The organism is Corynebacterium pseudodiphtheriticum, assembly GCF_023509295.1.
GTDB lineage: Bacteria > Actinomycetota > Actinomycetes > Mycobacteriales > Mycobacteriaceae > Corynebacterium > Corynebacterium pseudodiphtheriticum.
On record NZ_CP091864.1, the window covers coordinates 2,306,860 to 2,362,766 of the forward strand.

Below are 55,907 nucleotides of genomic sequence, written 5' to 3' on the forward strand. Positions count from 1 at the left end.
GAACGTCTTTCAACAGAGTGAACGCCAAGATTGCACCAACGATGGCCCATGGGACCAGGAAAATCGCTGGGTTGTGCACGAAAATGTTGCCGTCGTCGGTACGCTGCGGTGCGACGAAACCAACACCCAGCAGGGTGAATCCCATCAACCATGGAGCAACCAACTGGATGAACGAAATACCGAAGTTACCGATACCCGCCTGCAGGCCTAGTGCGGTGCCGGACAGACGCTTCGGGAAGAAGTAACCGGTCGAGGGCATGAATCCGGAGAACACGCCGCCGCCGACACCAGACATAAAGGCAAGAACCAGCAGCCACCAGTACGGGGTGGAAGTGTCTTGTACAGCGAAGAACCAGCCGAGCATCGGGATGATGAACAGCAGAGAAGAAACCCAAACTAGCTTGCGGGTACCCATGATGGGAGGCATGAACATAAAGAACAAGCGGAATAAACCGCAGGCCAGGCCTGGAATCGAGGTCAGCCAATAAAGCTGAGCAGTGGTCAGGTCGAATCCGATTGCATTAAGCTGTGGAGCAATTGCGGAGACCAGGTACCAAGTGGCAAAACCAATAACGAGAACGAAGGTGGAAATCCACAGTGTTCGCCAGGCTATTTTGGAGTCCCAGTGATCGGATTTTTCCGGATCCCATCCCTGGATGACTTTGCCTGAGGTATCGAGAGTAGTCATTGTATCCTCATTAGTCGTAGGGCCTATGACCCCCAATCTAGTGGTATATGAATCGATCAAGGAAACCCGAAACGGCTAAATTTTTATTAAATTACGACACACAAATCTTGCGTAATTCGCATAGCGGACAATCTTGCAGGTAGGGCACTTAAGGTAGCCCTAAGCTGGGGAAATAACCCTCTCTTATGACTTTTATCACCACTCATTTTCAAGAAATTGGAGGCGGAATATGGGTACAAAACTAGCTGCCATCATCGTCAGCTCCGACCGAGTTTTACAGAAAGATAAAACCAATAAATCCGGTGAAATTGCACAAGATTTTATTAAAAATTACGGATTGCAATTGCACTTTTCAAAAGTTGTCACAGAAGGTTACACCCCCGTCGATGATGCTATAAAAACGGCTCTCGCGGATGGTTGTGAAATCATCATCGTCATCGGCGGAACCGGCATTGGTGCTACCAACTTCACGCCAGAAGTTACCGAAAACTACCTCAGCGCCCGCCTACACGGCCTAGAAACACAAGTGCTGCTGCGTGGTTTAGAAGCTTCACCCAAGGCAGGTCTGTCCCGCGGGATCATTGGCATGACCGAGCACGGCGGCGGGAGCCTAATCATCAACTGCGCCTCGTCGTCCGGCGCGGTCACCGACACACTGTCCGTAGTGTTTCCACTTTTGCCGGATATTTTTCGGGACTGCACGAACTAAAGCCGACGGTTAGGTTAAGAAACTACGGCCGTAGCATTAGACTTCCTGCAATCCGAGAATCGCGGTCCCGTTCTCTGTCAATTCAAAGGACAATGGTTTCTTAGAAACTTCCCGCACGACGCCCTGAGCGACAAGTTCGCGTGCAACTGGTCGCACAGTATTCCAGTGTTTGCCCATGTATTGCCCAATCTCCTGCAGGGACACCGGCTCATGGGGACCGAACAGAAACGCCTGCCCAAGAATCGACAAAAACGCCTTCTGGTAATCCGAGAATTCGGCTCCCCCGATCCTGCCTTCCAAGTTAAGAAGCTGCACCCGCTTCTCGTCGAGGGATTCTTCTAGTTCTAATTGAGCGTCACCAATGAGGTCGGCGATTGCTTTAACGAAGAAAGTGACTTCCCGACGGTTCAGTGACTGCTCGGCCTGCTGGAAGGCGGAATAGTATTTCGTCCGCTGCACTGAAAACTGGTGCGACAAAGACATTGCGGTCGGCGCCGACAGAACATCCAATAACCGAAACGCCAACAAAAACCGCCCTAACCTCCCGTTGCCGTCATAAAACGGGTGGGTGTATTCGAGCATAAAATGCCCCACTATTGCCTGCACCAAAGAATTCTCGGTGCTAGCTTGGGTGCGCAAAAAAGTACCCATTCTATGCTCGATATCTTCTTCCGCCCCCGGCGCCCGATGAAGCGTTTTCGTTCCATCGAAGATCGTGACTTCCTGCCGACGGAAATGCTTCCCGTCTGGTGCGTCTTCGGCGGCAATTTCGTGCGCAAGTAGCTCATCGTAAAGCTTTCGCAACTGCTGCACGGTTTTCGGGAATTCCATGCGCTCGGAATCTGGCACTAGCAATGATTGGTACAGCCCAGCCATTTCCCGAAATCGTTTGTGGGCGGTAGTAGAGGGCCGTTCCAAAGCAGACGCGATTTCTTTCCTCGTAGAAAAAATCCCTTCAATGGCATTTGTCGCCCGAATTTCAGAGATTAAGATTCCCAGCAAATAGTGCTGTCGTCCAATGCCCGGAAGTGCCGCCCATTTTTCGGAAATTCGCAGTTCAGTGTGCCAGATTCTTTCCAATAGTGCGGCAAGCTCGACGGTCATCATCAGGAATAGCGGATGCCCCGCGACATCGAAATCCCATTATAGAGTCGCTGGTGAATCGAGTCTTTGCGCGTGTTCTTTCTCCAACTCCGAATGACCGTGCCGACTCGCATGAAAGACCGTCTTCAATGGCTTATAACCAGTTGTGCTTGCCATGAGTCGCGCCTTCTTCGGGTCGGTGTTACTGCTTTAGATCAGCGTCATATGTTAAATCAGCGTTGTATTTTCACTGAACGCTGTAAGAATTGAGCGCTGTAAGAATAGAGACAATAATAGCGCGCTATTTTACAAAAATCGCGGTTTTTGTAAAATAGCGCGCCGCAGTGAACTTGCCCCCGAAAGTTGGACTGGTTTAATTCTAGGCGGTTAGAGGCTTTAGGGTCTGGTTCCGGTACTGCATCGGAGTCAGGCCCTTGAGTCGTTTCTGGATGCGTTCATGGTTATACCAACGAATGTATTCATCAAGTGCCTGGTAGAACTCTGCCAGACTGGTGAATGTTTCACCGTGGTACATCTCCGTTTTCAGGTGCCCGAAGAAGTTTTCCATCACTGCATTGTCGTAACAGTTTCCCCTCCTTGACATCGACTGTGTCCCACCAATACCTGTGATGAGTGTGCGCCAACTCGAATGCTGGTACTGGAATCCCTGATCGGTATGCACCACCAACCCTTGATCTGGTGATTCTTGCGCGATGGCATCACGCAAAGACTGCGAGGTAAACACCGTATTCGGTGAGGTTGAAACGCTGTACGACACGATCGAGCGATCACATAAGTCCATAATTGGCGATAGATAGACTTTGGTGCCAGCAACGCGAAACTCCGTGACATCGCTTGCCCACACCGTATTTGGCTGATCAGGGGTGAAACATCGATTCACTACATTGGCTGCGATGTCATTGACTGTGCCTTTGTACGAGTTGTACTTCTTTTTCGCCCTGACTTTGGACTTAAGCCCCAGTTGGTCCATGAGCTTGTAGACCAGCTTATGGTTGACGACCCATCCTTGTCTGCGTAGCTGGGCATGCACTCGCCGGTAACCATAACGACGGTTCATACGCTCAAAGACATCGACGATTGCCTGTTTGAGCTGGGCATGCTTGTTGGCCTTGGTGAGGCGTTGTTGGTGATAGAAAAATGTTGACCGGGCAAGACGTGCCGCCACCAGTAGGTCTTCCAGGCGGTGGGCTGACTTGAGGATGACGATAGCTTCTACTTTCAGCCTTGTCGCTGGTTCCTCAAGTCCTGCAATTTTTTTAAGTACGCATTTTCTGCCTGTAGTTTCTCTACCTCGCGGCGTAGCCGATCTTCCTCGGTGAGCGGTGTCGAGCTGGTGCTGCGTTTGGCTCGTCCCTTCGGTTTCGGCTGCAACGCTTGATCACCACCTGCACGCCAAGCCCTTACCCAATGAGTGACAAGTTGATCCGATGACAAACCAAATTCCCTGGCCAGTTCCATCGTGGACTGGCCGCCTATGAACCGATCGACAACTTCCTTTTTCGTCTCGAAGGAAAACTGCTGCTTAGTTGGTTTCTCCACAAGACATAGTCTGCCATGCAGCTGGAAACGACGTTCAAGCTTTCGTACTGGATTATGAGTAACACCAAGCCGATTTGCTGCCGCCGCATAACCCAACCCCTGTTCAAATAAATCAACGAGCTGCTGGCGTTGAGATTCACTCAAAGAACTGCGTGCTCTCATAAAAAGTACTCCCTACTAGTCAGAAACTGATTTTTCAGTCCAACTAATGGGGAGCACTTCACAGGGTGGGTCTAATTTACACCTCTGGTTTAGATCCCTGATTTAGATCCCTGGTTTAGTCCTCGGGTTTAGACAGGAATCTTTGTGCTCCCACCGGTTACTTCCGGGCCCAGCAAGCTACTCGCCTCCCAACAACTTATTTGTTGCGGGAACGCTGCCACATCACAACATAAATACCGATGCCCAACGCAAAGGCGAATACGCCCAAGCCGAGGATCAAGCCGGAGAAGAAGCTCATCGACGACGAGGTCGGCTTGTAGTTCGCGCTCGTGGCACCACGCTGTGCAGCACCATCAGCACTGGCGAATGCATCACCCTGACCATCGACACCTGATAGGTTTGCGCCTTCAGCACCTTCTACCGGAGCTGCTTCCAGGCCCGGAGCTGCCCCGGAACCACCAGCACTTGGTGCCGGGGCTGGAGCTGGCGCTGGAGCTGGGGCTGGAGCCTTGGCAGGAACTATTGCGGCACTCGAACCACCAGTGTTCGCCCCACCACTACGCGGTGCAGGAGCAGGTGCTGGGGCTGCTCCTCCACCAGCGTTCGGTGCAGCCTGAGCTGGCTTCGGTCCCCCACCGGCTGGGGCCGGTTTAGCGTCCCCGTTAGCACCCGGCTGACCTGGTTTCGCTGGAGCTGGTTTATTACCAGCGTTTGGCGCTCCCGGTGCACCCGGCGCGCCTGGCTTCCCGGAAGCATTCGGCTTCGGCGCTTTCTTGTCGTCTTCCTTGGTGAAAGGCGCAACGAGTTTACGCACCGACTTCTCAATGCCCGAGATCGCCTTTTCCGTCTGGCTGATTTCTTTTTCCATCGCGGTTAAGTGATCGCCAAAGGTCTTAGGTTTCCCGCTGGTACCCTTGCTCTTCGAACCAGAATTAGTGCCGGTGCTCGTTGATCCGCGATCAGCACAGTCGTAGTCACCGACCAGGAACATCACGTCCAAGGTCTTAGTTCCGCCGCGTGGCAACTTGAATTCAAATCCCACCTCATACACACCGGCTTTTTCAAACACGAATCCGGTGTGCACGTGCGTGTTATACGGGATCGGCCAGGCGTCGTCCGCATCGTCGGAATCCAGCACAATTTTGTTGCTGCCGAAACCTTCCGGCAGCCAACCAATCATCCGGCCAGGGCCCTGCTTCAGGTTCAGGTTCATCGACACTGATTCGCCTTCCACCAGGTGGTCGCCCAGATACATCGTGGAAAAACCAAGCCACGGAACGTTGGGTAACTGCGTTTGTGGCAGGTACCAGCCTTCGTCGGGAAGCCCGCTGATGCCCAGAGCATCGAGTTTCACATGCTGGTCATTGGAGACCTCAACTACGCTGCGCCCAGACCCATAGGACAACGACTCGCCGGAGGAATCATCAATCAGTGCAGGTTCTAATCCGTTCTCCGAAAGAACCGTCATGTCCTGGTGGCCATGCGTGATCTTATGATCCGGAGTCCAACCTTCCGAGGCGGTGCAGATTTCGTGGATTTGGGCGCTTGCCGACGGCGCCAACATTCCAGCGCCCAGGCCAGCCGTCGCCAAGCCAATGGTCAAACCCAAGCTCAAGGATGTCTTCGAGAACCGGCGCGGGCTGCGCGGACGGCGAAGGCGGTGCACACTGTTCGTGGATTTCATGGTTCCTCCCAAGGACGTTAGAAATAAAATTTCGTATTTTTCAGTATTGAATTAGTTGACTGGTTTAGCGAGCTGGTTGGCTAGCCGTGTTACCTAGCTGTTTTAGCTGGCTGGCTGTTTGCTCACCCGCGCTGCTCTGCTGGTTTGCAGGGTTCTTATCGACGGCATCAATGCCCAAACCACCAAGAACCAGGCCGAAAGCAGCAGCACGATGCTGGCCCCAGCCGGAAGATCGAATGCCCAGGCAATATAAAGCCCAAAGAAGCTTCCCAACGCGCCGAAGGTCGCCGAAAGCACCATCATCGTCGTCAAGTTTGCGGTGATCAGGCGGGCGGTGGCCGGCGGCGCGATCAGGAGGGCGAGCACCAGGATGTTACCGACGGTACCCACTGAGATCACTACCGCCGCGGTGACAGCCAGGTAGAGCACGATGTCCATCAACAGCACCGGAATGTTCATGGCACGCGCGGTTTCGCGGTCCAGGCAGGTCACGTTCAATTGTGGGCCAATGACGACGATCGTCGCCAAGACCAGTACGGATACCGCCAGGGCTAACCACACATCAGTGCTGGAAACACCAGTGAGCGAGCCGAAGAGGAAGCTGCTCAGCGAGGCGGTATATCCCTCGGTGCGGGAGATGATGACCATGCCCACCGCGAAGGAAGCAGCGAAGAAAATACCAATCACGGAATCCTCGCGGACGTTTTGCCGCTGCGAGAACAACGCAATCAAAATCGCGACCACCGCACCGGCCACTGCACCACCCAGCAGAACGGAAACCTGCAGGGCGAACGCGATGGTCAGGCCCGGAAACACAGCATGGGAAACCGCATCACCGATAAAGGCCATGCCGCGCAACACGACATAACAGCCGACGACGGCGCACGTAATCGCGGCAATCACGGAAATCGCCACCGCACGCGCCAGAAAATCCAGCTGTGGGTTCGCGAGATCCATCAGGAACTCCGGAAAAGAAATCACAGAATTAGGCATTAGCCCCCACCCCAATCGCAGATAGCAGCGGCGAGCTTGGTGCGACGGCGAAGGTCTCGGACCAGATCTGTGGGTTCGCGCGGATCTCGTCGGCAGGCCCATCGGCCATAATCCCCTTGTTAAACAACACCACGCGGTGGCAAGTGTGCACGGCTTCAGCCAGATTGTGGCTGGACATCACGATACTCGTGCCCTGCGAACTCAAGTGCGCAAACAAATCTAATAGCCCCTCCGTATTCGGCGCATCCAGCCCCGTGAATGGTTCATCCAAAAACAACACCTCCGGGCGGGTAGCCAAAGCACGCGCCAACAACACGCGCTGCCGCTGCCCACCGGAAAGCTCCGCAATTGGTCGCTGAGCTAGATCCTGCAAGTTCGTCAGCTCAAGTGCGGCTTCCACTGCATCGTGATCCTCAGCGCCTGGACGACGGAACCAACCAATCAAACCGGTGCGCCCAGAAAGCACAGTTTTGCGAACGTTCCAGGGAAACTCCCAAGCGACGTCGTGCCGCTGCGGCACATAGCCAATCGAAGCATGAACCTGCACATTCCCAGATTTCACCGGGACCAACCCCAAAATGGAGCGCATAAACGTGGTTTTTCCTGCACCATTTGGCCCGAGCAGGCCGATGAATTCACCGGAAGCGATCTCGATTGCGGCATCGCTAATTACCTGGCGCCCGCCCAGGAAAACCTGCAGCTTGTCGACGGAAATAAGCGGGTGCATGTCTATTTCTTCTTTCCGCGACTAATGACACCAACACCAACCAGCACGATGACGAGCACGATTCCGCCGACCAGCAACCAGGAGATCTGGACCCCAGAAGAACCAGTGGAGGCGTTTTCCCAGTCAAAAACAGCATTGTGGGCTTCAGCCGGGTCTGTGCCCTCGCCAACCGCGAAAGTCACCGCCTCTCGTGCCGAGAGTTCCTGGCCGTCGTTGGTGGTGGCAGTAATCTGCAGTCCCACCTGGTGCACGCCGGGGTCGGTAAACGTCCAATTCGCGTGGGTGTGGGTGTGCAGCTCAACAAAGAAGTCATCGTCTTTGCCCTTAGCCGTCGACCACAGCACATCCGGGGCTTCGAAACCGCCATTTTGCAGGAACAATGCGAATTCACCCGGGCCAGAATGCCCCGCAAAATCCATGGTCACACCGTTTTGTACGTTATCTGTCAGAGCTGGGGACTGAGTATTCCAACCCAACCACGGCACATCCACAATTTCAGTTTGTGGCACTACATAAGCTGGTTCATTCGCACCGGCGCCGACGAAAGAGAAATCATCGTTATCCGGCAGAGTCTGCACCGAGTTATCCCGTAGTTGGAACACAATATCGTCTAAGTGTCGCCACACTGGTGGATGGTTCCGATCATCGCGGGCAAAAATTTCTAATTCGCCGTCGATCACCATCGCACCGATATCAACGTGCCCGGATTCGATGACCACTTTTTCGCCTTCCGGAGCGATGGCTTCATCGCCGGTCACCACCTGCGAGAGATCACTTCCCTGCGCTGTTGCTGCTGGTTGGATTGCCGGGAAAAACCCAGTAGCGATACTGGTGGCTGCAGCGAGTGCTACGCCACAAGCACGAGCGCGCAGTGCGGCTTTGTGGGAAGTTTGCACCGAAGTTTTCTGTGACATGAGAGTTCCTTTTCGTTAGTTCGAATCTGTACTGGTGTGAGGGGTTGGTTGGGGCGGGCTGTCGGCCAAACATCGGTTGATTTCATTCGCATTGAAACGCATCAGATCTAAATACGTCGGCACATCCTTGTCCAAGGTGTCGCCGTAGATCGTGCACACCTGTGCCCCGGCCCGGCGCGCGGTTTCTTCCAATGTAGAAGTGGAGGCAGCAGAGTTCGGCTCGACGAATACCGCCGGAATATCCAAGTTGTCCAACGTGCGCTGCAGAGCAATCACATCGCGTGGGGAAGGCTCGATCGAGGCATTCGGGGTAACAAAACCTGCGATATTAATGCCGTAGCCCTGCTCAAGGTAGGTGTAGCCATGGTGCGTAGTGACCAGGTGGCGACGGTGTTCCGGGATGGCGTCGTAGGTCGCGTGCAGTTGCTCGTCGACAAGCTGGACCTGGTGGTTATATTCCTCGGCGCGCTGCTGGTAGCGGTGGCCGTTCGACGGGTCGGCTTGTGCCAGTTTTTCTGCAATAACCTCGACATAAGCTCGAACATTGCGGGTGTTGTGCCAGAGATGGGGGTCAATTTCACCGTGGAGGTGTTTGCCCAGCACTGCTTGCGGCAGCAAGTAGGTTTCTGCGCCTGGCCGGCCCAGGAAGCGATAGGCCGGGTCCGGTGGGATGGCTTGCAGCGTCGACGACGGGATCGCGAGCACGGTGGTTTCCGGGTCAAAGTGGGCATCGTGGTCTTTTAAGCTGATGGTGCCGTTCGCTAGATCTGCGGTGATATCGACGTGACCGGAATCGATAACGTGAGCGCCTTCTTCCGGGTTTACGCCGACGGCAACAGTGATGGTTTGTTCCTGTGTTGCCTCGGTACCCGGCTGCCCTTGGGCCGCGAAAGTAAGCTTGTAGGTACCGGGTTCGCTAAATGCCCAGGACACGTGCGTGTGGGCGTTTGCGGGAAGATCAATGCCGGAATCCGACGGGAAGATCTGTTCCGGGGTGCCGAACGTCGAAACGATATAGGCTGCTACATCGCCTGGGCCCTGGGCATGAGTCATGCGGAATTTCACTGAGTTAGATTGCTCCGCACCTTGGACGCGTAAACCCAACCACACCGCATCCAGGGCCACGTTTTCCACCAACGGGATCAACTCTGCACCATAGGACGGCGAAAGGTCAGCCACCTCGACAACTTCCCCCGAAGTGGATTGCCGTAACGTCTCCGCGAGCGCGGGTGGCTCCAGCAACAGACCATTGGCAAAGGCCAGATCCGCGTAGGCGACCTCGCGTACAGTGCGCAAGGTCGGTTCGAAATCGTGCGGGTCTTTGCCCGCCGGGATCAATGTGGTTACCTGTGCGTCCTCGCCAGCGACGTGCGACACCAGGTCCGCGAGAATAGGCGTGGTGGCCACGACCTGCAGGCGGTGCTGGTGCGGTTCATTCTGCGCTGCGCCCACCGTGCGCGTAGTCTCGTTTGCCCCGCTGAAAGCATAGGCGCCACCTGCAGTCACCGTGATCGCCAAAGCTGCAGCCAAGCCCAAGCCCAGTTTTTTGCTACCAGACCACCGCGCAACGCCAGTGCGCTGCGCGGATATGGAGGTGCGGCGGTCTTTCATACTCAATCTTTCTACAAGCTGGTTTGCGGTACTACACCTGCGGGATCATCGCGGTCTGCGGTGCTTGTGGTGGCTGTGGTGATTGCGGAGGTTGCGGACCATCCGTTCCAGGCCCTCCAGAACCATCGCCGGGGTCGTCAGTGTTTTCTGCGGAGTTTTCTGCAGATTTAGCCTTTTTCACGGCATAATGTGCTGCCGCGATGCCAAGGAACAATAGCCCCAGACCAAGCACGATCGCAGCGATATTAAACAACTTTGAATCCTGTCCGGCGAATCCCGCACCAAAACCACCGGCTGCTAGCGGAGTGCCGTCGGCAGCCAAGCCCTGCGCGGCGAGTTCTTCTTCGCTGAGCCCCTGGCCAGCAGTCGCGTCTCCACCTGCACCACCGGCAGCGCCGGCTGCTCCTCCACCGGCAACTCCACCGCCGGCACATTCGCCACCTTCTGGGTTCACTACCGCACCCAGGTCGAAGTGGCCGTCACTAAAAGCTCCGCCAGGGTTGTTGCCCCCCACGACGAAGTTGATCGTCGCGTTGCCAGAAACTTTTTTGCCGTTGTTCAGTTGCGCGGACTGGGTGATGTTGACCTGGTAATGCCCCGGCGCGCCGAAAACCCAGTTCGGGTGCACGTGCGTGTTGCGCGGGATGGCTTTGCTGCCCTGGTATCCGCCACCAGCCGCGCGGAACCATTCTTCACCCACGATCTGTCCCAGTTGGCCTTGCGAGTACACAGTCATTGGGCCTGGTCCGCTAAACCCGGTGATGTCCCAGCGCACGCTGGATGCCAGGTGCTCGTGCATAGATTCGTGCTGAGTGTTGGCACCCAGCCACGGAACACCGGCAACCTGCGTGGCTCCGATCATCCAAGCTTTACCCTGTGGCACCGTGCCCACGTTGCTGGGTAGGTTTACCTCGGCATTCGACGACAGGTAGAACGTCGCGCCTTGTGCAGGACGCCATTGTGCTGGGCTGGTGGTGTCGTCTTTGATTTGCGGCTGTAGGCCCGGGGTGCATTGTGCGTTTCCGGAACCAGAATTGCTTGCCGACGACGAACCGCCGGATGATCCAGCCGGTGGCGCTGCCTTCGGTGCTGGGCCTGGGCGTGCCCCACCAGCACGTGGGCCTGGGGCAGCTCCTCCGCCACCCTGCGGAGCTGGAGCTACAGGGTGGTTGCCTGCGTGGCCTGCCCCGCCGTTGTGTCCACCACCATGGCCACCTGCTTGTCCTCCGCTGGGTGCAGCAGGTGCTGGTGCATCGCCGGATTCCCCGCCAACCTGCCAGGTGTAGGTCACCGCGTTACTGGATTGTCCATTGGCACTGGCATACACCGTCATCTGGTAGGTACCCGGGTGGGTGAATGCCCAGTTGATGTGCTTGTGCGCTGGGTATGGCTGGTTGATCACAGAGCCGGTACGCAGGTTATATGAACCATCATCGGTGACAGATTTGATGCCACCGAAACCTTCGGTTTCGAAAATATAGACTTCGCCGGGGCCGGAAACCTCTTGGAAGTTGAAATCGATGGATTGGTAGCCGTCGGCTGCAACCGGCTGGGTATCCCAGCCCGGCCAGATCACATCATGGTTTTGTGACTGTGGCAGGAAGTACGTCGCTTGGCCGATGCCATCGACACCTGCGGTAGCTTCCGACCAGGCAGCATCGCTGACGTGCAGGACGACGTCGTCGCCAGGTCGTTGTACTCCGCCACCAGTGATGTCTTCTTTCATCGACAGCGAGAGTTCGCCACCATGTGAGGTGACGTAGAAGACGTCAACGTGCCCACGGTCAAAAGTTTGGGCCATGGCGCGCGGGGCAAACGCGGCTACCCAACACAGCACCAAGGCAGCAAGCAACGCGGAAGCTTTGTGTACCGGCTGCGATGAGACCGGTCGTGCCGACGCTGGTCGAGCCACGTCCTGCCTAGGTGACTGGATTTTCAGTGCGTTCATGAAGGATTACTTTCCGGGAAAATTTGGCATTTTTGAAGTAAAGAAGTTGGCGATTTGCGGTTGCAATTCCGCCAACAGAGCGACCATGCGGGCAATGAACACGATGCCCAGAACTGGTGCTAGCACATGAACCGGATTGAAGTTAGAGAAGAAGCCCTTTGGTGACGAACTGCCCGGGGTGGACTGCTTGTCTGGATCCTTCGGAGCTTCTGGCTTCTTACCGCTTTCCGGGGCACCTGGCTTCTCGGGTTTTTCTGGGGTCTCAGGTTTGCCCGGGGTGCCTGGCTGGCTTGGTGGATTCGGTTTGCTTGGCTGGTTCGGGTTGCTCGGTTGATTCGGTTGATCAGGCTTCGGTGCCGGAGCGGTCTTGCACGTCTCCAATGCCTCTTCCCCAACGGTGACGACGAGCTCGTGGCTATCAGACTTCAGTTCTTTGCCATCTTTCGTCTTGCCGCTGTAGCTGGCCTCGAAGGTGTAGATTCCCGGATGAGAGAAAGCCCAGTGCACATGGGTGTGCGCCGAGTAATGGGATTCAATCGAATAATCCTGTTTGGTGGAGTCGGCAAGAATCTCATGATCGCCTCCGAAAGACCCCTTATCGATGAACACACCCCAGCTGGAGTTTTCCGGTGTTTCACGTGGAACTAGGTTCAGAGATACTGGGCCATCGAATTCGTCCTGTACCGGAATAGCTTCGGTGTTATACCCCGGCCACAAGACGGCTTTGTCCTGAGCCTGCGGCAAATAGTAAAACTCACTGCCTTTCTCGCCAATGAAGTTATACTTTTCGTCGCTCAATTGCTCCGGGCGCTTCCGTTTCGCATTGTCCCGGATAACAAAAGTGACATCCTCCAAGGAACGTTCCACAGATTTATCTGCGGCCAGCCGCGTATCGTCTTTCAACGCAATATCAAGACCATCTTTAGTGCGCTTACCCAGAATGTCGACGTGACCGCGGTTGAGAAGGACCTTGTCCTCACAAACTGGGTGCCCAGCCTGCTCATCACTGCCCTGCTGCTCGTTGTTCTTTGGCGGTTCCTGCTGTTCTGCGCCTGGGTTTTGTGCACCCGAGTTTTCGGTACCGCTATCACCTTGGCCAGTTTGTCCTGGTCTTTGCAGCTCAGGCTCTAGCGAGCCATCGATCTCACCCAAGCGGAAGGTCGCCTCGGCGCTAGTTCCAGCGTTGAATTTGTCTGTGACAATCCCGGATGCAGCCTTTCGGCCAAATCCAGCATGTGGAATGACATCGATTTTTAGGAGCGCATTGTCCGGTAGGTACTCTTCTCCAAACCGGAGGGTTCCTTTGCCGTCCTGAAAGGTGCCCGCCAATTCCCGGTCTGCGGTACCTTTTTCTAACCAAGCTTCATTTTCATAAATTCCACCCGTAATCAGCCCCTGTAGTTTCGGGTCTTTCGCCTCGACGACGATTTCTCCGACCCCATTAGCCCCGGGGACGTATTTCACGGTGACCTCATCATTCGTGACCGCAGTATTTGGTGCCGGGAAGTTGAAGGTCCGCAGGTTTTTGCCCGCGGGCAGTTGCTCCGCATGATTGTCCGAGGTGGTTGTGACCTCAGCCTGGCCTGCGGAATATGCCAACGGTGCGGAAATCCAGTGCGCCGAAGCCTCATCATCCGGGGTGAACACCGCTTGGATATTAGATTCTTGGGCGCTCAACAATTCATCCCAGGAGGCTTTACCGTTTTCAACCTCAAGGTCGGTCAGGAAATAGCCGTCGACGAATAACGTCACGGTACCCGAAAGCTCCGGGTTTCCAGCATCGAACGAGATGGTGGAAAGTTTATCGTCACCGTCGACAGTCGGGTCCGCTTTTTTCGCAACGCTTAAACGATAATTGGCCTCTGCAAGATTTGCTGTGCGCGCCTGATTGTAGCGTTCCTGCAAAGGCTTCGTGGCCTCTGATTTTGGCTGCTGTCCGCCCGCCTGAATCACCATGGTTCGTGGTTCGGAGGCCACATAAGTGCCGTCTTTACGCAGGCCGCTGGTTTGAAACTTCAGCTCATATCGTCCGGGTTTAGTAAATACGGTTCCGATGTGGTTGTGCTCGCCGGGCTCAATCGAAATGGAACGTGGCGACGATGCGCTAGTACCCAAAAGACGCAGGACATCGATCGCTTGCCCGGACCGATACTGCAGTTGCTCTACCTCGCCTGGGCCATCCACCGACAAAAGATCCAGCGATACCCGGCCGTTCAGCATATCGTCGACGTTTAAGTCTTTTTCTGCACCATAACCAAGCCATGCTGGGTCTTGTCGGCCTCCCAATGGCGTTTCTGGCGAATACACGTAGGTATCACCTGGGGTGCCTAAATAGCTCAGGCGCTCATTATCAGCCACGGTGAACTGATACTGCTGCTTCTTATCAGCGCCGTCACTGTTATAGCCTTTTCCAATCCAGATTGCCGACTCTGAGAACTTGTGCGCACCCTCGTTATTATGTGCGTACAGGTCAAACACCCCGGCTTCATCCCGCACGGTATACGGCGCATCAATGTGTTCTCTGGTGAGAATCTTTTTGCCGTCATCTGGGCCAGCGGTTGCTGCTGGCAACCCAGCAAAAGTAGTGCTAAGGGCCGCGGTAACTGCAACCGCTAATCGGATATTGCGACTACGCCGCCCTGTCGCGCGCGAGCGACGAAGCTGTGGGGCCATGATTCATAAGCCTTTCTTTATTAAAAATGAATCCGCTTTTCAGGAGTGGTGTCAAAATACCGTAACTGAAAGCAGTTTGCAACAAGGCTTAAGGTTGCCGGTGTGTCATACAGAAGTTATGAAGAAAGGCCCCAATCGCAACCACAACCACTCAATTCCCGTTACTTTCCCCACTTCGGAAGCCCTGGGATGCCCTGTGCAAAGAAGTTTGCAACCTGCGGCTGCAGCTCCATAAACAGCGCAACCATCCGCGCGATGAACACAATACCCAACACTGGTGCTAGCAGGTGCACTGGGTTGAAATTCGAGAAGAAGTCTTGCGGTGACCAACCGCCTGGCTTGGATTGGTTGCCCGGCTTCTTCGGAGCTTCCGGCTTCTCTGGTTTCTTCGGGGTTTCCGGTTGCTTTGGTGGTTGCGGCTTTTCCGGCTGGCTCGGCTTCGGATCTTTCGGAGCTTCCGGCTCACCGGGCTTTGGCGCCTGCGGCTTTAGCTCACCCTCAGGTTTCCCAGGTGCGGGTTCATCCGAACCGTTTTCTGGCTTGTTTTCCTGCCCTGCCCCTGGCTTTGGTGCGGTGCAGGTCTCCTTTGCATCCTTGCCTACCGTAATGACAAACTCCTGGCTTTCGGACTTCATCTCACGGCCGTCTTTAGCTTTCGCACTGTAATTAGCATCGAAGATATAGACACCCGGCTTGGAAAATCCCCAATGGATGTGAGTGTGTGAAGCGAAGCTCGACTCAATCGAATGATCATTCTTGGTTGAATCAGACAAGACCGTTGGCGCCTCACCCAATCGTCCATCAATAAATGTTCCCCAGGTTGCGCCTTCCGGCACATCACGCGGCTGGAGATTGAGCGAGACGTCCCCATCAATCTTGTTAAAATCAATCGCTTCAGTGTTATAACCTGGCCAAATCACACCAGGACGCTGTGTTTGTGGCAAATGGTAAAAACCGTCATCCTGCTTGCCGAGGAAGTCAAACTCCGCACCCTGGTGGGCTGCCCGTCGAGTCTCCTTAGTGTTATCACCCACCACCAAAGCAACCTCGTTCAGCGCACGCTCCACGCTCTTCTTGTCAATCAGGCGGGTATCATCTTTCAGACTAATATCAAACCCATCGGCGTTGTGCTTCGCCAAGATATCAACATGTCCCCGGTCCAATAATTTCTTGCCGACGCACACCCCACGACCTTGCTGTGAAGGAGTCTGATTTTCTGGCACTCCTGGATTCTCTGGCGCCCCCGGTGCCTCCGGCGTTTCCGGAGACTCAGATGGCTTTTCTGCAGGCGGCTGCTGTCCAGCATCATCGGAAGCGCCTGGAACGCTTTCCGGTACTCCGGGGGATTCACCAAAGTGCACGGTACCTTCGTAAGAGTTGCCGCGGATAAACTTTTCAGTAATTGCCCCGCGAGCATTAGCTAGCCCATAACCAGGGTGTGGAATAACGTTCATGAACAGCACGCCTTCACGTGGTGCATACGTCTTATCGATCGTCACAAAGCCTTTACCATTAACGATAGCGCCTTCTAATGGTAAGTCAGCATAACCACCTTCCGTATCTTTCATCGTGCTATAGACTCCACCAGTAAACGCACCTTGGAAAGTCGGGTCCTTGGCTTCTACGTAATACGTGTCGGTTAGCCCATCACCGGAGACATAACGTACGTCAACATCTTTGCTGGTCAACTGCGTACCCGGTTCTGGAGTTCGCAGATCCCGCTTATTATTACCCTTCGGCAAAGCATCCGCATGCTGTGCACTGGTGGTTTCTTTCGACTCGCCAGCAGAATATGGTAGCGGTGCCGAAATCCACCGCGGAGCAACTGCCCCTGCAACAGCCGCAGCGCCCTCACCAGCGCCCTGAACAGTGGATTCACCAGTGCCCACAGCATCCGGGGTGAAAACAGCCTGAATATTCGACTGCTTCGGGCTCAACAGCTCATCCCAGGTTGCTTTGCCATTTTCCACGGCAAGGTCCGTTAAGAAATATCCGTCGACGAACAAAGTGACGGTACCATTCAGGCCTTCCTTACCCGCATCGAAGGTGATCGTCGAAAGTTTGTCGTCCCCACCCGCCTTCGGCTCGGATTTCGGAGCAATAGTAAGCCGGTAATTTGCTGCCGCAGCATCTCCTTGTGGAGCTTTGTTAAAACGATCTTCCAATGACTCGGTTGGAGTATCCAGGGGCCGCTGTCCACCAACCTGAATTACCTGGGTACGTGGTTCTGAAGTGACGAATTTGCCGTCGTTGGTACGCGAGCTCACACGATAGGTCAACTCATACCGGCCCGGCTTAGTAAACAGTGTGTTTAAGTGCGTGTGCTCCGCAGGTTTAATCGAGATAGAATGCGAAGAGGATTGCGTTGTGCCAACCACGCGTGCAAGATTGAAAACGTCGTTGGGGTTGTAATTGTACTGTTCCATATCCCCAGGACCATCGATGCCGATCAAATCCAGCGCGACCCGACCATTTTGCACGTTGCTGACGTCGAGGCCACTCTCAGCACCAAACCCGTACCAAATCGGTTTGTGGTTGCTGCCGGTCGCACCACTGGGTGCTTGCACGTAGGTCTCGCCAGGTTCGCCAATAAAAGCAAAATCGCCGTTATCGGGCAACGTAATTTGATATTTCGGCTTGGTTTTCGCTCCATCATCCCAACCTTTACCAATCCACAGGGCAGAATCAGCAAAAGCTGCGGTTGTGGCCTCATAGTCACCATCGACAATCTGATTGTATTTAGTACGCGCATCAAACTGCCCATCCTTACTAACCACATAAGGCGAATCAATGTGGCGTTCGGTCAAAATGAGTTTGCCATCATCAGGGCCTGCCGAAGCTGCCGGGAGACCAGCAAACGCGGTGCTCAACGCCGCGGTTACTGCCACCGCTAGACGGATCCGCGAACGACGCGATCCAGGCACCGTAAAACGTCGTCCCTGTGCGCGCACGTAGGCACGCGAGAAATCTGAAGTTTTCACTAATAAAACCTTTCTTATTGAAACCCATTCCCAATGAGTTTAGTTAAAAATAACCTACCTGAAAATAGGTTGCAACAAGGCTGGAAACTACCTGCTTAAAACTACAAAACCCACGGCTCAACTACCACCCATGCACCGCCGTGACGCACACTATGGCAAAACAAAACCGGGCCCATCACCGCCGTGATCAGCCCGGTCACCCGAAAAAATCATGCTGTAGAAAGCTGCTGTGCTGTAGAAAACTGCTATCCCCGCACAGATTTAATAAAAATTCCGCACCTTAGCAAAAACTTCCGGCCACCGCTTTTCCAAACGCTTCGCGGCCGCAGCATGCCCCAGCCAAAGCCCAGCCAGCGCAACAAGCACACTCAGAGCAACGCCAGCCCAGAACAGCGTCGGCAAGCCAGACAGCTGTGTGACACCACCATCACCGAGGTTCATGCCAACAATCATCATGATGATCCCGGGCGCGAGCGGTAACCACACCATCAGCACAGATACCAACATCATGATCAGTGCTCCAACAGAAAACCCCGACTTATCCTTCATCGGGTTGGTGCCCGGCGCGGAAACCTGAAACGGATTCCACACGGCCAACAGCGCCGCCAACCCCGCATTCAGCAACACCGCCGAGCCCGCGATCACCGCGAGCACCACCACAGTGGTCAGCTCGGTACCCAGCATCGCCAAAACCACCAGGTAAATCACCAAGGTCGGCAGAGTAAGCAGCAACACCGCCTGCGTGCGTGCCCACAATAACGTGCGCGGCGCCAACCCAGCGCTCATGTGCACCCAGTTCGACGGCCCGTCATAGCCCAACGCATTCGAGGTCATACTGGCAGCAAACGCCACGAAAAACAGCACCGCCACATAGGCCATACCGGACTGACCATTAATCGCGGACATTGCCAGCACCATCACCAAAAACAAGGGCATGACTATCAGGTTGTAGGTAAAGCGAATATCACGGCGCCAATACCGCAATGTCAGGGAGAACACTGCCCCGCTTGCCGACGCCCGCACCCCCGGCAATAACACGCTTCCCGCTGCAGAACCAGTGGCTGCCGCCCCGGAATCGCCGGTCACGGTCTGCGCATTACGTCGCAGCGCCCAGTGCCATACGCGCCACGCCACTACGACCGTCACCGCCGAAATCACTGTCTGGACCAGCGCGGTTATCCAGTGCGCATGCAGCACTGCGACAGCCGCCCCTGGTGCCGCACCGAACGGCGTCCATGCTACAAGTGCCAGCAAAGTATCCCACGGCAGCGAAAATTCCAAACTGCCGTTGACAACAAAGTTGAAACCGAAGACCACCACGATGAAGCCCAGGGCGCTAGCCATCGCAGCTTTCTCACTGTTCTTGCGGTTTCCTACACTTCCCAGCAACCTCGCCAAGGCTTCCCCACCAGCAACCGTAATCACCAGTGAAACCAGCACAGCCGGTATCCACACCGCAATGCCCCATCCACTGCCGTGCTGCACCAAACCGACGGCACCAAGCACGATCATCACCAATGAGTTAAATATCGCCAGCACGCCCCGCACCGTCAACAGTGAGGTCGCCGCCGCGCCCCGTAACATCACTGCTTCCGTGAGCGGCAGCACCGCCAGACGTGCAGGATCAACTTGGTTCTCTCCGGCCGGCATAAACAACGCTGCCAGCCAGTAGCCCACCGTGCCCGCCGCCAGGCTATAGATCATGGGCATGAAATCACCAACAGAGGCTCCCAGCAGCGTAAGTGCGCCAAGGCCGACCAGCCCCAGGAAAGAATAGAACGCGACTATTATGGCGATGAAAATTTGCGAAGTATTCGTACTGAAATGCCGCTTCCACAACTTCCAGTGCAAGCTAGTAAATACTCGTAGCGACGGTTGCGCTGCTGTCTGCGTCGCTGCGGTGTTGGTCCTTGGTGCTGTGCGGGTCACTGCTGCGCCCCCTTATTGCTATCGGAGGCGTCGTCGGCACTAGAGCTCTTCTGTCCCGCGCCAGCCAGCCACTCCAGTGAACCTTCCGCCAGATGACGCCCGCCGACCAGTTCCACAAAGCGCTCACTCAAGCTAGAACCAGCGCGCACCTCATCCAACGTGCCGTCGGCAAGCACCTGGTTCTTGCCGATCACCGCGACGTGATCACACAACGCTTCCACGGTTTCCATCACGTGCGAAGACATAATCACCGTGCCGGAGCTGGCAACATAGGCTTGCAGGATCTCGCGGATGGTGGTCGCAGAAACCGGATCAACTGCCTCAAAAGGCTCGTCGAGAATCAGAATGTCCGGACGGTGCAGCAACGCCCCGGCCAGCAGGATCTTTTTGGTCATGCCTGCGGAATAATCAACGATCAACTTGCTGGAAGAATCAGCCAGGTCCAACGCATCCAGCAACTCACGGGAGCGCTGCGCCACCGTGGGCTCGTCGATGCCGCACAAAAGGCCCAGGTAATGCAAGTATTCCTGTCCGGATAGGCGATCAAAAACGGGCAAGCCGTCGGCAAGCAGCCCGTAAGCAGCTTTCGCGGCATTGGCCTCCGCCGTACTACCCCACACGTTATGCCCACACACCAACGCGGTGCCGGTATCGGGGCGCAGCAGGCCAGTAGCCATCAGCACGGTGGTAGTTTTACCTGACCCATTCGGGCCGACGAGGCCGTAAAAGCTACCGCGCGGAACCCGAAGGTTAATATCCCGCACGACGACCTTGTCGCCGTAGGACTTACCCAAACCTTGCAGCTGGAGCGCAGCATGTGGGTGTGGCTCAGCTCCAGATCGCAGGTGAGAAGCAGATGATTCAGATTGCACAGAAGAACGCCCACCGGAGGCAGGACCGGCGGACACCGTTGGGTCAACCATGATTAGGCTACGCTTTCTACTTGAGATAATAGCTGCTACCCAAAGCGTAGCAACCCAGCAGAGAAGTTAATAGGGTGCTGTGCGTATTCTCTGTAGTTTATGGCAGACGATTCATTCGCAGATTCGCTCCAGAACATTCTGGACGGCATTGACAAGTTTATTTGGAGCCAGTGGTTCCTCATTCCCCTGCTGTTGTTCACCGGCTTGTGGCTCACGATCCGCCTGCGCGGAGTGCAGTTTCGCAAACTCGGAGTGGCGCTGCGCCACGGCTTCATTGACCGCAATGACGCGGCTGGCGCAGGTGACATCACCCAATACCAAGCGCTGACCACTGCCCTCGCCGCCACCGTCGGTGTGGGCAACATCGTCGGTGTGGCCACAGCGATTTCCATCGGCGGGCCGGGTGCTCTGTTCTGGATGTGGATCACCGGGCTGCTTGGTATGGCCTCGAAATACTCAGAAGCATTCCTGGGGGTGCGTTTTCGCGTAGCCGATGCACACGGCAAAGTCTCGGGCGGGCCCCAGCGTTATCTTTCCCAGGGCATCCCCGGCAGACTGGGTAAATTCCTCGCGTGGTTCTTCACGATTTCCGCAATCATCGCATCATTCGGTATCGGAAACCTCACGCAAGGCAATGCCGTCGCCGCAGGTTTGGAAAGCACCTTTGCTGTGAGTCCAACAGTCACCGGCGTCATCATGTTCGTGCTCATCGGCGCGGTGCTACTCGGCGGAATCGGGTCTATCGGTAAGGTCACCTCGGCTTTTGTTCCACTGATGATCATTATTTACCTCACCGGCGGGATCATTGTGCTGGCCATGCACGCAAGTGAAATTCCTGCAGCTTTCGCCATGATTTTTAACGACGCGTTCACTGGTACCTCTGCCACCGGCGGGTTCCTCGGGGCGGGAATCATCCTGGCAATGCAGATGGGTGTCGCCCGCGGTATCTTCTCGAATGAATCCGGCATGGGTTCGGCCGCGATTGCAGCCGCGGCTGCCAAAACCACCCACCCGGTGCGCCAGGGTTTAGTTTCCATGACGCAAACCTTCATTGACACGATCGTGGTGGTCACCATGACTGGGTTAGTCATCGTGACCACTGGGGTGTGGGAAGCCGGTCAGAATAATGCCGCCAACATGACCGCTGCGGCCTTCAGCGAAGGTATTGGCTCTGATTGGGGCGGCACTATCGTTTCTTTGTCGGTGGTATTTTTCGCGTTCTCAACAATTCTTGGCTGGTCTTATTACGGAGAGCGCAGCGCCGAACGTGCCTTCGGTGCCTGGGCCTCAATTCCCTACCGCATGGTGTTTACCTGCGTTATCTACATTGGCGCAACTACAGAGATCAGCCTGGCCTGGACCTTCGCGGATATCGCCAACGGGTTGATGGCAATACCAAACCTGATTGGCTTACTCATTCTTTCTGGCCTCGTCGCCCGCGAAACGAAGGCTTATCTGGATTTTGACCCGACGCTACGGGCACAACCGCGAGATATCGAAAAATTTCTCATTACCAGCAAGAACCCGTGGCGCAGTAAATTCTAGCGGGTAGTTCACTCACCTACAGTCGCTCACCTACAGCAGCATCGTGGCTGCCCAGCCGAAGGCAATCAGTGGGATGTTGAAGTGCAGGAAGGTCGGGATCACGGAATCGCGGATGTGGTCGTGCTGGCCGTCGACGTTCAGGCCAGAAGTTGGCCCCAGCGTGGAATCCGAAGCCGGGGAGCCCGCATCACCCAGCGCGCCTGCAGTACCCACCAGAGCGACGGTGGCCAGCGGGGAAAAGCCCAGCGAGATACATAGCGGGACGTAGATGGTGGAAATGATCGGAAGCGTCGAAAAGGATGATCCGATACCCATTGTGACGATAAGACCCACCAGCAGCATTGCCAGCGATGCCAGCGCTCGATTACCGTCGAAAGCAGCGGCGGTGGACTCGACGAGAGTTTCCACGTGTCCCGTAGCAGCCATCACTGAAGCAAAGCCTTGCGCGGTGATCATGATGAAACCAATCAACGCCATCATGCGCATGCCTTCGGTGTAGATATCATCGGATTGTTTCCAGTCCACGCCACGGAAGGCCAGCATGATTACCAAGCCAACCAGGGCACCGGCCAGCAAACTATCGGCATCGGAATCTAAGTATTGCAGCACAATTTGCACACCGAAAGTGGCGATTAGTGCGGCGATGGAAATAGCGATGCGGTAGCGCGAAATCTCCACAGCCTTGGCTGCGTCCTTCGAGATTGGGATTTCTTGATAAGTACGTTTTTTGCGGTAGCTGACAAAAATTGCAAACAGAACACCAGCGAGCATGCCGAGGGCAGGGGTCGCCATGGCCTGCATGACGGAAACATTATTAGCTTCGGGCATTCCCGCATCCACGATATTGCTGCGGAGAATGTCATTCATATAAATATTGCCGAAACCGACCGGAATGAAGAAATAGGTGGTAACCAGGCCAAAAGTCAGCACACAGGTGATCAGTCGGCGATCCACCTGCATTTTATTGAGAACGGAAAGCAGCGGAGGCACAATCAACGGGATGAACGCGATGTGCACTGGCACCAGGTTCTGCGACATGACCGCCATGAGCAGCAAACCTGCGACCGTAAGCCACTTGGCGACGGCTACGGCTTTTTCTTTGGTTTGCTCATTATTTTCTGCGTTGTCTGCGTCAATCCGGTTAATGATGGATTCGGCCAGCAAGCGGGGGAGACCCGCATTCGCGACCGCGAGAGCGAAAGCACCCAGCAGGGCATAATTCAGTGCAATGGACGCGCCATTGCCAATACCATCCTGGAAAGCTGCGAAGGAACCGCCGATACCTAAACCGCCAACCAGACCGCCAACAATCGCGCCGATAAGGAGCGCTAAAACCACGTGGACGCGGGCGACGGCCAGGCCCAGCATGACCACCACGGCAATAATCACTGCATTCATGGTGTTATTTTTAACACGTTGGGCCTAGATAGTAATAGCCACCGCTAGCTTTGCGGTTTATTTGCGGGCTGCGCCGTGTTCGGCGACGATGTCGTGAATCATGCGGGCTGCCAGCTTGGCTGTCCGCGCATCTACATCATACTTTGGATTTAACTCAACGATGTCCACAAGACAAAGTTTTCCGGTTTGCGCCAAAGCCAGTGCCATCGCATGAATTTTCAACACTTCCACGCCAAGAGCGGCCGGGGCAGATACGCCCGGTGCCACCGATGCCGGAAGTACATCTAAGTCAATACTAAGATGTATGTTTTTAAAATTTTCAGATTCTTTTATTGCAATATTGGTGGCTTCCTGCACGGTTAGCCGGGCTAGATCTTCATCAAGTAAATAGCTCACGCCAAGCCGTTCTGCAGCTGCAAATAACACGCGAGTATTGTTCGCGGCTGAAATACCCCAAACAAAATAATTGAAATCTTTACCGTCGATTTCAGAAATTTGCCGGAATGGAGTTCCTGAAGTCGGTTCTTCTGCCTCGCGTAAATCAAAATGGGCATCTAAATTAAAAATTCCGAGCGACCCCAGCGAACCAGAATTTTCATTTTTTAATCCGTGCACCAAACCACGGTGGGAGGCAAATGAGGTTTCATGCCCTCCACCCAAAATTACCGGTAAGTGTCCTGCGCGCACGGCCGCGGCGACGCATTGGGAAAGTTCTTCTTGCCCGGATTCTAAATCTCGACCTTCATAACTGACTGTTCCCGCATCGTAGCGAGGGAAATCATCGTGGATAGCTAATCCGCCCAACGCCCGCCGGAGCTCATCCGGTCCGGCCGCGGCACCTTGACGGCCACCATTGCGGCGAACTCCTTCATCAGAGGCAAAGCCAAGCAACACAGCGCCCGGTTGGGCTTCCGCTGCATCACCCAAGGTGAAATCTGCATCAATCACCGAATGCCAACGGGCATGTTCTGGGCCAGGTCCATCAACGCGTCCACTCCAAGTAAATTTACTCATGCCAGCTAGTCTAATCAGTTTGTTTTCGGTCTCTCCGGGCTTAGTAGAAACGATAGCGTGTTTTCATCACTGTGACGAAATTATAATGGCTGCTAGGTAGTACACCGCGCAAATTCTAGAAGTCTGGAATCCAAGACAAACAACTTAGCGGGTACGTTGGACACCCACTAAAATAGTGCTGTAGTACACAATAAAATTACGCCCACGCTTAAGCGATTAAACCGCACCAACATTAAGCAAACCCAGACAAAACCGCCAAGCAGCAAAACCCAACTAACAAGGAGTCACAATGAACACAGGAACCTCCAACGGTAACCTCGATGCCAAACACACCATCACAGTCGGCACCGGCGCATTAAGTATTGCGGACGTAGTCGCCGTCGCCCGCGGTGGGGCAGCAGTGGAAATTTCCGAGGATTCCCTCGAACAAATTGCGATCACCCGCAAGCGCATTGATGACCTCGCCAATGAACCAACCCCGGTCTATGGCGTCTCCACCGGATTTGGTGCTCTGGCACGCCGACACATCCCACACGATATGCGTGCCCAGCTACAGCGTTCACTCGTGCGCTCGCATGCGGCAGGCTCCGGGCCGGAGGTAGAACAAGAGGTCATCCGCGCGCTGATGCTGCTTCGCTTGTCAACGTTATGCACTGGACATACTGGCGTGCGCCCGGTCGTCGCCGAAACTTACGCCGCAGTGCTCAACGCGGGCATCACCCCGGTGGTGTACGAGTACGGCTCACTCGGATGTTCCGGCGATCTCGCGCCGTTGTCGCATTGCGCACTGGCATTACTAGGGGAGGGGCAGGTGCGCGTTTCTGGCTCCGAAAAACCGGTGCCTGCCGCAGCCGCGCTTGCCGACGCCGGCATCACCCCGCTCGAGTTGGAAGAAAAAGAAGGCCTGGCGTTAATCAACGGCACCGACGGCATGCTCGGCATGCTGTGCTTGGCCATCCACGATCTGCAGGATCTGGCGAAGGTCGCCGACATTTCCACGGCAATGACCGTAGAAGGCCTACACGGCACCTTGAGTGTGTTCGACGATAAACTGCAAAAACTACGCCCGCACCCAGGCCAGGCATCGTCGGCACGCAATATCCGCACCGTCGCAGCCAACTCACCATTGCTGGCGGCGGCGCAAGAAGACTTCCAGCAAACCCAAGTCCAGGATGCGTATTCAGTGCGTTGTTCACCGCAGGTCAGCGGCGGTTTCCGCGATACCATCACCCACGCCATTACCGTCGCCGAGCGCGAGCTCGCAGCAGCCGTCGACAACCCCGTCGTCATCGATGGGGAAGTACGCTCCAACGGCAATTTCCACGGTGCACCAGTAGCTTATGTACTGGACTTTTTGGCAATCGTCGCGGCGGACCTAGCCTCGATTTCTGAGCGTCGCACCGACCGCTTCTTGGATACTGCACGCAACCGCGGCTTGCCAGCGTTTCTTGCCGACGACCCGGGCGTCGACTCCGGCCACATGATCGCGCAATACACCCAAGCCGGAATTGTCTCAGAGCTGAAACGGGCCGCAAATCCGGCCTCCGCAGATTCCATTCCGTCGTCCGCGATGCAAGAAGATCACGTGTCCATGGGATGGTCCGCTGGCCGCAAGCTTCGCACCGCCGTCGACGGCCTACAGCGAGTCTTGGCCATTGAATACCTCACCGCCGCCCGCGCAATCTCAATGCGCTGCCGTGATGCCGCGGCAGAATCCGCCCCAGGCACCACAGCCGCCGTTGCTTTGCTCCGCGAAGGGGTAGAGGGCCCAACCACCGACCGTTTCCTGGCGCCAGAAATCGCTTACGCTCACCAGCTGGTTGCCAGTGGAGCACTCGTTGCCAGCGTCGAAGACGTCGTCGGCGCGCTGGATTAGACGCTGCTAGAAGGGGCTGGCAGAAAAGCGCTAGCGGAAAAGCGTTAACGTCAGGGTGCTAGCAAGGGAGCACCGGCCCAGCAGAACAGGGCCGAGCGCCCACGGCGACAGCACCAACGAAGGCAGCGCCCATGAGGACAGCACCCATGAGAACTTGCACATAAACAGACATCTCCACGCACGCGAGATATCACCATTCGAAAGGCATCATGAGCACACTTTTCCACAACATCAGCGAACTACGCACGGTATCGGACGCGGGCACCATTAAAGACGGCGCGCTGCTCGTCGACAGTGATGGCGTCATCACCTGGGTCGGCGCGTTGAATGACCTGCCACAGGACCTCTCCGAGGGCATCGAGAAAAAGATCGACCTGGGCGGCCGTGCAGTACTGCCAGGTTGGGTGGATTCACACACGCACATGATTTTCGATGGCAACCGCGCCGAGGAGTTCGAAGCCCGCATGGCAGGCGAATCCTATTCGGCCGGGGGTATCGCCACCACCATGGAAGCTACCCGCAGTGCTGGGCGTGAGCGCCTGGAACGGTTGTTGCAAGAACGCATCGCTGGCTGTCACGCGGGCGGCACGACCACCATCGAGACCAAGACCGGCTACGGCTTGAACACAGAATCCGAGGCCCTAGCCGCTGAGGTAGCCAGCACAGGCGTCGACGACGTGACTTTCCTGGGCGCACACCTGGTTCCGCCGGGGGCAGATGCCGACGAATACCTGGAGGAAGTCGTCGGCCCGATGTTGGACGCCGTAGAGCCGCACGCTGGCTGGATCGACGTTTTCTGCGAGACCGGCGCGTTTAACGAGGAACAATCACGCAAAGTGCTCGAGGCCGGTAAGAAGCGGGGTCTGCTTCCACGCGTGCACGGCAATCAGCTGCAGCAAGGCCCCGGTGTACGCCTCGCCGTTGAGGTCGGTGCGGCATCGGTCGACCACGTGAACTATCTTTCCGACGACGATATCCAAGCACTAGCCGGCAGCGAGACCGTCGCTACGGTGTTGCCGGCCTGTGACTTGTCGACGAAACAAGATCTCGCCCCAGCTCGGAAATTGCTGGATGCCGGTGCCACCGTCGCGATCGCCTCAAACCTGAACCCAGGAACGTCGTACACCTCGTCAATGAATTTCTGTGTCACCACCGCGGTGCTGCAGCAAGACCTCAGTTTGGATGAAGCCATCGAGGCCGCAACCTTGGGCGGTGCAAAAGCACTGCGTCGCCAACCGGTCAAAGGTGGGGAAGACGCACAGGGCCGTCCCGGCCGCGGAAGCTTGGTCCCCGGTGCAGCAGCAGATTTGCACGTGCTCAACTTCACCAACGCAATCGAGCTGGCCTACCGCCCAGGCATGCCTGCGACTTACCGGACCTATAAGAACGGCGAGCTTGTTTTCGGTGAGGAATAAGCAATGTTTCACGTGAAACATTGCCATTCCCGGCGGCGCCGACCCTCGGAGCGAATTTAAGCCTAGGCCACGCCGCCCATGTCGGCTGCCACACAGTATTGTTGGGGCTATGAATTTTGCTGCACATCTCCCCACAGCGCGCCGCGATCTGCGCTACCACGCGGATGCGGCGCAGCTTTTCGCCCATCTAGGCGGGCTCGAGCACACAGATACGGTACTGCTGGAATCAGCGGATATCGAATCCAAGAAAAACCTTCTCTGCTTGGCGGTTCTCGACTCCGCTGTTCGCGTTCGCTGCCACGGCAGCCGGGTTATCGCGCAGGCGCTCACAGCTACCGGCGAAGAGATAATAGCGAAATTACGTGACGAACTTTCTGAACATGAAGTCACGAGCAATGGCGACGATCGGGGAGTGGCAGTCTTCGAATTCCCAGTATCCCAGGCTGCCGATGAGCGCGAACGCCTGCTGGCGGTCTCCCCGGCAGAAGTGCTGCGTCGGCTGCAATTGAGCGAGCAGTATGGCGGCAACGCCACTCAACAGGGTTCCGCCGGAGAAGTACCGGATCTGCCCTTATTGGCTGGCGGCTTCGCCTACGACTTTTTAGAAACCTTCGAAACCCTACCCACGGTCAGCGAAGGCGACAACACGTACCCAGATTACGAATTCGTCGTCGCAGAAACACTACTAAAAGTAGACCACCTGTCACAGACAGCATATGTGTGCGGCGTCGGAACCAGCCAGGACGACGTCGACAAGCGGCTGGCTGCCTATGCCACGAAAGCCGAAATTGAGATCACACCACTGGCTCCACCGGAGCAGGGCGTCGACAAGAGCGAACCGCTGCGGGTCCGCACGGATATCGACGACCAACAATTCCGCAGCCACGTCGAACAGCTCAAAGGCAATATTTATCAGGGCGATATTTATCAGGTGGTGCCCGCGCGCACCTTCCGCGCACCGTGCACCGATGCCTTTGCTTCCTACCGACGCCTACTCCAGACGAACCCATCGCCGTATATGTTCTACTTCCGCGGCGAAGACTACGAGCTGTTTGGCGCCTCGCCGGAATCAAACCTGAAATTCTCCCCGGATACTCGGGAAGTGCAGCTGTATCCGATTGCTGGAACGCGCCCACGCGGCTTAAACCCGGATGGCAGCGTCAATCACGAACTCGATATCCGCAACGAGCTGGAGATGCGCACCGACCACAAGGAACTGGCCGAGCACACCATGTTGGTGGATCTGGCACGTAACGATCTCGCCCGCGTCGCAGTACCTGGCACGCGTAAAGTCGCGGAGTTGTTGCAAGTGGACCGATATTCGCGCGTGATGCACCTCGTCTCCCGCGTCACCGCCACCTTGCACGAGGATTTCGACGCCCTCGATGCCTACCGGGCGTGCATGAACATGGGCACGCTGACTGGTGCACCAAAACTGCGTGCGGTGGACCTGTTGCGTGAAGTAGAAGGCAAACGCCGCGGTTCCTACGGCGGCGCGGTCGGGTATCTCGGTGGCGACGGACGTATGGATAACTGCATCGTGATTCGCAGTGCCTTCGTGCGTAACGAGGAAGCGATCATTCAGGCCGGTGCCGGCGTTGTGCGGGATTCTATTCCGCAGGCGGAGGCCGACGAGACAGTACACAAAGCGTATGCGGTGCTCGATGCCGTCGCGCTGGGGGCGCCAGTGGAGGTGGCACGATAATGACAGCACAGCCGCAGATGACAGCACAGCCGCATGTCGTGGTGATTGATAACCGCGATTCGTTCATTTACAACCTGGTCGACGCGCTGAGCGGGCACCACTGCACGGTTTTCCGCAACACGGTCGATGTGGAGACGGTGTTGGCCGCCAAGCCGGATTTGCTGTTGTTCTCACCGGGGCCGGGGCACCCACGGGAAACCGGGAACATGATGGAGCTTCTCGACGCCATCCATGGTGAAATACCGGTGCTTGGAATTTGTCTGGGATTCCAAGCCCTCCTGGAACACTACGGCGGCACCGTGGAACCGTGTGGACCGGTGCACGGCCGCTCCGTACCTATGACGCTGACGGATGCTGGAGCGCACCATCCGCTGTTTGCTGGGCTGACAATCGACGAGGAACCAGATAAACCAGAACACGTCGGCCGCTTGGTCCCGGTGGCTCGCTATCACTCGTTGGGATGCGCGAACCCGCCGGAACAGCTACAGGTACTTGCAACGACAAAGACAGACTTAGGCGATGTGGCCATGGCGGCTTATGCCCCCGATGGCTCGTGCATGGGCTTGCAGTTCCACCCCGAATCAATCTTGAGCCCGAAAGGGCCAGTCTTGTTGAATCGTTGCATCGACTTTTTAACGAAAGGGGAGTGCTGATGACCGAGAGCACCACTGAAAACACCGTTGCGGAAAACGCCAACGCTGAAAACGCCACAGCAGACCACGACTCCGACAATACTGACGCAAACCCCGCGCCGCTGGATCGCCTGCTGGCTTATTTGGACAATCATGACCCCACAGTCGAGCAAGCCCGGGAAGTTTTCCAACCACTGACCATTGGCGAGTACGAGAACGTACACATTGCGGCTCTGCTGGCCACGATCCGCACCCGTGGTGAGACTTTCGCCGACATCGCCGGTGCCGCGCAAGCGTTTATCAATGCCGCGCGCCCGTTCCCGATTACGGGTGCTGGTTTGTTAGACACCGCTGGTACCGGCGGCGACGGCACCAACACGATTAATATTTCCACCGCGGCATCACTGGTCGCCGCCGCTGGGGGAGCGAAGGTAGTGAAAGGCGGCAACCGGTCGGTATCGTCGCGTTCCGGTTCCGCGGATGTCCTCGAGGCACTGAATATCCCGCTGGACTTGGATGTGGATCGTGCAGTTACCCAATTCCAGAATTCTGGCTTCACCTTCTTATTCGCCCCGGCGTATCATCCGGCGGTCGCGCACGTGATGCCGGTGCGTAAGGCGCTGAAGGTTCCCACCCTGTTCAACACCTTGGGCCCCTTGTTGTCACCGGCACGCCCAGAGTTTCAGATGATGGGTATCGCCCGGCCAGAAATCGGCGAAACGATCGCCCGGGTATTCCGCGAGCTTGGCCGCAAACGGGCGCTCGTCGTGCATGGCTCCGGTACTGACGAAGTAGCGGTGCATGGCCCGACCACGATCTGGGAATTGCGCGATGGTGAGATTGCACAGTACGAGCTCACCCCGGAAGATTTCGGCGTCACCCGCCACGAATTAGCTGACTTGGAAGGCGGAGATGGTACGGCGAATGCCGCTGCGATCCGGGCTATCTTCGAAGGCACGGCACCACAGGCACACCACGACGCCGTCGCCGTCAACGCCGGAGCAATGCTGTACGTCATCGGTAAGGCAGATTCCATTGCCGAAGGAACCTCGCTGGCGACTCAAATCATTAACGACGGCACCGCGAAGCGTTGGTTAGCTACCCACGAGGAGGCCGATTACGGTGAACGCTAAATTGCCCACGGTGCTAGAAAATATCGTTGCCCAGCGTCGTACGCACCTGCCGGCCATCACCGAGCGAATCGCACATGTGGACCGTGCACAGCTGCCACGCTCACAACGCAGTTTGTACGATTCACTTCGGGCGCGCCCACAGGCGTTCATCATGGAGTGCAAGTCCTCATCACCGTCGCTGGGCCTGATTCGGGCAGATTATCAGCCCGGCGAGTTGGCGCGGGTGTATTCGCGTTATGCTGCCGGAATTTCCGTGTTGTGCGAACCAGAGCATTTCGGTGGCGACTATGACCATCTAGCAACCGTCGCCATGTCGACGCACCTTCCGGTGTTGTGCAAGGATTTCATTATCGACCCCGTGCAGCTCTATGCTGCGCGCTATTACGGTGCCGACGCAATCTTGTTGATGCTCTCGGTGCTGGGCGATGACGAGTACGCACGGCTGTCTACGCTTGCCGACGAATTGGGTCTGGACGTGCTCACGGAAGTCATTGATGAGGACGAGGTTGCCCGCGCATTGCGCTTGGGTGCGCAGATCGTGGGCATCAACAACCGGAACCTGCATGATCTTTCCATAGATCTTTCACGCACTGCGAAATTAGCGGCATTGCTCCCAGAAGGAACACTAGCCCTTTCTGAATCCGGAATTCGGGATAATAGGGCAGTGCGGGCTTTGGGCGCACACGCTTCCGGATTTTTGGTCGGTTCGCAGTTGTCTTCGCAGCCGGATACAGATTGGGCTGCCCGCGCTCTGGTCTATGGACACAACAAAGTATGCGGCTTGACGACGTCGGGCACCGCCCAAGCCGCTCGCGCCGCGGGTGCGGTCTACGGCGGTTTGATCTTCGAGGAAACATCTCCCCGCCATGTTTCACGTGAAACATCGAAAAAAATCATCGCCGATGAACCCGGGCTGCGCTACGTCGCAGTTTCGCGGCGGACGACGGGCTGGGCCGAGCTGGTACAACCCGGCATCCACGCCCTCCAAGTCCACAGCCCGTACCAGGGGTCTATTGCTGGGGAAGAAGCGTTACTCGCAAACGTACGCGCGGAACTCCGCGACGCGGGAGCGGACCCAGCAGATACCGGCCTAGAAATCTGGCGTGCGATCTCCATGACCACCCCGGAGGTGGAACCGGAGAGACTCAACGAGCTCGTTGCTCCCGGCGCTGCCGACAAACTGGTTCTCGATGCGGGGCAAGGAGGAACCGGAAGCACCTTCGACTGGCAATCAATTCCCGATGAGATTAAGCCCCACTCATTGTTAGCAGGCGGGATCAACCCCAAAAACCTCCAAGCCGCACTGGAACTTGGATGCCTCGGCATCGACCTGAACTCCGGGGTAGAAGTAGCCCCTTCTGCCGCAACTGAGACCGCAAAAGCAGGACCGGCCGCAGCACCACGAAAAGACGCCTCATTAATCCGTACTGCCTTTGCCACCATCCGCGACTACACAGAACCCCACGGTTACACACAACCCCACGACTACCCAGAATCCCGAGACTAGGACACACCATGAGCAATGAACGTGCGACAATTTTGCCGGCATATTTTGGCGAATTCGGCGGGCAATTCGTCCCCGAATCCTTGATCCCTGCACTGGATCAATTAGAGCGTGCTTTCGTCGACGCGATGGAAGACCAATCCTTCAAGGATGAATTAGCACGTCTGCTCAAGGATTATCTGGGCCGCCCGACACCATTAACCGAAGCCACCCGCCTGGGTGGCAAGGCCCGCATCTTCCTGAAACGCGAAGACCTCGTGCACGGCGGAGCACACAAAACCAACCAGGTGCTTGGCCAAGCGCTGTTGGCCAAGCGGATGGGCAAAAAGCGTGTGATTGCCGAAACCGGCGCAGGCCAACACGGTACCGCGACGGCCTTAGCTTGCGCGCTGCTGGATCTCGAGTGCGTGGTGTATATGGGCGCCGAGGATGTGCGTCGGCAAGCACCCAACGTGTTCCGCATGGAACTCATGGGGGCCAAGGTGGTCTCCGTGGAAACCGGTTCCGGCACATTGAAGGATGCCGTGAACGAGGCTTTGCGCGATTGGACCGCCACCTTTGAGGACTCGCACTATTTGCTCGGCACCGCGGCAGGTCCGCACCCATTCCCAACCATCGTGCGAGAATTCCACCGCGTGATTTCCACCGAGGCGAAAGCACAAATGATTGAACGCACCGGTGGTCTTCCCGACGTCGTCGTGGCTTGCGTCGGCGGTGGATCGAATGCAATTGGTATGTTCGCAGACTTCATCGACGAGCCAGACGTCGAACTCGTCGGTGCCGAGCCGGGCGGTAAAGGAGTGGACTCCGGACGACACGGTGCCACTATCACACAGGGAACCGTCGGAATTCTGCATGGCACGCGCTCATACCTGATGCGCAATGCCGAGGGCCAGGTCGATGAGTCCTATTCGATTTCCGCCGGGCTGGATTACCCCGGTGTCGGACCACAGCACGCACACCTGCACGCCAGCGGTCGTGCGACCTATGTTGGCATTACCGACGCCGAAGCGCTGGAAGCCTTCCAACTGCTGGCACAGAAAGAGGGCATCATTCCGGCGCTAGAGTCTTCGCACGCGCTGGCGTATGCCCTGAAGCGTAAAGACGAAGACATCTCCATCGTGGTCTCACTATCCGGTCGCGGTGATAAAGACATCGATCATGTGCGCCATGTCTTAGGTGATTTGGCAGATGAAACTGGCGCCTGGCAACGCTATGCCGACGACAACGCCACACAGAAAAAAGCCGCCGAAGAAACTGACGAGAAGGGCCAAGCATAATCATGGGACGTTACGAAACACTGTTCGCTGATTTACGCACAAAGGGCGAAGGCGCGTTTGTGCCATTTTTTATGCTCGGCGATCCCAGCTATGAGGCATCGCTAGAACTCATTCGGGCAGCAGTGAATGCTGGGGCAGACGCATTGGAAATCGGCATTCCCTTTAGTGACCCGGTCGCCGACGGTCCAGAAATCGAGAAATCCCACCAACGGGCTTTGCGCGCGGGTGCCAGTCTGGATAAGTCGTTGCAACAGCTGCGCCAGATCCGCGAGGAATTCCCGGATACCCCCATCGGCTTGTTGGTCTATTGCAATTTGGCGGTAAGCAAGGGAACCGCACAGTTCTATCAAGCCTGCGCCGAGGCGGGGGCGGATTCCATCTTGATCCCGGATGTTCCCACGCGCGAAGGTGCTCCGTTCGTCGCGGCCGCGCAACAGGCAGGAATTTCGCAGATATTTATTGCTCCGGCACGTGCCAGCGAAGAAACGCTGCGGGCGGTTAGTGAAAACTCGACGGGTTATATTTACGCGTTATCACGCCACGGTGTCACTGGCGCAGATAAAGAAGCCGAGACCGGGGGATTGGATACTGTTGTCGATGCGATTAAACGCTTCGATGGTGCACCGGTGCTCTTAGGTTTCGGTATTTCGGAGCCTGAACACGTGCGCGCAGCATTAGCCGCTGGCGCGGACGGTGCGATCACCGGCTCTGCGATTACCCGTATTATTGCTGGCCGGGTGAACTCCACGGAGCAGGGTAACGAGTTCACTCTCGCAGAGCTTGCCGACGAGGTATCCGACTACGTCGCACACATGAAAGCTGCAACGCGGTAGCTGCACCGAAGTAGCTACAACAAGGTAGCTGCAACGCATTAAGCGCCAGGACTAACCCAGCCCTGGCGCTTAAATCATTGTCACTGTCGATTGTCAGTGTCTGTGTATTTCTGGCAGTGTGTTCCGGTCAATGTCTTTCTGTCAGGGGTTGCCTGAATCAGATTTTGCCTAAATCAGTTTTTAGCTGTTTCAGTTCTTCCGCTGCCAGGAGAATCCTGGCCCAGTGCTTCACCCGTGGCAGGAACATCGTAGTCGTCCGGCAAGCCAACGCCTTCTGCCGCGGTGCCGTTCTTGGTCCACTTGTTGATCAACAAGGCGATCGCACCATCGCCAGTGATATTCGCCGCGGTGCCGAACGAGTCGACCACGATATACGCCGCAATCATTAGTGCGAGCATATCCTCGTCGAAGCCCAACATGCTGCCCAGCAATCCCAATGCCGCATACACCGCACCACCAGGAACACCAGGGGCAGCCACCATCATAATGCCCAGCAACAGCATGAAACCTAGCGCGAGGCCGAAACTGACATCCATGCCCGACAGGTAAACAATGCCGAAGGTGTACAAAATCAGTTTGGTCATCGAACCCGAGAGGTGCATGGTGGCACCGAGTGGAACCACGAATCCCGCGATATTTGGTGCCACACCGTTTTTCAGTACGGACTTGTAGGTCACCGGAATGGTGGCGGCAGAAGAAGAAGTACCCAGTGCGGTGAAGTAGGCAGGAAGCATGTTCTTCAGCGCGGTCAGTGGGTTCTTCGCCGACAGCGCACCGGCGAGAAGGTACTGCAGGATGACGACCACCCAGGTCATGACGACGGAAAGCACGAGCACGCGGGCAAAGGAATTGATGACATCGCCCAGGTTATCGTTCATCATCAGGTTCAGGAAAATACCGTAGATGAACAGTGGTAATAGGGGGATGACGAAGGAGGTAATCACCTTCATGATGAGTTTCTCGAACTCGCGCACACCCTTGTACAGCGCGGGCGAGGACACCGCCGTCATTGCCAGCCCCACGGCGAACGCGAGCAGCAGAGCGGTCATGATTTCGAATGGGGGAGCCATCTCAACTTCGAAGTACGGCGTCAACGCCCCTTCTTCGACGTCGCTGACATCGAGATCCAGCGATTGTTCACCCAACAAAGTCGGGTAACCGAATACCGCCACAGCGTAGGCCAGCAACCCAGCGCCGATGGTGGAAAGATAAGCAATACCGGTGGTGATACCCAACCACTTTCCGGCACCCTTACCCAGTCCGGCGATTGCCGGAGTAATCAGTGCGAAAATCAGCACTGGCACGAAGAAGCCGAGGAATTGGCTAAACAAGCCGTTAAAGGTGACGAATACTCGGGCTAGCCATTCCGGGAAGAATAATCCCGTAACGACGCCAAGAATGATCGCCACCACGACGCGAAACAGCAGCGAGGAGCTGACTTTACGAACGCTCATAGAAAACTCTTAACTATGGATGGTGGTATTCAGGACCCCTTAAGCATAGCGAAGTGTTTTCGTCATTCTCGCAGGCAGGGCTAGACTGGGGACATGATCGTCGTTTCCATCCTGCTGTTCGTTTTGGCCGCCATCGTTATTACCGTGGGCGGACTGGCCACCTTAAAAAAGCTACCTGGCAACAGCATTTTCGGCTTACGGGTACATGAAGCACGTAAGTCGCCGGAAGCATGGATGACATCGCACGCCGTAGCGGGCCCGGTCTGGTTGGTTGCTGGGGCAAGCCTGACGTTCGGCGCTTTAGTATCGCTACAAGCGAGTGGACTGATGTGGGTCATTCCTGCCGTGACGACGGTCGTCGGCATCGTTGCCATTTCCTACGGCGCCAACCTGGGTGCCCGGACCGCTGTCCTCTACGACCAGCACGTCAACGCAAAAAAGAATGCGGATGCTACCGGTGGGTGTTGTTCGTCTGGCGGCGCCGACGCTGACGGAAAACCGAAAACACCCAGTGTTGATATGAACGCACTACGTCGCGCCGCTCGGCAAGCTGATAATCAGTAGCCTAAAAATCACAGTGACGTTATCCGGCAAAGAATATCTGCTGCAAATTAAAGACACTGTGACAATAAATGCGATAACCCCGCATCCCGAACGCAAGGAGTGACCACCATGGCACAGAATTGTTCCCGTCGACTTTTCCTTCTCGGAACCGCTACCACCGTCGCGGGCGCCTTCCTAGCCGCATGTGGTAAAGAACCACCAATGGAAGTAGCCAAGGCGGAGATTCCAGTCGGATCAGCAATCATTGCCGACGGATACATCATCGCCCAACCTGAAGAAGGTAAATACGTCGCATATTCCCAGCAGTGCCCGCACCAGCGGAACCTAATCACTAAAGTCGAAGGCGACGAGGTTCGCTGCACAGCGCATAACTCCGTATTCAAAATCGCCGACGGTTCCGTGGTCTCTGGCCCGGCCCGTGACCCGTTGGAGCCGGTTTCCATTGATGACGCCGGCAACGCGCTCAACGTCCACAGTTAAATACACGGAAATAGCGAAGTACACGAAGATAGGGAAGTGTTTCACGTGAAACATCTATATACGCGACTGACGATGACCATCCCCGGTGCGGGAACAGCGATTCACCTCGCGGAATTGGAAGAAAGCGGATCCGGTTGCCTGGTACACCGCATGATCGCGCTGACACCAGATGAAGTTATCGCTGGGGCAGCGCGCGTCGACAAGCCAGGAACCAGCGCAGAAAGGATGCACCGTGCCGGACAGATCGATGTACCCAAAACCACCGTCCCGCATCCCAACACTTACGGCGACTACCCGGATATCACCACACAACATTTATCCCACGATGCCTTTGCGGCCTGGTGGGCAGAAGTACAACAACGATTCCCAGAACTGGCCTAACAAACTCACGAACGGGGGACTAAAACACTACGTTAATAAAGCCGACGTATGCTGCCGTTCCACCAATGATCGACAGTGCCGGTGAACGCCGCAGAAATCGGGCCGACGCCCGCCCCGATCAGCCCAGGGGCGAGAAACTCCATGAACCCGGCGTAAATGACGACCGAGAAAATCGGGGCCCACCACCAGGCGAACCCCAACTGCGTGATAAACACGCCGAAAGCCAAGCCGAGCGGCACCAAGCCAAGAAAAACCGGGGCGGCCTCCTGCAACCCAGCGCGCACGGATTCCCGCCGGTGTGTGACGTGGGATTCCCATTGCTGCTAGGTGAGTGGGGCATTTAGGCCACGCCCCACTTTTCCCGCAACTTCGCTATGGCTTCCTCTTTGCCGAGGGGGCCGTGCTCCAGGCGTAATTCCTTCAAATATGCCCATGCCTTGCCCACCTCTGGCCCCGGCTCCAGCCCTAAGATTTCCATAATCTCATTGCCATCCAAATCCGGGCGTACGCGAGCCAAGTCTTCCTTTTCCTGGATCTCGTCAATACGCTCCAGCAAATTGTCATAGGCGCGGCCCAACCGACGAGCCTTCTTTTGGTTCCGCGTGGTGCAATCAGCCCGCACCAACTTATGCAAGCGGGGGAGAAGTTTACCCGCGTCCGTCACGTAACGACGTACCGCAGAATCAGTCCATTCACCCTCGCTGAAACCGTGGAAACGCATGTGCAAAAACACCAAATTCGCGATGTCCTCGATCACGGCCTTCGGATACTTCAGCTTCCGCAGCCGCTTACGCGTCATCTTTGCACCCACCACCTCGTGGTGATGGAAACTCACGCCGCCACCGGGCTTTTTCGCCCGTGTAGCAGGCTTGCCGATGTCATGCAGCAACGCCGCCCAGCGCAACACCAAATCGGGCGACTGCTCGTCGTCTTCGAGATCAATCGCCTGTTGCAAGACGGTCAAGGAATGCTTGTAGACATCTTTATGCTGCAAGTGTTCATCCGGCTCCATGGCTAAAGCCGGAATTTCCGGCAGAATATGCTCTGCCAGACCAGTTTCAACTAGCACCTCGATGCCCGCTACGGGGTTCGCTCCCGCCATCAGCTTGTCCAATTCCACCTGCACGCGCTCGGCGGTAATCCGGTTAATCTCACCAGACATTTCCTTCATTGCAGCGCGCACCCGGTCCGCAATGCGCAGCTCCAATTGGGAGACAAAGCGCGCGGCACGCAACATGCGCAGGGGATCATCGCGGAAGGAAATTTCCGGAGTATCTGGGGTATCCAGCACACCGGCCACCATGTCAGCGAAACCACCAACCGGGTCATGGAACCGTCCGGTGATCAGGCTCGGGTCGTCGTCGGCAAGCGTCAATTCCACCGCCATGGCATTGACCTTGAAATCTCGGCGGATCAAATCGCCTTCCAGGGTGTCGCCGAACTCAACAACGGGGTTGCGGGAATCGCCATCATAAGCGTCGGACCGGAACGTGGTCAGCTCGATCTGCTCACCCTTTTTCACGGCAGAAACCGTGCCAAAAGCAATGCCAGTGTCCCACACGGTCTCGGCCCAGTCATTCAAAATCGGCTGCACCACGTCGGGGCGGGCATCGGTAGTAAAGTCCAAATCATGGCCCAGCCGCGACAGCATGGCATCGCGGACGGAACCGCCGACCAAAAACAGCTGATAACCGGCCTCGTCAAAACGCTGCACCAACCCCGACAAAAGCGGGGAAAGTTCGCGGACGGCCTCGGTTGCGCGTGCTAACAGAGCAATCTGCTGGGTGTCTGAAGAATTCACCCACGTTAGTCTACTACGATCATCTGTAATGACTAATGAGGAAAAGAGCCACAAAAGCCGACGCCGACGCCGGCGTCGCCCGGCCGCACAGAAGGGAGGTCACAATCCCGCCGGCGGCACCAATAATGCTGCAAAGAACTCTGGCACGAAGAACACTGCCGCAAAGAACAGTGCCGCGAAGAATACGGAAAATAATTCCGGGAAGAAACGTCCAAAAGCTGCACACAAGAGCCAGCAAAACCAGCAGAGCAAACAGCAGCCAGCAAAGCAGCATCCCTCCAAACAGCCTGCACACTCGAATAAAAGCGCACACCAACGCAAGGGACACCACTCCCAACGTTCCGTTATGGAAACCCGCACGGAAACCTCAGCGGGCGGTTTGGTGCTTTCCGGTCTCGCCGAAGCTGTGGCAGAAAACGGGAAGGTGGACCTCGCCAGCATCTACGTTGCACTGATCGGCCGATTGGATCGCCGGGGTCGGCTGCTGTGGTCAATGCCGAAAGGGCACGTGGAGCCGGATGAAGATCACAACGTCACCGCCGAGCGGGAGGTGTGGGAGGAAACGGGCATCCATGGTGCGGTTTTTGCGCACCTAGGTGTGATTGATTATTGGTTCGTCTCCGATGGAGTACGCATACATAAAACTGTGCACCACCATTTGTTGCGCTTTGTTGACGGCTGGCTCAACGATGAAGATCCTGAGGTGACTGAGGTTGCCTGGATCCCAGCCTCCGAGCTTATCGAGCGCCTGGCATATGCCGACGAGCGCAAATTAGCGCGAAAGGCACATGATTTATTGCCGGAATTGGCGCGTGCAGAAAAAGAGGCGGGAAGGATCACCCCGCGATGAATCGGTTGGCTGCTTCGTCTGCGTTGGTGGCTTTATCCGCTCTTGCCGCTGCTCCTGCTGCTCTGGCGGCACCCGAACCGGTGCCGGTATCACCTGATAATTCTGACCTATGGGGATTGCCGCACGATGAGCTAGCTGACGATAACGTCTCGCTATCACTGACTTCTTTGAAAGAAGCTGCTTCCGGAGATTCCGCAACTGAGTCTGTGAAGCTGGGGGAGAAGCTGCGCGCGGAATTCCGTGTGGATAACCGTTCGACGTCTGAGTTGACGGACGTGCAAGTCACCGTACGTCGTGCTGCTGCAGTGGACTCGGCGGCTGCGGCGCAGGACGCACTGACGGGAAGTGATTTTCCGTATTGGGCTAACGCGACGAAGGTGGACTCGGTGCAGCCGAATAGTTCCACGGCGGCGTTTCTGGATATTGATACTGCGTTGGCGGCCTCGCCGAGCCTGAGCATTGAGAAGCCAGGAGCTTACCCGTTGTTGTTCACGCTCACGGGGATTCAGGATGGCGACCCGGTACATTTGGCTAGCGAACGCCTAATTTTAAGCGTCGGAGATCCTAATACCGTGGACCTTGACGACGCTACCGGCACCGACACCCCTGCTATTGCTAACAGCGAACACGGGTTATCCCTCATCGTGCCGGTTTCGGCAATGATTGATCCAGTGCCGGGAGCCACGGGTGATGATCCGTTAATCGTGCGCTCGGAAGATTTCACCCACCAAATCTCTGAAGGCGGACGGCTGTATGAGCTAGTCAAAACGTATCGCGAACACGAACTTCGTGGTGCATCATGCATGGCTTTAGACCCCGCAGTGGTGAATTTCGCATCGCGGATGACCGAGGGCTACTACGTCAACGAGCAACGCCCAGAAATTAATAACGAGCCAGTGCGTCTGCGGGATTCTTGGGGAACCAACAAAGAACCAGATCTCGGCGTCGAAGGCACAGGGGCTGACGATGCACGGGCCTGGCTGGATATGTTGCGTGAGGTCGATTGCGTCCTGGCGATGCCGTGGGCAAACACGGACCTCAACGCTGTACAAGGCACCCATGACGGCTGGATGTTGCATGAAGCCACCGATCGCGGCCCGGAGTTGCTGCAGCGGATCCTTGGCCTGGACGCCAAGCCGCTAACGCTTCCCGGAAACGGCTATGTTTCACGGGAAACATCCTATGCATTAGGAAACCTTCCGGAAGGTGCTCACTTAATACTGGCAGATAATGCGGTAGCCACCGCTGCCGAGGCTCTCGCGGACCCAGAGAGCAATCTGCGAGCATCCACCTTCGACAGCGCGCTGGCGGCAATCTTAAGTGATACCGGCCAGCAGCCAGTCACATCCCCCTTCACGCCCTTGGCACACCGCACCGGGGAAACGAAAGCCTCGGAACATGCGCGCACGATCACCGCTGCCAGCACGCTCCGCACCACCGTTCGCAATCAAGGTGCGGAGTCAACCGACACTGCTACCAGCGGCACCACCATCGCGTTGCTACCCGCGCTTGTCGACGCCACCGTCGCCGATACCTTGCTCGAGACCGCAGCTGAACTACTGACAGAACCGGGCATCGCCCCGCAACCACTGGGCGCAGCCGTCGACAAGAACGCTATCGATCCCGCAGACGCCCACGAACTGGCCGCGCACACCGATGCTTCCACAACCCCCGCATCCGGAAGCCCGTATCCAGACCCCACGGTGTTCACCGACCTGGAGCTCACCCAGGTGCGGCAACAGGTGCGCTATATTAACGAGCTCATGTCGATCATGAACAATGATCCCGCAATCTCGATGACTCGTTATGAGTACACTCTGGCACTCCGCCGCGACATGCTTATCGCCTTGTCGCACCACCAGCGCAACACACTTTCAGGTTATGACAGGGCAGTCGCCGCCACCTCCGAGCGCATCAACGCCAATCGCGCAGTATTGAAAGAGCTTCGCGAGTCCGTCTCACTCGCACCCCCAGGCAATGTCTATACGCGCGTCTCAGATTCCTCTCCACTGCTTGTCGTCGCCAAGAATCAGCTTCCACTACCGGTGACCACGCAGCTGTCGTACAACTCTCCAAAAGGAACGCGTCTCAACACGCCGGAGCAGGTTAGCATTCCCGCTCGTGGCTCGATTACCGTAACAATGACAGCTGATATCCCAGCGGATCGCGGAAGAACTGATATCCGGCTGTGGCTTGCCACACCAAACGGCTCTGGAATTTCGCAACCAGTGGAAATCACGGTAAACACTCGGAGCGATTCTGTGATCATATACAGCGTCGTCGCCGGGCTGGCCCTGGTGTTGGCTACAACAGTGACGTTGCGGGTGCGGCGTCGCAGAAAGAATTAGCATGAATAGATTGGTGTGTCGTTGACAGATACTGAAACTACTTCGGTTCGATCTACTCGCGGACGCATCGTCGAGCCGACACCACCGGCTCCGGTACCGAAGAAACGTCCGCAGCCCGTCGCTGTGCCGGACGCCGAAGATAAATCCGATCTGCGTCGTGGACGCAATGACGAAAAGGCCAGCGATGCTGATGTCGTCCGCGCTACAGGTTCGATGGCGATCGCCACGCTGATTTCTCGTATCACGGGCTTTCTGCGCAATGTATTGATCACCGCCACCTTGGGTGCTGCGGTAGCTTCGGCCTTCAACACGGCGAATACGCTGCCCAACCTGATCACCGAGATCGTCCTCGGCGCGGTGTTGACCTCACTGGTGGTTCCAGTGTTGGTGCGTGCCGAAAAGGAAGATCCCGATAGGGGAGAGGCCTTTGTCCGCCGATTATTTACCTTAGCGATCAGCCTACTGGGCACGATCACGCTGATATCTTTGCTGACAGCGCCGTGGATCACCAGGTTGATGCTGCCGGAATCCGGCCAGGTCAATGAAGTTCAGGCGACGTCGTTCGCGTTTTTGCTGCTGCCACAGATCATGTTTTATGGGCTTTTTGCCCTGTTCCAAGCAGTGCTAAACACCAAGGGGATTTTCGCACCCGGTGCCTGGGCACCAGTGGCGAATAACGTTATCTCCATCGGCGTGTTGCTGTTGTACTGGACGGTTCCGGGCTCGCTGAACCCGGCTGCACCATCACCGATCACCGATATCCACGTCGTATTGCTCGGCTTGGGTACCACCGCTGGTGTCGTCGTCCAGTGTCTGCTTCTGGTGCCGTATTTGCGCCGGGCGAAGGTCAATCTAAAGCCGCTGTGGGGCGTGGATGCACGCTTAAAGCAGTTCGGTGGCATGGCTGCCGCGATTATCGTTTATGTGGCGATTTCGCAGTTGGGGTACGTCATTACCACGCGCATCGGTGCGCTTGCCGACGCCCAAGCGCCAATCATTTACCAGCAGGCGTGGCTGTTAATTCAGGTGCCGTATGGCGTCATTGGCGTCACGCTGCTGACTGCGATCATGCCGCGGCTTTCCCGCAACGCTGCCGACGGCGACGACAAAGCCGTGGTTCGCGACCTGACGGTGGCCACCAAGCTGACGTTCATCGCGCTGATCCCCATCGTCGTATTTTTTACTGCTTTTGGCACTCCTATCGCGCAAGGCCTGTTCCAGTACGGCCTATTCGGTGAAGAGAGCGCGGTTTTGCTCGGTTGGACACTGAGTTTTTCTGCGTTCACGCTGATTCCATACGCATTAGTTCTGTTGCACCTGCGAGTGTTTTACGCGCGTGAGGAAGCCTGGACGCCAACGTTTATTATCGCCGGCATTACGGCAACGAAAATTGCGCTTTCCTTGTTGGCTCCGGTGATTGCTGCCCGCCCCGAGACCGTGGTTATTCTGCTGGGCGCAGCGAATGGCTTCGGCTTCATCACCGGTGCCATCATCGGTATTTTCTTGCTGCGCCGGAAGTTAGGCTCGCTGCGTGCTCGGGAAGTGCTGTCCGCTTCTGGCTGGTCGCTGGGCGCTGCTTTCGCCGGTTTGCTGGGCGCGTATGCGGTGCTGTTCTTGTTACGGATGTTGCCGGATTCCTGGGGGCTGGCAATTGTGGACCTCGCACCAGAAACGCTGCAGTCAGCTTTGCGTTCGGCGGGAACACTGGTGTCCACGATTATCGCGGGCTTGGTATTTTTGACCGTCACCGGCATCGTTTTGTCCTTCTCCAAGATCCAGGAAATCCAGTCACTGGGCCGGGTTGCTCGTCGTTTGCCGGGTCTGTCCAAGCTCATCAAAGTCAATGATTCCGACGACGTCGCCGATGGCGAGATCGACCTGCAAGATATTTCGGCACGCTTTTTGGCGCAAGATACCTTCAACTCCAGTCCGGTGCCACCACCGATGTCTGCTGGCGTCGTGCGTGGCGCCCGCCTGACTCCAGGCGCGCCAGTGTCCGACGGGCGCTTCCGGCTGCTACGCGATCACGGCAGTGTCGCCGGGGCACAGTTCTGGCAGGCGAAAGAAAACGCCACTGGGAAAGAGGTTGCGCTGACGTTTGTCACCACGACAGGTAATGCCCCAATGGCAGCGATGACCCCTGCGCAGTCTGCCCGCGCGGCTGCGGAGGTTTCGCGTCGTACGCGTCGTTTGGCACAGCTGAATTTGCCAGGTATTGCACCAAATATCCGTGTGCTGTCCTATCGTTCCGGTTGCTTGGTGGTCGCGGATTGGATCCCCGGCAGCGATCTGAAGACGGTGGCTGAATCGGATGGTTTGGATCCTGCTGCCGTGGCCGAGGCTTTGGCCCCATTTGCCGATACGATCGCCACCGCGCACGAGAAGGGGCAGACCGTCGGTTTGGATAACCGAAGCCGGGTACGGATTTCCACCAAAGGCACCGCGATGCTGGCTTTCCCGGCTGTGCTGAGCGATAACACCATTGAGGGCGATCGTTCCTCGCTGAATTCCGCGATTTCGCAATTGGTGGAATCGACCTCGCCGACGCCGGAAGAGTTGTCGACGATTACAGAACCGCGTGTCCCGCAACAAGCTGAAACGGCAGAACTGGCTAAACAGGCTGAACAAACAGACGCGGGTGAGCAGGCTGAACAAACAGACGCGGGTGAGCAGGCTGAACAAACAGACGCGGGTGAGCAGGCTGATCAGGCCGACCAGAGTGGTCAGGCCAACCAGGATGAGCAGGCTGACAACCAGAATGCACAAGCGGTTAGGCAATCGGCGACGCCAGCCAAAGAACACGATAGCGACAGGGCTGTCCGCGGCACGGAGAAATCAGCCCATGTGGCAGAATCCGCAAGCTCGCAAGCATCCGCAGCCGATGATTCAGAGCTAAGTGGTACTTCAGAGCTCAGCGGTACTTCAGCACCGAGTGGGACTGCAGCGGCGCGCGCTGCTGCCCAAGCAACTGAACCGGTGGAGCCCACCCCACGCGAGATTTCCGACCGCTTGCAGCGATTTATCCGCGGCGAGCAAGAAGAAGAACCTGGTGAGGTCGAGGCGCTGCCGGTCGAAGATGAAGCCACGCCAGATGTGGAAGAGCGCGCCGGTTTCGGAGCCCGTGGTTATTCCAACGGTGGGGTCATCGTCATTGCCACATTCACGTTCTTGTTGATCATCGCTGTAGCTGCTTTGTCTGCCTACGTCTTCTCGTTGTTCAACCAGAACGACGATTCCAGTCCAGTGTCCTCGGATGCCATTCACACCACCAGCGCTCCACCAGCACCGGTTATTGATTTGCCGGTGATCCAAATTCTGGCCCACGCGCGGTTGTTCCCAGATGGTCCAGAAGCCCCCGAGGCCATCGACGGACTTCCAGAAACGGTCTGGGAAACGCATCAATCCGACCCAGCGTTGTTGGTGGCCACCCGAGACCCTGTGATCTTGCAAGACCTAGTTATTCGCTCAGAGACCGCCGGTGGAAAATTTTCCGTATTTGCGATCAATGACATTACTGGCGACGACGGTGTCACTGCCATGACACCCATAGATCCCGTTACCATTGACCGGGAATCGTTACCGCGGATTGCTACCGGCACACTGTCGGAGGGCCGCAATAATGTCACCTTGAATAGTCGCAATGAGTTTTCTGGTGGCGTATTGATCCAATTCAGTGGCGTGGAAGATGAATTACGCTTACGTGATGTCATGCTCACTGGCTTGAACACTGTCGATCATCTGCAGTTGCAGTAGCGTTCATAACACGTATTCCAAGCGCCGTCCGGTTTTTGTTGCACATTGAAATGTGCAATTCCGGACGGCGCTTTCGTCGTACCTACGGTGTAATGGGGGCCACAGGGGGAAATTTCTGGGGAAACACAATCGGGGGGACCATGACAGAACACACTGAAATTTCTGATCAACAGCTAGTCGACGATTTCTGCAGTGGCGATGCCAGTGCTTTTAACGCGATTTTCACCAAGCACCGGCGTCGATTGCGTGGCGTAGCGCGCCGCTATGCAGGCAACGATCACGATATTGACGACATCATGCAAGATGCGATGCTTAAAGCCAGCACGAAGCTAGACACCTACCGGGCAGAATCTGCGTTGAGCACCTGGCTGCACCGGTTAGTCATGAATGCCGGTTATGACTACCTCAACCACAAGCATCGCCGGGAAACCCCCACGATTGACGCAGAAGTGGTGCCACACGACCACAACCCAGCTTTGGGTTATGATCCCGCTGGAAGTGTGGATGCGCGAATTTACCTGCAGGATGCTCTTGCAGAACTCGCCGAGGAACAACGCGAAGCTCTGACCCTGACAGATATCGCAGGCTACAGCATTTTTGAAGTCGCTAAACAGCAAGGCGTGGCACCGGGAACCGTAAAATCGCGACGTTGGCGGGCACGCCAGGCCATTCGCGACGCCGTCGAACGCGCTCAAACCGGCTAGTTGTTAGGGCAATCATCGTGGGCTGTACCACACCTCAGGTCCATTGCGACCATGCTTGCGTCGCCAAGATTCTGTTTCATTAGCGCGTAGAATATCTGGCAGACAGATCCAGCAACGGAGGAAAATAATGATCGTTCACGATGTCGCCATAATTGGTTCTGGCCCAGCCGGCTACAGTGCCGCGCTTTATGCTGCCCGCGCTGAACTCAACCCAATCGTTTTTGAGGGCTATGAGTACGGCGGCGAATTGATGAACACCACCGAGGTAGAGAACTACCCCGGCTTCCAAAAGGGCATCATGGGCCCCGAGCTAATGGAAGAAATGCGCGCACAGGCCCAACGTTTCGGTGCTGACTTGCGTATGGAATTAGTCGATCGCGTTGAGCTCGACGGCGAAATCAAAAAGATCTACGTCGGCGATGAGGAATTTGCCGCCCGCACCGTAATCTTGGCGACGGGTTCGGCACCACGTCACCTGGGAGTAGAAGGAGAAAAGGCGCTGACAGGCCGTGGCGTGTCTACCTGCGCTACTTGCGACGGCTTTTTCTTTAAGGACCACGATATCGCTGTCGTCGGTGGCGGTGATTCCGCAATGGAAGAAGCTACCTTCCTCACCAAATTCGCCCGATCGGTCACCATCGTGCACCGTCGCGAAGGTTTTTCTGCCTCGCCAATTATGCTGGACCGGGCAAAAAACAACGAAAAGATCTCCTGGGAGCTGAATAAGACCGTTGCTGCCATTCAAGAATCTGCAGGTAAGGTATCTGGCCTGACTCTGCAAGACACCCAGACCGGCGAAACCAGCGAGCTGGACGTGACTGCACTATTCGTCGCAATCGGTTCAGACCCGCGTACGGACTTAGTGCAAGGCCAGGTCGATTTGGAAGAAACTGGTTATGTCAAGGTCAACCACCCACACACCCACACCAACCTGGATGGGGTATTCGCGTGCGGTGACTTGGTGGATGACCACTACCAGCAAGCCATCACTGCTGCTGGTTCCGGCTGTCGTGCAGCCATCGACGCCGGCGAGTACTTGGCTGCTGTCGCCCGTTGAGGGCTATTGGCAGCGGCAGTTCACTGGGAGTCAGCTGGGAATTTCCCCGCTGCAAAATAGAATTTTGCGCAACGTTTACTTGTGGTCATGGCAGACGCGTTTTCGCGCGCCATGGCACTAATTCGTTGTGACTACACTAGAATTCTTAGTAATTCTTTCTAGAAAACCACGAGGTGACAAGTCACATGAGCAACACAATTGACATCACGTCCCAGACGTTCAAGTCTGAGGTCGTCGAATCAGATGTCCCAGTCATCGTCGATTTCTGGGCACAGTGGTGCGGTCCTTGCAAGAAATTGGGCCCAGTGCTGGATGAGATCGCCGCGGAATACGACGGCAAGATCAAGGTTGCCAAAGTAGACGTTGATAGTGAACGCACCCTGGCTGCCATGTTCCAGGTCATGTCTATCCCTTCGGTGATGATCTACTCGGGTGGTTCCAAGGTGGACGAGTTCACCGGCAATTTGCCAAAAAAGCAAATCATCAGCAAGGTCGAGGCCGTTCTCTAGGTTCAACCTAGAGGGATACCCGAAAGCGGTCATTCCCGCCTTCCCGCATTCACGCGGGCAATGTTTTCTGGCGGGAGTGGCTGCAGGACCGAACACATTCCAAATATGAACACCATGACCATGGCTATCACGCTGCATGAGGGAGCGTTGTGACGAAAGTATTGAAGGTGGGCGATTCTTCAGCTCGCGTAGCAGAAGCTCGTGCCACTTTGGCCCGTCTGGGCATGCTATCCCACTTCGACGGTGACGTGGCGGACTGGAAGACTCAGAAATTCAGCGAAGAAGACAAATATTTCAGCACTGAATTGGCGGACGCGTTGAAGGCTTTCCAGCAATCCCGCGGCATCATCCCGTCGGGCACAATCGATGAGATCACCCTACGGGAACTTCGTCATGCCTCGTACACGCTGGGTGCCCGGGTGCTGTCTTTCCAACCCAACCAAGAACTATTTGGTGACGACGTCGCACAACTGCAGCGCCAGCTACAGGAATTAGGCTTTTACAGCCACAACCTCGACGGTCATTTTGGACAAAACACGCACGAAGCATTGAGCAATTACCAGCTCAACTCCGGTTTACAAGATGACGGAATCTGTGGACCGAACACCATCCACTCTCTTTCTTTACTCGGTCGCCGCATCTCCACAGGCGGATCGGCACAAGCCATCCGGGAACGCGAGTGGGTTCGCCGTGCCGGGCCAAAGCTGGCAGATAAACGTGTCGTCATTAATCCCGCGCTAGGCGGCGCTAACAAGGGAGCGACTGTCCGCGGACGTTTTGGTGAGATCACGGAAGAAGAAATCCTCTGGGATCTGTCTTCTCGTATCGAAGGACGCATGATTGCCGCTGGTGTGGAAACTATTATTTCCCGCCCTCGCATGGATGATCCCAGCGAGCGGGAGCGTGCCGATATCGCCAATGCTTTTGGTGCGGACCTCGTGATTAGCTTGCACTGCGATCATTATCGGAATGATAAGGCGAATGGCGCAGCAACATTCTATTTCGGCTCGAATTACGGTTCCTCCTCAATGATCGGGGAAAAACTTTCTGGCTTTGTACAACGCGAAATCGTTGCCCGCACAGAACTACAGGATTGCCGCAACCACGCACGTACCTGGGAAGTACTGCGCCTGCCGCAGATGCCAACCATCGATGTCGTTCTGGGGTATTTGACGAACCCACAGGATGTCCAAATTTTGACGCAGCCAAAGCACCGAGATGCCATCGCGGAAGCCATCGTCGTTGGTGTGAAGCGGTTGTATTTGCTGGATCAGGACGATATGAAAACCGGCACCTACAACTTCGCAGAGCTGTTGGAAGCCGAACAGTCTTAGCCAGTGTTTCTCTGGTCTCGTGCATGCAGCATCACGCTAATCACACTGGGCTTTCCGTCTATGAACGCAAACAGTAACGCAAACAGTCGGCAAGCAGCACGAAGGTAATCAGCAGAGACGGTCAACAGGAAACAAATAACCCGGGCGCTGTGCACTAGTCGAAATAACTAGGCACAGCGCCCGGGTTTTCTTTGGATTTCGCAGAGGTTTCTGCCCACATTTAGTCCGCGGTTCCGGCAGAACCTTCAATGAGCTCCATGATGCGTTGGAAATCATCTTGGTCACCGAATTCGATAACCATTTTTCCCTTACGTTTGCCCATGGACACAGTGACTTTCGTGTCCCATTTATCGGCCAGACGTTCGGCTGTATTCGTCAAATACTCTGGTTGTGGTGCTGGCGGATTTTTCTTCTTCGCTGCTGGCTTTTGCCCTTTATTCAGCAGTACAACGGCTTCTTCTGTGCCTCGCACGGATAGGCCTTCAGCTACCACGCGTTCTGCCAATTGCGACATCTGTTCTTTTTCCTGCAACCCCAATAACGCACGAGCATGCCCAGAAGAAAGCACACCAGCATCTACTCGCCGCTGCACATCTACCGGCAGGCGTAGCAAACGCAGAGTATTGGTGATTACCGGGCGAGAACGCCCCAGCCGGTCAGCTAGCTGTTCCTGTGTCACACCGAATTCTTCCAGCAACTGCTGATAGGCATGGGCTTCTTCCAGTGGATTCAGCTGCACCCGGTGGATATTTTCCAGCAATGCGTCGCGCAGCAAGGCATCATCTGTGGTTTGTCGCACGATAGCAGGGATCGTCGATAAGCCAGCCCGAGAAGCTGCCCGCCAACGTCGCTCACCCATGATGAGTTCGAAGCCGTCTTCCGCCGGGCGCACGACAATGGGCTGCAGAAGCCCGAATTCTTTAATGGAGTGCACTAACTCTGCTAAGTCATCAGCATCGAAGACGGTACGCGGCTGCTTCGGGTTTGGCGAGATCTGGCCGACGGGCACCTCACGGTAGGTAGCACCGAATTGCGGGCCAAGACTTCCTGCGCGTGACCGGGCCGCGTTGGACGACGAAGACGCGATCGTTGGTGCGCCGGGAACACTGGGTTTATTGGTGGATTTTCCGGCCTCTGCGGCATCGCCTTTGCCTGTGTCACGACCATCGCCGGTGGTACCGAGCTTCGGGGCCCCGGCCAATCCTGTACCAGAACCAGTACCAGAATTAGAAGTTTTTCCCTTGCCTGTATTCTTCTGGCCAGCCGGGCCAGCGTCACCAGCATCGCGGGCCCCACGGTTGCCGAGCGCCGATCCCAAAATCACATCAGCCGCGGAATTTCCTAGCCTAGGACGCGCGGACTGATCCTCGTCGTTCGCAGAAGGAATCAGGGCAGCCAAGCCACGGCCCAAGCCGCCTTGTTTTTGGTGTGGTTTTTTCTCCGCCATGAAAACTCGTTACTCCTTATGCTTCGTCCGCTGTGTCGTGCACCGTATCGTCGGCAGCCTGATCTGCAGTCTCTTCGGCTGTTTCAGTGGCTTCGTCGGCGTTCTGTTGGGAGAGCTGCGCAAAAATCTCCGGGCTCACACCAATCGGCCCCGTCGAGCTGTGGGGCACGTAGTCACCGCGCTCATCCAACTCTTTCGCCGCCGCTCCGTAGGCATAGGCGCCGTGGGAGCTCGGGGAGTAGTCAATCACCGTCTGCCCGTATCCGGGGGCTTCTGAGACGCGTACAGAGCGCGGAATGACATTACCCAGGACGACGGCACCAAACTGCCCGCGCACTTCATCGACGACTTGCTCGGCCAACTTGGTGCGCCCGTCGTACATCGTCAGCAACACACCGGAAATGTGTAGATCTGCATTCAGATGCTCGCGGATCATAGTGATGTTGTTCAGCAGCTGCCCCACTCCCTCCAGAGCGTAATACTCACACTGGATCGGAATGATCACTTCTTGCACCGCCGTCATCGCGTTGATCGTCAACAGGCCCAGTGATGGCGGGCAATCAATGAAGACGTAATCGAACCCGTATTCGTCCAAAAAACCGTTCTTCAAAGCGTCGGATAGCCGGTATTCGCGGCGCACCAAACTCACCAACTCAATCTCTGCACCAGCCAGATCAATCGTGGCAGGGATGCACCAGAGATTGTCACGGTTTGGAGACTGTTGCACGGCTTGCTTCGCCGTAGCGTTGCCGAGTAAGACCTCGTAGCTAGATTTCGTGCCTGTGCGGTGCTCGACGCCCAGCGCCGTAGAAGCGTTGCCCTGCGGGTCGAGGTCTATGACCAACACCGTATGGCCTTGGTGGGCGAGGGCAGCGGCTAGGTTCACGGCGCTGGTGGTTTTCCCAACGCCGCCTTTTTGATTGGCGATCGTGATCAAGCGGGGCTGCTGTGTCATGCCAATGAGCTTACTTTACGCGGTGAACACGTATCAGGGTGGTGGGTTCGTCCAGCTCAGACCCCACAGTAATAATTTCGGCGCGTTCGCCTTTAGCGCGTTTAATCGCGGCTTGATCACGCTCGATTTCTTCGCTTGCCGACGAACCTTTCATCGCCAGCATTATTCCGCCGGGGCGACACAGGGGCAGCGACCACCGTGCCAGCTTAGCCAGTGGAGCCACCGCACGGGAGGTCACTACGTCAAATTTCGCATCTTTGCCCAGGTTTTCGGCGCGCTCGCGGATGACGGTGACGTTGTCGAGTCCGAGTTTCTCACTGACTTCGCTCAGATAATTGGAACGCTTCAGCAAAGGTTCCAACAACGTTACGTGTAGGTCTGGGCGGGCGATAGCCAAAGGGATACCAGGCAGGCCAGCTCCGGAACCAATGTCAATAGTGCGTGAGCCTTCTGGAATTGCCTCGCCGATAACTGCACAGTTGTAAATGTGCCTATCCCACAGTCGTGGGGCCTCCCGCGGACCAATGAACCCACGGGTGGTGGCATCCGTCGCCAAGGATTCGTGATAGGCCAGCGCTAGATCCTGCCGTTCGCCGAAAATACGAGCCAGCATTATTTCTTCTTGCCCTGGTTTTGTTGCTGGTTGTGGGCTTGGTTCTTGCGCTGCTTCTTCGTCTGCTTATTTAGCTTGCGAGCCGCCGGGGCTGGTGCGGAAGAGCGCTTAGCTTCGCGCTTTGCCTCTTCTTCTGCTTCTTCTTCGCGGTCCATTTTGCCGTAGATGATACGGGTTTGGATGAAGGTCCACACGGTGTTGGTCAGCATGTAGAACAGCAGACCGATAGTCCAGATGAAGCCGGTGGCCAAGGTGATTGCTGGCATGACCCACAGCATCATCTTGTTCATCATGCCCATCTGCATCTGCATCATTTCGGCGTTATCCCCGGTGGGTTGCGGGGTCTTGCCCGCTGCGCGGCGAGCTTCCTGGCGGCCGACGGTAAAACGAGCATTCAGGTGGGTCAGCGTGGCGATGGTCAGCACCAACGGCACCGCAACAGCAATGATGTTGAGACGGGTGAAGTCTGCCCCAAAGGTCTGCATAGCGTCTTCCGACATGGAGATAAACGCAGAAAGAGGCACGCCAAATACGTCGGCGTCCAAGAAGGACTGGACATCTTCGACGGAGAATGAATAGTTCGGAATATTGCGGTTTTCTTCTACCGTCAAACCTGGGGAACCAAAACGCTCCTCCGTCCGGTTGAACATACGCAACACGTGGAACAAACCAATGAAGACTGGGATCTGCGCGAGCATCGGCAGACATCCCGCCAGTGGGTTCATCCCGGATTCTTTATAAAACTTCTGCAGCTCTTGGCTCTGCTTCGTTTTATCATTTTTGTACTTATCCCGGATTTCTTTCATCTTTGGTTGCAGCTCTTGCATTTTCCGGGAGGAGCGCAACTGCGTGATCATGGGCTTGACCAACAAAGCTTTAATGGTCATGGTCAACAAGATGATGGACAAAACCCAGGTATATCCGGAGTGCGGATCCATCACCAGGCTTAAGACATCACGCCAAAAACCTAAGATCCACGAAATCGGATAATAGATGAAATTAAGCACAAATAATCCTTATTCTGACTTATTCTGATTCGTTCTGACGAGGAGCTTCCGGCAAGTGTGCAGACGGACTTGCAGGATCGTAGCCACCCGGGTGCCAAGGGCCACATTTAGAAATTCTCACGATAGCACAGACCAGGCCTTTGAAAGCCCCGTGACGCGCAAAAACCTCCAGGCTATAGGCGCTGCATGTAGGCTCGAAACGACAAGTCGACATCGGTTTCTGGGAAGACAGGTTTTTCTGGTAAAACCTCACCATTGCCACCAGCAACCGGGAGGGACCACGCGCTGCGGGGATAGCTTCCCCATCCGTGTTGTAATACGTCACCGTTAAGTCACCGCCGTGGGGCCGTTTCCACATTCTTTGCAGTAGAAGCATTTGAGGCAACATGCGCAGAAGTTTTCTCGAGCTTTTTCAGCGCACGAAACACTGCACTACGTACATCTTTGCGCAGCTGCTGCGGCTCAGCGTCGACAAGCGCAGGTAGAGCACGCACGACGACGTCGACCGCAGGGTCAAGTTCTACACATAGCTCACGGCAGATTTGACGCAATTGGCGGGCGGTGCGGTGCCGGACGACGGCATTGCCAATGCTTTTAGAGACGATAAGACCAAAACGGGGACCAGAAACAGCAAGTGTTTCTGATCCCTGTTGCTGATAGCAGTGCGCTATCACGCTGCGTGATCCTGCCCGCCGTCCCTTTTTCGTGACCCGCCGGAATTGTTGCGGCGAAGTCAGTTTATGTTGGCGGGGAAGCATAACTTAAGCAGTCAGCTTCGAACGACCCTTTTTGCGACGGGCTGCCACGATGGCACGGCCAGCGCGCGTACGCATGCGGGTACGGAATCCGTGAACGCGTGCGCGACGACGGTTGTTTGGTTGGAATGTGCGTTTACCCTTTGCCACGGTAGATCTCCTTCACTAAGCGGTGCGACGCTGCCATAGTGGCGCGTCAGATGCAGTTCGAGAACCAACACTCCGCGCCAGCGAGCTTGGGAAAGCGCTGCAACGCACGAGTGCCATTCGGTTCTTCAGTACACAGTCCGAGACTGTGAAAAGACTTAGCCAGACTACGTCACAGCGAGCAGGAAAAACAAATCAACACGCCGTAACAGCCTGGCGATTTTGCTCTCGCCAACTGCCAGCCATGCGGGTACCCCCGGAATCACAAGAATGTTATCCCCAGGAATGAATCAACCCCTGTGAAATACAACCCGGCGCAGTGCTGCACGTTCTCCACAAAGCATCGAATACGGGATCCATAAATAACAACCATGTGATTCAAGCAGGTTATCGAAGAAAAACCGCTTGCTAGACAGTTTTCCACACCAGCAGGTAGTAATAAATAGGAGCTTCTACTCACAAGAATCCACAACCACAACTGTGGATAACTCTCAACAGAAAGTTTACAGTTAGGATAAAAATGCAGGTAGAAAGCTATAATTACCAACAATAAGTTATCCACAATAATGTGGATAACTGTGAATAACATCTTCCGCGAGTCTATTCACAGTTGTGGATAACTCTGTGAAATACTGGTCAAGCTATATTTCTGGCAGCAGCTACCCTGTGGAATCCTCCTGGGGAATTTCATTTGGAGCTTGCTCTGGAGTTTGCTGACCAGAAATAACTAGCTAGATAACAAAAATCGCCGAAAGACTCTCCGAGAACCCAAGGCTAAAACACCAGCAAACACAAAACGACGACCGAACTAGACAGAATCGAGGCACT

General features: G+C 56.1%; 43 protein-coding genes and 2 pseudogenes (1 of these 45 running past the window's edge). 20 read left to right on the top strand and 25 right to left on the bottom strand.

Annotated elements, in window-relative coordinates:
• A protein-coding gene (locus L9H78_RS10295; RefSeq protein ID WP_023018688.1) for an MFS transporter crosses the window boundary here: on the bottom strand, positions 1-688 show its 5' portion. 638 nt of this gene lie to the left of the window's left edge; 688 of the gene's 1,326 nt are visible here — the first part of the coding sequence; it begins with the start codon at positions 686-688; its stop codon lies beyond the left edge, outside the window.
• A gap of 229 nt (positions 689-917) precedes the next feature.
• Here L9H78_RS10295 and L9H78_RS10300 point away from each other — a divergent pair, with 229 nt between their 5' ends.
• A complete protein-coding gene (locus tag L9H78_RS10300) occupies positions 918-1,397 on the top strand; it encodes a molybdopterin-binding protein (protein WP_249620038.1) in 480 nt (159 codons plus the stop codon).
• A gap of 36 nt (positions 1,398-1,433) precedes the next feature.
• Here L9H78_RS10300 and L9H78_RS10305 read toward each other — a convergent pair whose 3' ends face one another.
• The 12 genes and pseudogenes from L9H78_RS10305 to L9H78_RS10360 form a co-directional block, all read right to left on the bottom strand.
• On the bottom strand, positions 1,434-2,504 hold the full coding sequence (locus tag L9H78_RS10305; RefSeq protein ID WP_249620039.1) for a Fic family protein: 1,071 nt from the start codon (positions 2,502-2,504) through the stop codon (positions 1,434-1,436).
• A 355-nt stretch (positions 2,505-2,859) separates the two neighbouring features.
• Positions 2,860-4,084, bottom strand: a pseudogene (locus L9H78_RS10310) (IS3 family transposase); the annotation flags it as partial.
• A gap of 314 nt (positions 4,085-4,398) precedes the next feature.
• Positions 4,399-5,886 (bottom strand): choice-of-anchor M domain-containing protein, encoded by a 1,488-nt coding sequence (locus L9H78_RS10315; RefSeq protein ID WP_249620040.1) that lies wholly within the window; start codon positions 5,884-5,886, stop codon positions 4,399-4,401.
• Between the two features lie 102 nt (positions 5,887-5,988).
• The gene (locus L9H78_RS10320; RefSeq protein WP_249617937.1) at positions 5,989-6,879 is read right to left on the bottom strand and encodes an anchored repeat-type ABC transporter permease subunit; all 891 of its coding nucleotides are present in this window, start codon (positions 6,877-6,879) and stop codon (positions 5,989-5,991) included.
• Complete coding sequence (locus L9H78_RS10325; RefSeq protein WP_249617938.1) at positions 6,872-7,606, bottom strand: anchored repeat-type ABC transporter ATP-binding subunit; 735 nt, start codon at positions 7,604-7,606, stop codon at positions 6,872-6,874. Before L9H78_RS10325 ends, L9H78_RS10320 begins: the two co-directional genes overlap by 8 nt.
• A 2-nt stretch (positions 7,607-7,608) precedes the next feature.
• The gene (locus tag L9H78_RS10330; RefSeq protein ID WP_249620041.1) at positions 7,609-8,520 is read right to left on the bottom strand and encodes a choice-of-anchor M domain-containing protein; all 912 of its coding nucleotides are present in this window, start codon (positions 8,518-8,520) and stop codon (positions 7,609-7,611) included.
• 15 nt (positions 8,521-8,535) lie between these two features.
• On the bottom strand, positions 8,536-10,131 hold the full coding sequence (locus tag L9H78_RS10335) for an anchored repeat ABC transporter, substrate-binding protein (protein WP_249620042.1): 1,596 nt from the start codon (positions 10,129-10,131) through the stop codon (positions 8,536-8,538).
• 31 nt (positions 10,132-10,162) lie between these two features.
• On the bottom strand, positions 10,163-12,079 hold the full coding sequence (locus L9H78_RS10340) for a TIGR03773 family transporter-associated surface protein (protein WP_249620043.1): 1,917 nt from the start codon (positions 12,077-12,079) through the stop codon (positions 10,163-10,165).
• A 6-nt stretch (positions 12,080-12,085) separates the two neighbouring features.
• Positions 12,086-14,752 carry a choice-of-anchor M domain-containing protein gene (locus tag L9H78_RS10345; protein WP_249620044.1) on the bottom strand — a complete coding sequence of 889 codons (2,667 nt, stop codon included), beginning with the start codon at positions 14,750-14,752 and terminating at the stop codon, positions 12,086-12,088.
• 161 nt (positions 14,753-14,913) lie between these two features.
• Positions 14,914-17,733, bottom strand: coding sequence for a choice-of-anchor M domain-containing protein (locus tag L9H78_RS10350; protein WP_249620045.1), 2,820 nt, complete (start codon positions 17,731-17,733; stop codon positions 14,914-14,916).
• Between the two features lie 261 nt (positions 17,734-17,994).
• Positions 17,995-19,662, bottom strand: a complete 1,668-nt coding sequence (locus tag L9H78_RS10355; protein WP_249620046.1) for a hypothetical protein — start codon at positions 19,660-19,662, stop codon at positions 17,995-17,997.
• Positions 19,659-20,585 (bottom strand): ABC transporter ATP-binding protein, encoded by a 927-nt coding sequence (locus L9H78_RS10360; RefSeq protein WP_249620047.1) that lies wholly within the window; start codon positions 20,583-20,585, stop codon positions 19,659-19,661. Before L9H78_RS10360 ends, L9H78_RS10355 begins: the two co-directional genes overlap by 4 nt.
• Positions 20,586-20,684: 99 nt before the next feature.
• Between L9H78_RS10360 and L9H78_RS10365 the strand changes: the two genes are divergently transcribed.
• Positions 20,685-22,130: an alanine/glycine:cation symporter family protein gene (locus L9H78_RS10365; RefSeq protein WP_249620048.1), complete on the top strand. Its 1,446-nt coding sequence runs from the start codon at positions 20,685-20,687 to the stop codon at positions 22,128-22,130.
• A gap of 30 nt (positions 22,131-22,160) precedes the next feature.
• Here the strand turns inward: L9H78_RS10365 and L9H78_RS10370 are convergent, their stop codons facing one another.
• Together L9H78_RS10370 and hutG are read right to left on the bottom strand one after the other, a co-directional pair.
• Positions 22,161-23,528: a Na+/H+ antiporter family protein gene (locus L9H78_RS10370; RefSeq protein ID WP_249620049.1), complete on the bottom strand. Its 1,368-nt coding sequence runs from the start codon at positions 23,526-23,528 to the stop codon at positions 22,161-22,163.
• Between the two features lie 57 nt (positions 23,529-23,585).
• Complete coding sequence (hutG, locus tag L9H78_RS10375; protein WP_249620050.1) at positions 23,586-24,542, bottom strand: formimidoylglutamase; 957 nt, start codon at positions 24,540-24,542, stop codon at positions 23,586-23,588.
• Positions 24,543-24,831: 289 nt separating this feature from the next.
• On the opposite strand from hutG, the gene hutH reads away from it, so the two are divergent.
• The 8 genes from hutH (at position 24,832) to trpA (ending at position 34,920) form a co-directional block, all read left to right on the top strand.
• Positions 24,832-26,418: a histidine ammonia-lyase gene (hutH, locus tag L9H78_RS10380; RefSeq protein WP_249620051.1), complete on the top strand. Its 1,587-nt coding sequence runs from the start codon at positions 24,832-24,834 to the stop codon at positions 26,416-26,418.
• Between the two features lie 209 nt (positions 26,419-26,627).
• On the top strand, positions 26,628-27,833 hold the full coding sequence (hutI, locus tag L9H78_RS10385; RefSeq protein ID WP_249620052.1) for an imidazolonepropionase: 1,206 nt from the start codon (positions 26,628-26,630) through the stop codon (positions 27,831-27,833).
• A gap of 109 nt (positions 27,834-27,942) precedes the next feature.
• Positions 27,943-29,538, top strand: coding sequence for an anthranilate synthase component 1 (locus L9H78_RS10390; protein ID WP_249620053.1), 1,596 nt, complete (start codon positions 27,943-27,945; stop codon positions 29,536-29,538).
• Positions 29,538-30,191: an anthranilate synthase component II gene (locus L9H78_RS10395; RefSeq protein WP_249620054.1), complete on the top strand. Its 654-nt coding sequence runs from the start codon at positions 29,538-29,540 to the stop codon at positions 30,189-30,191. The genes L9H78_RS10390 and L9H78_RS10395 overlap by 1 nt, the downstream gene beginning before the upstream one ends.
• Complete coding sequence (gene trpD / locus L9H78_RS10400) at positions 30,191-31,303, top strand: anthranilate phosphoribosyltransferase (RefSeq protein ID WP_249620055.1); 1,113 nt, start codon at positions 30,191-30,193, stop codon at positions 31,301-31,303. Before L9H78_RS10395 ends, trpD begins: the two co-directional genes overlap by 1 nt.
• On the top strand, positions 31,293-32,810 hold the full coding sequence (gene trpCF / locus L9H78_RS10405) for a bifunctional indole-3-glycerol-phosphate synthase TrpC/phosphoribosylanthranilate isomerase TrpF (RefSeq protein ID WP_249620056.1): 1,518 nt from the start codon (positions 31,293-31,295) through the stop codon (positions 32,808-32,810). Before trpD ends, trpCF begins: the two co-directional genes overlap by 11 nt.
• Before the next feature lie 8 nt (positions 32,811-32,818).
• A complete protein-coding gene (gene trpB / locus L9H78_RS10410; protein WP_249620057.1) occupies positions 32,819-34,087 on the top strand; it encodes a tryptophan synthase subunit beta in 1,269 nt (422 codons plus the stop codon).
• Between the two features lie 2 nt (positions 34,088-34,089).
• Positions 34,090-34,920 carry a tryptophan synthase subunit alpha gene (trpA, locus tag L9H78_RS10415; protein ID WP_249617956.1) on the top strand — a complete coding sequence of 277 codons (831 nt, stop codon included), beginning with the start codon at positions 34,090-34,092 and terminating at the stop codon, positions 34,918-34,920.
• 173 nt (positions 34,921-35,093) lie between these two features.
• On the opposite strand, the gene L9H78_RS10420 is transcribed toward trpA, so the two are convergent.
• Positions 35,094-36,374, bottom strand: coding sequence for a dicarboxylate/amino acid:cation symporter (locus L9H78_RS10420; RefSeq protein WP_249620058.1), 1,281 nt, complete (start codon positions 36,372-36,374; stop codon positions 35,094-35,096).
• 93 nt (positions 36,375-36,467) lie between these two features.
• Here L9H78_RS10420 and L9H78_RS10425 point away from each other — a divergent pair, with 93 nt between their 5' ends.
• The 3 genes from L9H78_RS10425 to L9H78_RS10435 all read left to right on the top strand — a co-directional run bounded on the left by L9H78_RS10425 (position 36,468) and on the right by L9H78_RS10435 (position 37,799).
• The gene (locus L9H78_RS10425) at positions 36,468-36,938 is read left to right on the top strand and encodes an SdpI family protein (protein ID WP_249620059.1); all 471 of its coding nucleotides are present in this window, start codon (positions 36,468-36,470) and stop codon (positions 36,936-36,938) included.
• Between the two features lie 108 nt (positions 36,939-37,046).
• The gene (locus L9H78_RS10430; protein ID WP_021353365.1) at positions 37,047-37,418 is read left to right on the top strand and encodes a Rieske (2Fe-2S) protein; all 372 of its coding nucleotides are present in this window, start codon (positions 37,047-37,049) and stop codon (positions 37,416-37,418) included.
• A gap of 45 nt (positions 37,419-37,463) precedes the next feature.
• On the top strand, positions 37,464-37,799 hold the full coding sequence (locus L9H78_RS10435) for a hypothetical protein (RefSeq protein ID WP_249620060.1): 336 nt from the start codon (positions 37,464-37,466) through the stop codon (positions 37,797-37,799).
• 77 nt (positions 37,800-37,876) lie between these two features.
• On the opposite strand, the pseudogene L9H78_RS10440 reads toward L9H78_RS10435, so the two are convergent.
• Together L9H78_RS10440 and L9H78_RS10445 are read right to left on the bottom strand one after the other, a co-directional pair.
• Positions 37,877-38,083: pseudogene (locus L9H78_RS10440) on the bottom strand (AzlC family ABC transporter permease); the annotation flags it as partial.
• Positions 38,084-38,139: 56 nt separating this feature from the next.
• Complete coding sequence (locus L9H78_RS10445) at positions 38,140-39,600, bottom strand: CCA tRNA nucleotidyltransferase (RefSeq protein ID WP_249617963.1); 1,461 nt, start codon at positions 39,598-39,600, stop codon at positions 38,140-38,142.
• 28 nt (positions 39,601-39,628) lie between these two features.
• On the opposite strand from L9H78_RS10445, the gene L9H78_RS10450 reads away from it, so the two are divergent.
• From L9H78_RS10450 to L9H78_RS10480, 7 genes are all read left to right on the top strand, one after another.
• The gene (locus L9H78_RS10450; protein WP_249617964.1) at positions 39,629-40,450 is read left to right on the top strand and encodes an NUDIX hydrolase; all 822 of its coding nucleotides are present in this window, start codon (positions 39,629-39,631) and stop codon (positions 40,448-40,450) included.
• Positions 40,447-42,798 carry a hypothetical protein gene (locus L9H78_RS10455; RefSeq protein ID WP_249620061.1) on the top strand — a complete coding sequence of 784 codons (2,352 nt, stop codon included), beginning with the start codon at positions 40,447-40,449 and terminating at the stop codon, positions 42,796-42,798. Before L9H78_RS10450 ends, L9H78_RS10455 begins: the two co-directional genes overlap by 4 nt.
• A 15-nt stretch (positions 42,799-42,813) precedes the next feature.
• A complete protein-coding gene (locus L9H78_RS10460) occupies positions 42,814-46,551 on the top strand; it encodes a lipid II flippase MurJ (RefSeq protein ID WP_249620062.1) in 3,738 nt (1,245 codons plus the stop codon).
• A gap of 140 nt (positions 46,552-46,691) precedes the next feature.
• A complete protein-coding gene (locus tag L9H78_RS10465; RefSeq protein ID WP_021353375.1) occupies positions 46,692-47,255 on the top strand; it encodes an RNA polymerase sigma factor in 564 nt (187 codons plus the stop codon).
• Positions 47,256-47,382: 127 nt separating this feature from the next.
• Positions 47,383-48,312, top strand: coding sequence for a thioredoxin-disulfide reductase (gene trxB / locus L9H78_RS10470; RefSeq protein ID WP_021353376.1), 930 nt, complete (start codon positions 47,383-47,385; stop codon positions 48,310-48,312).
• A 185-nt stretch (positions 48,313-48,497) separates the two neighbouring features.
• The gene (gene trxA / locus L9H78_RS10475) at positions 48,498-48,821 is read left to right on the top strand and encodes a thioredoxin (protein WP_249620063.1); all 324 of its coding nucleotides are present in this window, start codon (positions 48,498-48,500) and stop codon (positions 48,819-48,821) included.
• Between the two features lie 149 nt (positions 48,822-48,970).
• Positions 48,971-50,155, top strand: a complete 1,185-nt coding sequence (locus L9H78_RS10480) for an N-acetylmuramoyl-L-alanine amidase (protein WP_249620064.1) — start codon at positions 48,971-48,973, stop codon at positions 50,153-50,155.
• 220 nt (positions 50,156-50,375) lie between these two features.
• Here the strand turns inward: L9H78_RS10480 and L9H78_RS10485 are convergent, their stop codons facing one another.
• The 7 genes from L9H78_RS10485 to rpmH are packed head-to-tail and all read right to left on the bottom strand — an operon-like array spanning position 50,376 to position 55,082.
• Positions 50,376-51,602 (bottom strand): ParB/RepB/Spo0J family partition protein, encoded by a 1,227-nt coding sequence (locus tag L9H78_RS10485; RefSeq protein WP_249620065.1) that lies wholly within the window; start codon positions 51,600-51,602, stop codon positions 50,376-50,378.
• Positions 51,603-51,618: 16 nt separating this feature from the next.
• Positions 51,619-52,557: a ParA family protein gene (locus L9H78_RS10490; RefSeq protein ID WP_023018657.1), complete on the bottom strand. Its 939-nt coding sequence runs from the start codon at positions 52,555-52,557 to the stop codon at positions 51,619-51,621.
• 10 nt (positions 52,558-52,567) lie between these two features.
• Complete coding sequence (rsmG, locus tag L9H78_RS10495) at positions 52,568-53,170, bottom strand: 16S rRNA (guanine(527)-N(7))-methyltransferase RsmG (protein WP_249620066.1); 603 nt, start codon at positions 53,168-53,170, stop codon at positions 52,568-52,570.
• Positions 53,170-54,177, bottom strand: a complete 1,008-nt coding sequence (gene yidC, locus L9H78_RS10500) for a membrane protein insertase YidC (RefSeq protein WP_249617972.1) — start codon at positions 54,175-54,177, stop codon at positions 53,170-53,172. The genes rsmG and yidC overlap by 1 nt, the downstream gene beginning before the upstream one ends.
• Positions 54,178-54,196: 19 nt before the next feature.
• Positions 54,197-54,565, bottom strand: a complete 369-nt coding sequence (yidD, locus tag L9H78_RS10505) for a membrane protein insertion efficiency factor YidD (protein ID WP_347276364.1) — start codon at positions 54,563-54,565, stop codon at positions 54,197-54,199.
• Positions 54,510-54,935 carry a ribonuclease P protein component gene (gene rnpA, locus L9H78_RS10510; protein WP_249620068.1) on the bottom strand — a complete coding sequence of 142 codons (426 nt, stop codon included), beginning with the start codon at positions 54,933-54,935 and terminating at the stop codon, positions 54,510-54,512. Before rnpA ends, yidD begins: the two co-directional genes overlap by 56 nt.
• Positions 54,936-54,938: 3 nt before the next feature.
• The gene (gene rpmH, locus L9H78_RS10515) at positions 54,939-55,082 is read right to left on the bottom strand and encodes a 50S ribosomal protein L34 (RefSeq protein ID WP_021353386.1); all 144 of its coding nucleotides are present in this window, start codon (positions 55,080-55,082) and stop codon (positions 54,939-54,941) included.
• Positions 55,083-55,907 lie beyond the last annotated feature (825 nt).

Excerpts from the sequence above, each read along its gene's own strand:
- L9H78_RS10300 (WP_249620038.1), top strand. The coding sequence starts at position 918 with ATGGGTACAAAACTAGCTGCCATCATCGTCAGCTCCGACCGAGTTTTA.
- L9H78_RS10305 (WP_249620039.1), bottom strand. The coding sequence starts at position 2,504 with ATGATGACCGTCGAGCTTGCCGCACTATTGGAAAGAATCTGGCACACT.
- L9H78_RS10315 (WP_249620040.1), bottom strand. The coding sequence starts at position 5,886 with ATGAAATCCACGAACAGTGTGCACCGCCTTCGCCGTCCGCGCAGCCCG.
- L9H78_RS10320 (WP_249617937.1), bottom strand. The coding sequence starts at position 6,879 with ATGCCTAATTCTGTGATTTCTTTTCCGGAGTTCCTGATGGATCTCGCG.
- L9H78_RS10325 (WP_249617938.1), bottom strand. The coding sequence starts at position 7,606 with ATGCACCCGCTTATTTCCGTCGACAAGCTGCAGGTTTTCCTGGGCGGG.
- L9H78_RS10330 (WP_249620041.1), bottom strand. The coding sequence starts at position 8,520 with ATGTCACAGAAAACTTCGGTGCAAACTTCCCACAAAGCCGCACTGCGC.
- L9H78_RS10335 (WP_249620042.1), bottom strand. The coding sequence starts at position 10,131 with ATGAAAGACCGCCGCACCTCCATATCCGCGCAGCGCACTGGCGTTGCG.
- L9H78_RS10340 (WP_249620043.1), bottom strand. The coding sequence starts at position 12,079 with ATGAACGCACTGAAAATCCAGTCACCTAGGCAGGACGTGGCTCGACCA.
- L9H78_RS10345 (WP_249620044.1), bottom strand. The coding sequence starts at position 14,752 with ATGGCCCCACAGCTTCGTCGCTCGCGCGCGACAGGGCGGCGTAGTCGC.
- L9H78_RS10360 (WP_249620047.1), bottom strand. The coding sequence starts at position 20,585 with ATGGTTGACCCAACGGTGTCCGCCGGTCCTGCCTCCGGTGGGCGTTCT.
- L9H78_RS10365 (WP_249620048.1), top strand. The coding sequence starts at position 20,685 with ATGGCAGACGATTCATTCGCAGATTCGCTCCAGAACATTCTGGACGGC.
- L9H78_RS10370 (WP_249620049.1), bottom strand. The coding sequence starts at position 23,528 with ATGAATGCAGTGATTATTGCCGTGGTGGTCATGCTGGGCCTGGCCGTC.
- hutG (WP_249620050.1), bottom strand. The coding sequence starts at position 24,542 with ATGAGTAAATTTACTTGGAGTGGACGCGTTGATGGACCTGGCCCAGAA.
- hutH (WP_249620051.1), top strand. The coding sequence starts at position 24,832 with ATGAACACAGGAACCTCCAACGGTAACCTCGATGCCAAACACACCATC.
- hutI (WP_249620052.1), top strand. The coding sequence starts at position 26,628 with ATGAGCACACTTTTCCACAACATCAGCGAACTACGCACGGTATCGGAC.
- L9H78_RS10390 (WP_249620053.1), top strand. The coding sequence starts at position 27,943 with ATGAATTTTGCTGCACATCTCCCCACAGCGCGCCGCGATCTGCGCTAC.
- L9H78_RS10395 (WP_249620054.1), top strand. The coding sequence starts at position 29,538 with ATGACAGCACAGCCGCAGATGACAGCACAGCCGCATGTCGTGGTGATT.
- trpD (WP_249620055.1), top strand. The coding sequence starts at position 30,191 with ATGACCGAGAGCACCACTGAAAACACCGTTGCGGAAAACGCCAACGCT.
- trpB (WP_249620057.1), top strand. The coding sequence starts at position 32,819 with ATGAGCAATGAACGTGCGACAATTTTGCCGGCATATTTTGGCGAATTC.
- trpA (WP_249617956.1), top strand. The coding sequence starts at position 34,090 with ATGGGACGTTACGAAACACTGTTCGCTGATTTACGCACAAAGGGCGAA.
- L9H78_RS10420 (WP_249620058.1), bottom strand. The coding sequence starts at position 36,374 with ATGAGCGTTCGTAAAGTCAGCTCCTCGCTGCTGTTTCGCGTCGTGGTG.
- L9H78_RS10425 (WP_249620059.1), top strand. The coding sequence starts at position 36,468 with ATGATCGTCGTTTCCATCCTGCTGTTCGTTTTGGCCGCCATCGTTATT.
- L9H78_RS10430 (WP_021353365.1), top strand. The coding sequence starts at position 37,047 with ATGGCACAGAATTGTTCCCGTCGACTTTTCCTTCTCGGAACCGCTACC.
- L9H78_RS10450 (WP_249617964.1), top strand. The coding sequence starts at position 39,629 with ATGACTAATGAGGAAAAGAGCCACAAAAGCCGACGCCGACGCCGGCGT.
- L9H78_RS10455 (WP_249620061.1), top strand. The coding sequence starts at position 40,447 with ATGAATCGGTTGGCTGCTTCGTCTGCGTTGGTGGCTTTATCCGCTCTT.
- L9H78_RS10465 (WP_021353375.1), top strand. The coding sequence starts at position 46,692 with ATGACAGAACACACTGAAATTTCTGATCAACAGCTAGTCGACGATTTC.
- trxB (WP_021353376.1), top strand. The coding sequence starts at position 47,383 with ATGATCGTTCACGATGTCGCCATAATTGGTTCTGGCCCAGCCGGCTAC.
- trxA (WP_249620063.1), top strand. The coding sequence starts at position 48,498 with ATGAGCAACACAATTGACATCACGTCCCAGACGTTCAAGTCTGAGGTC.
- L9H78_RS10485 (WP_249620065.1), bottom strand. The coding sequence starts at position 51,602 with ATGGCGGAGAAAAAACCACACCAAAAACAAGGCGGCTTGGGCCGTGGC.
- L9H78_RS10490 (WP_023018657.1), bottom strand. The coding sequence starts at position 52,557 with ATGACACAGCAGCCCCGCTTGATCACGATCGCCAATCAAAAAGGCGGC.
- rsmG (WP_249620066.1), bottom strand. The coding sequence starts at position 53,170 with ATGCTGGCTCGTATTTTCGGCGAACGGCAGGATCTAGCGCTGGCCTAT.
- yidD (WP_347276364.1), bottom strand. The coding sequence starts at position 54,565 with ATGTTGCCTCAAATGCTTCTACTGCAAAGAATGTGGAAACGGCCCCAC.
- rnpA (WP_249620068.1), bottom strand. The coding sequence starts at position 54,935 with ATGCTTCCCCGCCAACATAAACTGACTTCGCCGCAACAATTCCGGCGG.